The organism is Streptomyces sp. NPDC000134, from assembly GCF_042899225.1.
Taxonomy (GTDB): domain Bacteria; phylum Actinomycetota; class Actinomycetes; order Streptomycetales; family Streptomycetaceae; genus Streptomyces.
The window spans coordinates 1-57,671 of the sequence record NZ_JBIAZN010000018.1 but is presented as its reverse complement, the minus strand read 5'-3'; the positions used below and the strand labels follow the sequence as shown (position 1 = coordinate 57,671).

The window sequence follows — 57,671 nt, the reverse complement described above, 5'->3', positions numbered from 1 at the left end:
GATACCGAGCGGGCTGGTGGGGACGGCGGTGCGCTGCTACGCCGACGACGCCGCGGCCGTCCTCGGCCGGCAGCCCGGCGACCGGGACTTCCGGCATGCCCTGCGGCACCTGGAGAAGACCCGGCAGCGTTACCCCGCGACGACGGAGGACACCCAGGCCGGCGTACTGCCCAATGTCATCGCCTCGCGCATCGCCGCCCGGTACGACCTGCACGGCCCGACCATGGCCGTCGACGCCGGCCTGGACAGTACGCTCGCCGCCCTGCGGGTGGCCCGCCACTACCTCGGCACGGGCGAGCTGGAGCTGGCGCTCATCGTCGCCGTCAACGGCAACGGAAGCCCGGAGAGCGCGGCTCTGGCGGGCATCGCGGCGACGAAGCTGGGCGAGGGCGCGTTCCTGCTGGCGGTGACCACCACCCGAGCCGCGGCGGCCCGCGGACTGCCCGTCCTGGCGAAGCTGTCCTTCGGCGAGGGCGGCCGGGAACGGCCCCGGTCACCGGACCGGAGTTACCTCGCGGCCGACCACGCGGTCGCCCTGCTGCGAGCGGTGCAGCGCGAGACCCTGCCGACCCGGCTCCCGGCCCACCACACGGACAACGCCCTGCTGGTGTCCCCGCCGCGCCGGGGAGCCGAACGGCAGGACGGCGAGGAAGCCGTACGGCAGGAGGGCCAGGAATCCGCACCACGGGACGGCGAGGAACCCGTACGGCAGGACGGCCAGGAATCCGCACCACGGGACGGCGAGGAAGCCGTACGGCAGGACGGCCAGGAATCCGCACCACGGGACGGCGAGGAAGCCGTACGGCAGGACGGCCAGGAATCCGCACCACGGGACGGCCGGGCACCGGAGCGGCTGACCCGCCGTTACCGCAAGCGGCTCGTCGCCGAGCCCGCCCCGGCTCCGGGCGAGTGCGCTCCTGGGGCGCCCGCCTCCCTGCCCCGGCGGGGCCTGGTGCTGCTGGCGGACCCGGCGGCGGGCGACCGGGTCCGCGAAGACCTCGAAGCCAGTGACTCCTTCGTGACGGAGCTGCCCGTCGCCCGGGACGGGTCCCTGTCCCCGGCGGACGTCGACCGGTTGCTCGCGGTCGCCGACACCGCGGCACCGCACCTGACCGTACTCGGGGACCTTACCGGCCTCTCCATGCCACGGGCACTGGCCCTCCACGACGCGGTGTTCCTCCTCGCCCAGCGCCTGTGGCCCCGCTGGGAACCGGAAAGCTCCCTGGCCGTCCTCCTGGGCGGAGCACCCGGCTGCCGGTCGGCCCACCCCGCTGCCGCGCTCTTCGACGGCTTCGTCAAGAGCCTGCGCTGGGAACGCGAGGGCAGCGTCGCCTTCACCCTCACGTCCGACGAACCGGTCACCCCGTCGCTGCTCGGCCGCCTGGCCCGGGAACGCGGCGCCCGGCCGTCGCCACCGCCCGTTCTCCGCCACCTCCAGGGGCGACGCTGGATCGAAGCGCTGCACCCCGTGCCCTTGGCGGAGACCCAGGACCTGGCACCGGGACTGTTCGAGGACGGGGAACCCGTCGGTGTGGTCACGGGCGGCGCGGGAGACATCGTCCAGGAACTGCTCGGCGCCCTGCCCGCGCGGAGGCGCCCCGCACTGTGGCTGCTGGGCCGCACCCCGGCCCGACCGCTGCCGCCCGAGCTGGAGGACGCCGTCGGCGGCCGGGGTGCCGCCGAACGCGCCGGACTCATACGTCGTCTCCGCGCCGCCCATCCGCAGGCGTCCGTACCCGAACTCGTGGCACGGGCCGACGCGTTGCTGAGACAGCGCAAGACACACCTCGCCGTCCAAGCCCTGCGGGACCGCTTCGGCGAGCACAAGGTGCACTACCTCGCCTGTGACATCCGGGACCGCGAGGCCGTGCTGTCGGCGGTCGCGCGGGTGCGGGAGGCGCACGAGCGGGTCGACTTCGTCATCCATGCCGCAGGACAGGTCTCGTCCGCCCTGCTGGGCAAGAAACGCCTGGAGACGTTCCGCGCCGTACGGGACACGAAGGTCCTCGGCCGCCTCCACCTCAAGGCGGCACTGGGCGCGCACCAGCCGGCACTGTGGTGCAACATCGGCTCCTTCTCCGGGGCCGCGGGAGCGCCCGGCGACACCGACTACGCCTCCGGGAACGCCTACCTGGACGCCGCCGCCGAAGCCGTCACCGGCTCCCGGGAAATCACCGTCAACTTCACGATGTGGCGGCAGACCGGCATGGGGTCCGACCCCCTCTTCCAGGAACACGTCTCCCGGCAGCACCGGTTCACGCCGATCACCACCGCCGAAGGCACCGCCCAGTTCCTCCAGGAGTTCGCCGCCGCCCCACGGGCCGGCGGTGCCTCCACCTACCTGGGACGGACGGAAAGGGAAGGGCTGCGCAGCCACCTGCCCGGCCTGGTCCGGACCGAGCCGCCCGCGCACCCCGCGGCCCGGCTCTGGCCGGCGTGGCGCACTCCGTGCCCCGCCGCCGACAACGGCACATGGGCCTGCCCGATGGACCCGGAGAGCGACCCGCACCTCTTCGACCACCTGGTCAGCGGCAAACCGACCGTACCGGGGACCTTCATCCTGGACATCGCCGCCCAGGCGGCCGAGGCCCTGCTGCCGGGGACGTTCGCCAGCGGTTTCCGCGACGCGCGTTTCGACACCTTCATCCGTCCCTTCAACCGCCGCGAGCCCTCTCCGCTCCGTATCAAGGCCCGACTGGCGCACCGTCCGGCGGGCGACGAGGACCGGGCGGCCGTCGAAGTGAGCGTCCACTCGGACATCCTCGGACCGGACGGCCTGATGCGGGAAGCGGCCCTGCGCCACTTCCGCGCCGAGGTGCTCGTCTCCCGCACCGCACCGGCCCCGCCGCCGAACCGGCGACCCGTGGCCGGCCCCGCCGCCGAACCGGCCCAGGACCCGTACGTCCTGCCCGGCGCCGGCGTCTCACTGCGCGGCCCCTTCCACAACCTGTCGCACTGCTCCGCCGACGCCTCCACCGCGCACGGCACCTGGACCCCCCACCTCGCCGGCTACCCGGGGCTGCGCACCATGGCGATCCCCGCGCTGCTCATGGACGCGGCCCTGCGCACCTCGGCCCTGCGCCCCGCGGGCCACCAGCGGCCCTGGTACGTGCCGCAGGCGCTGGCGCGGGCCGAGTTGTACACGAACGGCGCGAACGACCACGACCTGCTGCTGCGCCACGGACACTCGCTGCGGGTGTCCCGCGACGCCGACGGCGTCCTCCGGGCCGCTACGGCGGAGGGCCGGGTGCTGCTGGAGATGTCCGGCCCGACGCTGGTCGAGATGGCCGCATGAACCGGCGGAGGAGGCCCGAGCCCGTCCGGCCGCCCGGCGTCGGCACCTACCGGCAGCGCACCACCGCACCGCTCCCGACGCGAAGGACAGGTAGACGATGAACGGCAAGTACTGCGTGGTCACCGGAGCGACCTCGGGCATCGGCAAGGAGATCGCACGCGGTCTCGTCGCCTCGGGCGGTCGGGTGGCGTTCGTCTGCCGTGACCGCGGCCGCGGCGAAGCGACCCTGGCCGAACTGCGCCGGGAGCGCCGGGACGCCGACGTCCGGATGTTCGTCGCCGATATGTCGGTGCTGGCCGACGTCCGAAGGGCGGCCGACGAGATCTGCCGGGCGCTGCCGCGTCTCGACGTCCTGGTCAACAACGCGGGCACGCACGACCTGCGACCGGCCGTCAGCGCCGACGGCTTCGACCGGATGATCGCCACCAACCACCTGGGGCCCTTCCTGCTCACCAACCTGCTGGCGGACCTGCTGGAACGCGGCGCCCCCTCCCGTATCGTGACGGTCGCCTCCGAATCGCACCGGAGCGTGGTGCGCATCGATCCCCGCGCCTTCGCCGACCCCGGCTCCTACGGACCGGTCGGCTCCCTGTCGGTCTACGCGCGCTCAAAACTGCTCAACGTCCTCGTGACCCAGGAGATCGCCCGCAGGTGGGGCGCCCGGGGCATCAGCGCCCACGCGTACTGCCCCGGCCTGGTCTCCAGCGGCCTCGTCAGGAACATCCCGCTGGGCACCGCCCTGTTCTCCCTCGCGCGGCGCACCCCGGCCGTCCGGGACGCGCGGCAGGGCGCGGAGCCCGCCCTCCGACTGGCCGGCGACAGGTCGTACGCGGGCCGCAGCGGCGAGTTCCACTCCACGGTCCCCGGAGCCGTCCTGCTGCCACCGGCCCTCCACCGGTTCCGGCCCGGACTGCAACGCGCGGTGTGGGAGCGGTCCGAGGAACTGGTGGGACTCCGATGACCCGCCCCGCACGCCCCGCCTCCGATGCCCCTCCGGAAGGAACGACCGTGCAAGAAGCACAGCCGATCGGCGGATGGTCCTCCCCGGGACCCATGAACGGCACGGACACCCTCTTCTGGCGCATGGGCACGACCCCGCTGACCCGGCCCCATGTCACCTGGGTGTGGTTCCTCGACACGATCCCGGACTGGACCGCGTTCCTCGACGGCTGCCGGTGGATCGTCGGGAGGCTGCCCCGGCTGACCCACCGGGTGGCCGAGACCACGCTGCGGGCCGGGACCCCGGCGTGGACGCCGGACCTCTCCTTCCGTGTCACCCGGCACGTCCACCGGATGCGGCTGCCCGACCCCGCGGGGCCGCGCGAACTGCTCGAACTGGTGGAGTGGCGCAACAGCACGGACTTCGACCCCCTGCACCCGCCGTGGGAGGCCACCCTGGTCGAGGGCTACGAGCGGGACCGGGCGGCGATCGTCCTCAAGTGGCACCACAGTGTCGGGGACGCGGTGACCATCGTCTCGGTCATGAACAGGCTCCTGTCCGAGGCCGCGGCAGGCCACCTGACCGGCGACGGCCTTCCCCGGCACCGGGCCGCCGCCCTTCCGGCTCCGGGCACCGGGCGCGGCTCGCCGGCCTCGGCCGGACACGGTGTCGCGAACGGCGCGAAGGCCACCCTGCGCGAGGCGGTGAAGCTGCTGACGACGCCCCGCGCCGGCGGTACACGGTTCCGTCTGGCCGCGAGTTCGGCCGCGCGACTCCTCGCCCCCGTCGTGCCCTCACCGCTGCTGCGGGAGCGCAGTGCCGACGTCCGCTGCGGCATGGCCACCGTGCCCCTGGCCGACCTGAAAGCGGCGGGCAAGGCCGCGGGAGTCTCCGTGACATCCGCCTACGTCGCCACCGTGCTGGCGGCGTTCCAGCGCTATCACGCCTACGGGGGAGTGACCCACACCAGCCTGCCGACGCTGGTGCCGGTGAACATCCGGCGTCCGGCCGAGACCGGACCCGGCAACATCATCGCCTCGGTGCGCATCGCCGGACCGATCGGTGACATGCCGGAGGCCGAACGCATGGCGGCCGTGCACACGGCGATCACCGAGGCCCGTGACACCCTGGTCAGGGAGCTGTACACCATCCTGGCCGACCTGAGTTCGTGGGTTCCCGGACCGGTCCACCGGTGGGTCGTCCCTCCCGCGCTGCGCAGCGCCGTGGACCTTGTGGTCACCAGCGTTCCGGGGTTCGCCGGGACCACGTTCGCGGCGGGGTGCCGGGTGACCGAGGCGGTGGCCTGGGCTCCCCGCGGCGGAGCGGCGGCCAACGTCTCGATGGCCTCCCACGACGGCACCTGCGGCATCGGGACCAACCTCGATCCCGCCGCGGTCACCGACCCCGAGCTGTTCCACCACTGCCTGGAACAGAGCCTCCGCGCGCTGGGCCGGCCCTGACCGGCGGCTCCCGCGCCCCGCCGACACCGGCCGCGCGGCCCAGTCGCCCCCACACCCGAAGCCGGAACAGAAGGCGGCACCGATGCCACTCCCTCTGGATCAGGAACTGCGCGCCGAACGGCGCCGATTGATCACCACACTGGACTCACTCTCCGACGAGGAGTTCACGTCCGGGACCACCCTCTGCGAGAAATGGACACCCCGGGACATCCTCGGACACCTTTTGGCGGTGGACGATCCGGCAAGGTCCTATCTTCCGTTCGGCCCGTTCCTGCACACGGCCAACCGGGCACAGATCACCCGCGCCCGGCGCCTGCCGCGCGAGACCCTGATGGACCGGGCCCGCGTCTGGGCGGAACAACCGTCCCTGACCAGCCGGCTGGGCGGGGTCGTCGCACTGGGCGACCTCGCGGTCCACCACCAGGACATCGTGCGCGGCCTCGGACTCGTCCGGGACCTGCCCGACGCCATCCCCACGTACATCCTCTGGGACGGAGCGCTGCTGAGCGCCCTCACCAACCTCCGGATACTGCGCTACCGGGTGGTGCCGACCGACGGGTACCCCCGGCTCGGCCGCCCCACGGTGACCGGCGGCGCCGAGATCCACGGCACCCGAGAGGCCCTGGGGCTGTGGCTGGCCGGACGAGACGCACTCACCGAGGAACTGGTCTTCACCTGAGAACTCCGGGGACACCCTGCCCCCTCCCGATGACATCACCACCCCGCATGTTCGTGCCCACCCATGGTCGAGGAGACAACGCGTGAGTGATCTCTGGACGAGGAAGCGACGAGTACTGGTACGAGGACTGTCCACCCTGTACTACGAAGCCGGAGAAGGACCGGCCGTCCTGCTGATACCCGGCATCGCCTCCGACGCCCGCAACTGGTTCCGGGTGATGGGCGAACTCGCCACGACGCACCGCGTGATCGCCCTGTCGCTGCCCGGACTCGGCGGCACCAGTCCCGGCGTGGACGTGCACCCGGTCACCATGGCGGCCTTCGTCGCCGACTTCCTGGACGTCCTGGAAGTACCGTCCGTCATCGCGGTGGGCCACTCCTTCGGCGGCGGCGTCGCCGCCGAACTGGCACTGGACCACCCCGACCGCGTCAGCCGACTGGTACTGGTCAACGCCTGCGGCCTCGGCCGGGCCGTGCACCCCATCGCGATCGCCCTGGCCCTGCTGCCCAAGCGCGGCGCCGACGCGCTCTCCGGCGTCGTCTCCTTCCCCGGCGGAGCCGGCGCGCTCGCCCTCTCCAGCAAGCTGCTCCTGCGGCAGCCCTGGCAGATCCCGCCGATGACGTGGAAGGCCCAGTACGTGCTGGCCCGGTCACGGCAGTCCCTGCGCACATCGCTGGAGGTGTTCCGGGCGTGCGGCGGTATCACCGGGCAGCGGGAGAGCATCCTCGTGATCGACCGGCTGCGCGAGATCACCGTGCCGTCCCTGGTGATCTGGGGCGGCACCGACCCCCTGTTCCCGGTCTGGCAAGGACGGGACGCCTCCCGCCGCCTGCCGAAAGGCCGCTTCACCGTGCTCCTCGGGGCCGGACACGTCTCCTACCTCGACAACCACGAGGAGTTCATGGACGCACTCGGCCCCTTCGTCCGCGACGACCTGCCCGGCGCACCGACGCCCGAGCCGGCGAACACGGGCCGGGACCAGCAGTGAGGGGTGCGCCTCCCTCGACCTCCCGGCATCGACCGGCGGCCGATCCCGGCGTCACGGAGGTTCCGGTTCCTCAGGGGCGGTCCGGGCTCAGGCGCGCTGCACCCAGTCCTGGTCCAGGCGGTCGGTCAGGCCCGCGGCGGCGAAGGCTGCCTCCAGCTCGTCGCGGCCCTCGGTGAAGTGGGCCCAGCCGTCGTGGTGGACCGGAACGACACGGCGGGCGTCGAGAATCCGGGTGGCCTCGGCCGCCTGGGCGCTGTCCAGGACGATCAGGTCGCCATCGAAGACCATGGGGAAACGGGGGGCGCCGGCGAACAGGAGGGCGGTGTCGACCGGGGCGAAGCGCTCGGCGATCTCCCTGACCGCGTCGAGCGAGGCGTTGTCGCCGCTGACGTAGACCGTCGGCAGTCCCTCGCCCGTCAGGACGAAACCGACCACCTGGCCGGCGAAGGGCTCGACCTGCTCACGCGCGCCGGGGCCGTGGATGGCAGGGACCCCGGTCACCGTGACGGTGCCGCCGCCCGGACGCTCCAGCTCGGTCGACTCCCAGTCGGCCAGGCCCTTGGCCTTCGCCCCGAGGCGCTCGCCGCCGCCGGGGGTGGTGAGGGTGAGGGGGACGTCGGCGAGCAGGGCGCGCCCGGAGGTGTCGAGGTTGTCGGCGTGCTCGTCGTGGGAGAGCAGGACCACGTCGATGGGGCCGAGGTGGGCGGGTGTGGTGGTGGAGGGGGCGGTCTTCACCAGGGTCGGGCCACCGGGCGCGGGGTAGTCGCCGGGGCCGTCGAAGGTCGGGTCGGTCAGAAAGCGCAGGCCGCCGTACTCGAACAAGGCGGTCGGACCGCCGAACGTGCGGACCGGGAACCGGCTGGCGTAGGGCTGCGACATCACGTCTCCGTTTCTCACGAAAAAAACCTGCGGTTAACGTGATGCCAGGCTAGGCGGCTGTCACGGAAAAACGCAAGCGTTATCATGAGATGTATGGACGACGCCCTGGCCACCGACGTGGCACCGACCGCTCTGCCTCCGGCGCCGGGTGCCGACCGGTACCGCTCCCTGGGCTTCGCCGACACCGCCGCCACCCTGCCCGCCGGCCAGAGCTACGACCTGCTCGCCGCCCCGGAATCCGCCATGCGCTGGCTCGCCGCCCACGACCTGACCACCCCGGACGTGCGGCTGTACGAGGTGTGCGCACAGCGGCTGCGCACGCTGCGCGGCCATATCCGCGCCTTGTTCGCCGCCCGCGTCGACGCCACCACCCCGCCCGAGGAGTCCCTGCGCGCGGTGAACGAGGCCCTCACGGCCGTGCCCACCGCCCCCCTCCTCGCCTGGGACGGGGCCCGGGGGCTGCGCCGCGTCCAGGCGCACCCCACCGACCAGGCCGTCAACCACGCCCTGGCGACCCTCGCCGCCGACGCCGCCGACCTGCTCACCGGTCCCGACGCCGACATCCTCGCCGCCTGCGGATCAGCGCCCTGCGATCGGTTCCTCCTGCGCACCCACGGCCGGCGCCACTGGTGCTCCACACGCTGCGGCGACCGTGCCCGCGCCGCCCGCGCCTACGCCCGGCGCAGCGGTGCCTTGGACTGACGCACCACCCCCAGGGCCCTCCTGGGGGCCGCCCGGCGGCCACGCGAAGCACCTTCGGAGAGGGTTCAGGAACCCGCGGGCGAAGACCGGCGCCTGGCCGGTGCACGAAGGCGACTTGTCCCGGGTCGGCAGACCACCCGGCTCCAAGACTCGCCCCCACCACCTAGCAGGTCGCCACGAGACGGTCCGACCACCGACGAGTGCGGCGCCCTCGTGCGTCGTACCGTGATCGGTCCCGTCCGCGCACCCCGCCATGCCCGTGCCGATGCCGGGCAGCGCGGTATGAACGTCTTGCGAGCGGCATCCGTGTGACGGTGTGGGAGCGCTTCCACGGCGGCCGTGCGCCTGCCGCCATGCCGGCGCTCCCAGCGATGACCCCAGTTGCGACAGGAAGGGACGACCCCGTGTCCGTCACCGCAGGCAACACCGCGAGGAGATCACTTCGTTCGACGCTCGTCGCGCTCTACGGAGCGCTGGTACCGCTGCTCGCCGCGCTGCTCCTCGCCGCGCCCCCGGCCGCCGCCCGCACCGACGCCGCCGACGTGCCGTACGCGACCCTCACCGAGGTCACGAACTTCGGCAGCAACCCCAGCAACCTCCAGATGTACCTGTACGTCCCCGAGAAGGTCGCCGCCAACCCGGCGGTCCTGGTCGCCGTGCACTACTGCACCGGCTCCGGGCCGGCGATGTACAACGGCACCGAGTACGCCTCGCTCGCCGACCGCTACGGCTTCATAGTCGTCTACCCGTCCGTCACCCGGTCCAGCAAGTGCTTCGACGTCTCCTCGCCGCAGGCCCTGCGGCGCGGCGGCGGCAGCGACCCGGTCGGCATCAAGTCGATGGTCGACTGGGTGCTCGGCACCTACCACGCCGACGCCAAGCGCGTCTTCGCCACCGGCATCTCCTCCGGCGCGATGATGACCAACGTGCTGCTGGGCGTCTACCCGGACGTCTTCGCCGCCGGCGCCGCCTTCGCCGGGGTCCCGTTCGGCTGCTTCGCCACCACCGACGGCTCCGAGTGGAACAGCGCCTGCGCCAACGGCACCGTGATCCGCACCCCGCAGCAGTGGGGCGATCTGGTCCGCAACGCCTACCCCGGCTACACCGGCCCCCGCCCCCGGATGCAGCTCTGGCACGGCACCCAGGACGACACGCTGCGCTACCCCAACTTCGGTGAGGAGATCAAGCAGTGGACGAACGTGCAGGGCGTCAGCCAGACCCCGGCGTCCACCGACAGTCCCGCCGCCAACTGGACCCGCACCCGCTACGGCGCCACCGGTGACCGCGCGCCCGTCGAGGCCATCAGCCTCCAGGGCGTCGGGCACAACGTGTACGCCTACGGCATGGGCGCCCGCGTGCTCACCTTCTTCGGCCTGGACGGCCAGACCCCCGGTCCGGGCCCCGACCCCCAGCCGTCCGGCTGCAAGGTGACCGCGAGCACCTCCGCCTGGAACACCGGCCTGACCGCCTCGGTGGCCATCACCAACACCGGAACCACCGCGATCAACGGCTGGAAACTCGCCTTCACGCTGCCGGGCGGCCAGAACATCACCAACGGCTGGGGCGCCACGTACGCCCCGTCCTCCGGGGCGGTGACGGCGACCAACGTGTCGTACAACGGCACGATCGCCCCGAACACCACCGTGACGATCGGCTATCAGGCGACGCACGGCGGCAACAGCGGGGCGCCGGGCGCCTTCACGCTCAACGGGAGCGCCTGCACGACCGCCTGAGCCAACAGACGGCCCCACGGCCCGGCCGGCCGAGTGATCCGTACGACCGGACCGACCCGGTCGGTGAGGGAACCGCGCGATGGCCGGAGGACGTTCCTCCGGCCACTCGCGTTCGCCGCCGCCTCCCACGGACGACCGGTGCGAGCGAGACCGGCGGCGTTCTCGCGGGCTCCGGCCCCGCGGAGCGGCCGAGGCGCGCAGTGCCCCGTACGCCCTTCTCGCGCATCGCCGCGGCGTGCGAGGATCGCGCGCCACTTCACGTCGGCCCGAGGGGTGGCGTCGACGCTGGTGGCCGTAAGCTGCGGCCATGGGGCGGGGCAGGACGGAAGATCCCAGGGGGCGTCGGCGGCTCACCTGGTCGAACGACGAGTGGAATCGGGCGGCTGCGCTGTGCGCGGGGCAACTGCCGCTGGTGTGGTTGGCGTGGTGGTTCGCCATCGAGGCAGGCCGTGACGACTACGACCGAGGTGGCGGTGCCTTTCTCGGCGTTTTCTGCGTGATGCTGGTCCTGCCGCTCCTCGGCCTCCTCCACGCGACCGTGCAGATCATGCCCGCCGCGACCCTGGCCCGCCTGCGGCCTCGTGCCGCCCGGGGCCCGGAGTGGGCCTGGCATCTGGGCGTATCCGCGCTGATCGGCGCGGGGTGGTCGGCGCTGGGGTACGCGTTGCGGGGTTGGCCGGTCGCCGACACCCTCCCGTGGTTCGCCGGCGTCGGCGCCCTGCCGGTGCTGGTCCTCGCCCGCCTACGCGGACGCCCGTGGGGATCGCGGGGTGTCTGGCTCCGTTCGGCGGGCGCGAGTTGCGTCCTCTTCGTCGTGGGCGGAGTGTCGGCGGCCTCGCTGGCCGGCCATTACCAACCACCTGAGCTGTCCGACGGGCAGCTCGTCGGGGACTGGCGCGGCGCCGACGGGGGTGTGCTGCGGCTGGCCCCGGACGGCCAGGCCGAGCTGATCCGCGTGCCGGCCCACAACGACGTCGACGAGGACGGCGACTTCTCCCTGTGCGACGGGACCGGCACGTGGACGCGCGACGGGGGGAGTGACTTCCGGGACACCGACCGCGACGGTGTCCTGGTACGCCTCGACGGCGAGTGCGGCCAGGAGACGTACTGGACGATCGGCGGCACCGAGGCGAAGCCGGAGCTGTTCGTGCTGTTCGGCGACCCGGACGCCGGGGAACTGCGCATCATGACCCGGCGGTGAACACGTGCCGCCCCCACCAGGCAGTGCTGTCCTGGGGGCCCCGGTCATCCGGTCGGACGGCGCAACGGCGTGAGGCGTGGGGAGAGTATGTCAAGTACGACAGATCGGCCGCCTTGGAGCAGCTCAGGGCGCGTCGAGTAGGCGAGCCCCGGCCAGCTCAAGGCCCGTCTCTTCCAGGAGTTCGCGAGCCAGTGCCTCGACAGGCTGCTCACCCGGATCGATGCCCCCGCCAGGCAAATGCCACAGGCCCGGCGTGAAAACGGGCGAAGCATCCGACAACCGGGCCAACAGCAGCCGATCATCCTCCATGGCGATTGCGTACGCCGAAATGCGGGTCCTTACCTGAGTGTTCACGGGCCCCGTCCCTCCCTGCGGCGAAGTCTGGCGGGACCCTGACGCTACCGGGCAGTGCCCTGCTCGCCGTCAGCCTCCGCAGGCCGGTGCTCAGCGGCCGCATCCGACGCGCTGCGTGGACAATGCCAGGTCGTCCAGGCGCAGGTCGTAGGAGTCCGGGGTGGGATTGCCTTGGTAGAGCTGCCAGCCGATGCGGACGGTGTCGAAGGCGGGGAGGACGAAGTCCACCGGATTGCCGCCGTGCCGGGTGGTGGTGACGGTCATGTCGGGCTGGGGCTCGCCGTCGATCCACACCGCCACGCGGTTGTCCGAGACGTCCGTCTCCCACTCCAGGCACGTCCACTTCCCCGGTTCGGCCGGGGCGGACTCGCGCCAGTCGGTCCAGTCGCCCGTGGGGCCGCCGTCGGAGCCGATGCCCCACAGGTGCGTCCCGTCGCCGACGGCCGGCACGTACTGGCCGCCGATCGGCCGGACCACGCTGCCGTCGCCCCGGCCGGTGGCTTCCACCAGGGTGAAATGCGCCCAGTCCGGAGCGGTGGGGAAGGCGTCGACCTTCACCCGCATCCGGCCGAAGAAGCTGTTGTCCGGGGCGGAGAACTCGTCGACCTCCAGGAACGCGTATCCGTTGCCCTCGGTGCGCACCCGGAGCACCTGACCCGCGCCGCGCTTCCCGCCGTGTCCGCGGCCCCGCTCGCGTTCGACGGACAGCGCGCCGTTCCGGGTGTCCACGCCCCAGTCCAGACTGGTGCCCGCGCCATGCGGCAGGTCCTCGAAGTCCTCGCAGAACAGTAACGCCGGGTCGGGGGCGCAGCCGCCGTCCGGGCGGCCGCCGTGGCGGTCGTGGGCCGGAGCGCCGCCGACGGCAGTCACCATGGTGACGCCGGCCAGAACGAGGGTGCCGAGCAGCCGGGGCAGCCGCCCGACGGAGGAGAGGGGAGAGCGCATGGGAAGTCCTCCAACGGATGAGGTCGCAGGGATGGCGCGGACCCTTATGGGAGCGCTCCCATAAGGGTCGCCCGGCACCCTACGGCAACCGGTGTCCCCGCACCAGACGGTGGCCGGCAGTGAGCCGGCATCTCCTGAGCGAGCCGAGCCGAGCCGAGCCGGTGGCGGTGCGGCCGCCGGAGACGGCCCACCGCTGAAGCGCCTCGGTGCCCGTAACCGTTCGATGCCGGGCGACTGGTGATCCTCCTCGATCGGAGGTGTTCCCCTTTTCACTGGATGGCTGTACAGTCAACCGACGTAAAGCAAGCGAGCGTTGAGGGCGGATGCGGTGGCGCCACGGTCGGCACGGGCCAACCAGGAGATGCGCGAGCAGTCCCGGGAGCGCATTCTCGTCGCGGCCCTGGAGGTGTTCGCCGAGAAGGGCTACCAGGGCGCCACTGTCTCGGAGATCACCACGAGGGCCGGAGTCTCGCGCGGTCTGCTGAACTACTACTTCCCGGGCAAGCACCAACTGGTCGACGAACTGCTCGCCCGGTACCTCGACGGCGTCGTCGAACTCGTCATGGTCGACGGCGGCCCGGACGAACGGCTGGCCGCGATCATCGACCGCGTCCTCCTGGCGGCCGTGACGACGGCCGGAGTACAGCGGATGACGCTCAGCCTGGTACTGGGTCCCGCGACGCACCCCCTGTTCGCGGCGGCGGAGGCGCGCAAAGAGGAACGCGTCGCGGCCCTGGAGGACGCGCTGCGCTCCCTGTTCGCGGAGCGCGGCGCCGCCGACCCCGCCCTGGAGGAAGTACTGCTGCGCAGTGTCCTGGAAGGCGTCATCTTCAAGATCGCCGTGTACGCCGGGCAGTACCCGGTCGAGCGGATACGCCGACGGCTGTACGCCCTGTACGGACTCGGCGAACCCGTCGGAAGCCTGACCGGCTCCGACCCGCCGCCGGTGGGACGGATGCGCGCCGCGTCCGCCACCGAGGCCGGCCCGGCCGACACGCCGTAGGCACCTCCCGACGACCGAAGCCCACCGGAAGGGACGCGCATGCCCTGGATACGCCGAGGAAGAGGAAGACGGGCCGCCGCCGAGGAGCGCCGGTTGTGGGAGCGCGCCCGGGGTCTGGCCGAGAGCTGCGACCTGCCCCGCCCCTTCGACGTCGAGGTGTTCCTCGCCGGGCTGGCCGAGCGCCGGGGGCGGCCGATCGTGGTGCTGCCCGTCGTCGCGGGCCTGGTGTCGCCGTGCGGGCTGGTGATCGGCACCGACCGAGCCGACTACATCCTCTGCACGGCCGACAGCACCGGCTTCCACCGGCGGCACATCCTCCTGCACGAGGCGGCCCACCTGATGTGCGGGCACGACCGGCAACTCCCCGCCCGGGGCGGTGACCGCGCTCTGCTGCCCGATCTGCCCGCTCAACTGGTGGGACGGGTGTGGGCACGGACCGGGTACGACGATCCGCAGGAGCGCGAGGCGGAGCTGCTGGCCTCCTTCCTCCATCACCGGGCGGGCCGTGAAGCGGCCCTCCTGGGCCGGGCCGGCGGGGGAGAGGACCGGGCCGGGGCACTCGTCGTCGCGCCGCCGCCCGTGCGGTCCGCCGCCGGGGCCTGAGATGAGCGGCTGGTTCGCGTACGGGCCCGTCGCCGTCGCCGTACTGCTGGGATGCTTCGAACTCAGGCCGGCCGGGCGGCGGCACGCGTCCGGGCCGGGCCGGCGGCTGGCGGCGTTCGCCGCGTTGCTCGGCGCGGCCCTGGCGGTCCTCGCGCCGTTCACGATCGCCTGCGTCGACCGGGTGCTGCCCGGCTGGTCGGCGGCGCTGCATCTGGCCGGGCGGGAACTGGAGATGGCGGCGCTGTCCCTGCTGCCGGGCGTCCCCGTACGGCTCGGGATGCGACCGGTCCGGGGGGCGCGCCGCTCGCTGCACCTCGCGCTGACGGCGGCGGCGATGTCGACCTGCCTGGTGCTCTTCTCCGCCGCGGGTGCCGAGGTCACCGGCGCGGCCGTCACCGCCGAAGGGCGGGGCTGGGTCGCGCTGGCGCTGTCCGGGACCGTGTTCACCGGCTACAGCCTCTGGTGCCTGATCTGCTTCGCGCTGCCCGTGCTCGCGCACGCCCGCGCACTGCCGCCGGGAGCGACGCGCCTGGGGTTCCGGCTGATCGGCGGGGCGGCGGGCGTGGGGCTGCTGTGGGGCCTGTGGGGCATCGCGGGTATCGCGAACATGGTGCGGGAGCAGCGGCAGGGCGCGGGTCAGGACCCCGTCGCCGTCCTCCTGGGCACCGGTTGCCTCGTACTGGCGGCGGCGGGGGCCAGCACGGTCTGGTGGACGAGTGCCGTCGCGAGCTGGGCGCGGCGCCTGCGCGCGGCACGTGAGCTGCGGACGCTGGCCGTACTGTGGTCGGCCCTCCACTCGGTGCTGCCGTCCACGGCTCTGCCGACGGCCGGGGCGGCGCGCGGCCGGGGGTGGCGCGGGACACGCGACGCGGAATTCGCCCTCTACCGGCGGATCGTGGAGATCCGGGACGGCTGTCTGGCGCTGAGCCGGTACGTGCCGGAACAGGCGGCCGAGTGGGCCGGTACCGGGCTGAAACGGTTCCCGCCGTACGGGGCCGACGTGGTCCGCGCCACCGGCAGTTGCCGGAAGCCGGGGCCCGGGGCAGGGGGCGGGGCGCGGTCCCGGTACGCGGTGCGGTCCGCGTACACGGGGGCGGCGGTCGCCGAGGCCGCCGTTCTCGCCGCCGCGATCGAGGCCGTACGGGCGGGCCACGCCCCGCGGTCGCCCGCCAGCGGGGCGGCGGCGACGGCACCCGGGGCCACGCCGCGGCACAGCCCCCCGGCCGGGCTCGGCTCACCAGGCATCCCGCCGGATGGAGCCGGGGACGGCGAGGGCCGGGGCGGCGACGTCTTCGCGGGGACGGTCGAGGCCGAGGCGGCGTGGTTGTGCCGGGTGGCCGAGGCGTTCGAGCATTCCAGGGCCGTCGAATATGTGCGCAGCCGGGCACATCAGGAGTTCGCCGCCCGGGACGCGCCCGTCTCAGGCGGACACCGCTGACCGCGGTGCGGCGTGCTGGCCCTCGACCAGCGCCCGGTAGCCGGGACAGCCGTCGAACAACTCGTCGTGGGTACCGGTGCCGAGTACGCGGCCCTCGTCCAGGTAGACGATGTGCGGCGCGTGCCGGACGGTGGACAGCCGGTGAGCCACCACGACGACGGCGCGTTCCCCGGCCATCCGGTCCACCACATCGCGCAGCAACTGCTCGTTTACGCCGTCGAGTTGGGACGTCGGCTCGTCGAGGAGGACCACGTCGGCGTCGGTGAGCAGCGCACGGGCGAGCGCGAGTCGCTGCCGCTGGCCCCCGGAGAGGTCCGTCGTGCCCCCGATGGCTGTGTCGGCACCCTGGGGCAGCGCGGCGACGGCCGAGGTGAGCCCGACCGCGTCCAGGGCCGCCCGCAGGGCCGCGTCGTCCAGCGGCTCGTCCCGGCCGAGGCCGAGGTTCTCCCGTACGGTCCCCTCCAGCAGGGTGAAGGACTGGTCGACGTACGCGACGCGGCGGCGCAGCGCGGCCAGCGGCCAGTCGGCCAGGTCGGTGCCGTGCAGGGCGACGGTGCCGGCCGAGGGCACCAGCAGCCGCTCCACGGTGGCCAGCAGGGTCGACTTGCCCGCACCGGACGGACCGACCAGGGCGGTGACACCGCGGGCCGGGACGGTGACGTCGACCCCGTGGAGGACGGGTTCGTCGTGGTGGCCGGCGGTCAGGCCGGCGAGCCGCAGGGCCGGTGCGCTCCGGTCGGGCGCAGGCTCCCGGGCCGGGCCGGGGTCTTCCCGCGCGAGGGCCAGTACGGCCTCGACCCGTCCGCGTGCGGCCATGCCCGCTTGGACCCGGCCCATGCCCGAGGCCAGCACGGTCAGCGGCGTGACGATCTGGAACAGGTACATCATGAACGCGGCGAAGTCCGCCGGGCCCAGGGCACCGGAGGCGAGACGGACACCGCTGCCGGCGAGGACGCCGACGATGGCGATCTGCTGGCCGATGCTCATCAGCGGCGTGATGAACGCCTGCGAACGGTCCGCCGCGACGGCCGCCCGCGCCGCCGCCTCGGCACCGTCGAGGACGCCGCGGGCGGTGTGTTCCTCCGCCCGCGTGGCCTTGATGACGGCGATGGACGACAGGGCCGCGGTGAACCTCTGGGCGACCTGTCCCAGGGCCTCCTGCTGGGCGGAGATCCCCCGGCGCACTCCTTTGACGAACACCGAGAGGGCACCGCCCGCCACCAGGAACGTTCCGGCGACGATCAGCAGCAGGACCCAGTCGAGGAATCCCATGCAGACCAGGGAGACGACGGCCACCAGCGCGGAGGCCGGCATCGAGGTGACGCCGACGTCGAACATCGAGCGCAACTGGGCGCAGTCGGTGGTCACCCGGGCGGTGAGATCGCCGGTGCCGGTGCGGCGTATGTCGGGCAGCCGCAACCGCAGGGCGTGCCGCACCAGGCGACGGCGGGTCTCCAGGACGGACCACTCGCCGATCCGCCCGAGCAGGAACGAGGCCCACGCACCGGCCAGCGCCCCGCCGACGGCGAGGACGAGCAGGAGTACCGACGCCGTCACCGGTGACCGGTCCGCGCCGATGTCGGTCACCAACTGACGGACGGTGAGGGGAACACACAGGGACGCGGTGACGGAGAGCGCGATCAGGGCGAACGCCGCGGCGGCCGGCGCCCGGTGCCGCCGCAGTTGTGCGGTCAGCAGGCTGCTGAGCGGCACGTCAGGCGGTGCGGCCGACGGAAGCGGCGGGGAGGTGCGCGACACGATGGTCCTCCAGGGCGGGGCGGTGGACGGGAAGGAGTGAGGCGCCGGTCTCGTCGGCGGCCGGGGACGGCGCCGGGACCGTGAGCGCGGGACCGGGCGGGGCGACGGGCGCGGTGGACCGCTGAGCCGGTGGTACGGCCGGGGGACCGGCGGTGTTGCGCAGTATCCAGCCGGCGATGGCGACGCGTGAGGTGCAGTCGAGGCGGCGCATGGTCTCCCTGATGTGGTTGACCACGGTCCACTCCGAGATCTGGAGCTGCCGGGCGATCTGCTTGTTGCTCAGCCCGGCGGCCACCAGTTGGGACACCTGAGTCTGGCGCGGGGTGAGCCGGCCGTCGGCCGCACCGGTCCGGCCCGGCGGCCCCGGGACCGGTCCGGCGGACGGGACCGGGTGGGGCACCGGCCGGTCGGGCACCGGACCTGGCGATGCGAGCCGTACGCCGAAGGAGGCGATCAGGTCGGCCGTCGGTGTCCGGGCCCCCTCACGCAGCGCGGCGAGGTGACGCCGTTCGCCCAGCAGCCGGCGCGTCGGCTCCTCCGAGCGGGCCAGCGTGAAATCCGGGGCCGGATCGCCGTCACCCGCCAGGGCGCGGGCGCTGTGCAGACTGCCGATGATCCGGGCGGTGTCCACGGCACGGTCGGCGGTGTCCGGCAGCAACGGACTGCGCACGAGGGCGAGATGCGCGCCGAGCACGGCGGCCCAGCCGAGGGGGCGCAGCGTGGCGACGGCACGGCGGTGGTACTCGGCCGCCGTCCGCTGCCCGGCCGCCGCGCAGAACGCGCTCAGGTGCAGCAGGGCGGCGCCGGCGATCAGCGGGTCGTGCCGCCGCTGGGCGTCGGACAGGGCGGTCCGGGCCGTGGCGATGGCCGCGGCGGTGTCCGAGTGAAGGAGTTCGCCGAGGGCCGCCTCCAGCTCGACCCGCCCGGCCAGATGGCCCTCGCCCAGCGAACGGTGGGTGAGAGCGGCCCGCCTGAGCAGGACCGGAGCGTCGGACGGCCGCAGGGGCAGCGCCGCGAACGCCTGGGCGCGCAGATACGCGGCGGTGGTGCCGTCCGGCAGGGCGTCCGGCCGGTGCGCGGGGCCCGCCTCGGCCAGGAACGCCGGCCCAGCCTCCGGGTGGCCCGTACGGATCGCCGCGTCGGCCTGCAACAGGGCCGCGCGTCCGCGCAGGGCGGGCGGTACCGCCTCCGGGCGGGACAGCAGGCGCAGGTGGTCCGGCCAGTCGGCGGGCGCGCCCACCGCGTCCCAGTACACGGTCAGGTCCGTGGCCAGGGCCAGGGCCTCTTCCGTCAGTTCGCGGCTGAGCAGTTCACCGAGGGCCGTTCGCAGGTTGGCCTCCTCGGCCCGCAGGGCCGTGAGACCGACGTGCTGGTCACCCAGGACCAGTTGACGGGTCGCGGCACGGGCGAACCGTGCGTAGTACCGGGCGTGCCGCAGCCACGCGCTGTCGGGGAGGGCGCCGGACGCGCCGGGCACGGTGGCCGGCGGCAGGTGCAGCCGAGCGTGTCCGAACCCGTCGAGGGACCCGGACGGACGCGTGGATGTCGTGAGCAGTCCCTGGCCCAGCAGCCGTTCGATCTCCTCGGTGAGCCGGGGGCCGGGCCACCGGGTGACCTCACGCAGCGCTTCGGGGCCGAACCCGTCGGCGAACAGGGCACAGAACGCCAGGAGCCGGGAGGCCGTGGCCGGCGCGTCGGCACCGGTGGTGCGGCCGGTCGACTCCGGCGCGTCGGTGCGATCCGCGCACCCCGGCGTGCTTTCGGGAGCCGGTGTGCCCGGGGCGGCGTACTGCCTCAGTAACCCGGTCAGCCGGCCGCCGGGTGGTTGCCCGAGCGCGCCGCGGACGGCCTCGGGCCCCTCCAGGGCGGCCACGCGTGCGGCGCGCACCAGGGCGCCGGGCCTCCCGTGCAGGGCGGCGCAGGTCCACGCGATGGCGTAGTGATTGTCGTGCCCCATCGCGAAGGCGGGGTTCAGCGCGCTGATGGCGGCGACGTAGAGGGCGACGGACGGAACCCGGAGTGAGGCGTCGAGGTCCAGGGCGGTGCAGTCCTGCGGCACCGCCAGGCCGGACAGGGGCAGTTCGGGCACGTCGGGCAGGGCGAGCGGGCGGCGGGCCGTCGCCAGCACCGCGTGGTCCGCGGCGGACGCCTCGGCGAGCAGTCCGGACCGCTCCTCCCGCGGCAGCCGGTCCAGGCCGTCGAGGACGAGCAGCGGCCGGGGACCGGCGGCGCTCCCGGCCGCGCCGCAGGCTGACGGCGGGAGTCCCGGCGCGGCGAGGACGGCCGCGCGGGCCTGCGCGACGGAGACGACGTCGACGTGGACGTGGCGGGTCCCGGTCTGCCGGGAGCGGCGGGCGGCGACCGCCGCGGCGAGGTGGGACTTGCCCGCGCCGGGCGCTCCGCGCAGTACCACGGCCGGCGGGGCGGACCCGGCGCCGGCCAGCAGATCGAGCAGCAAGGCGGTCTCCCGTTCCCGGCCCACGGTGGCACCGTGGGGCGTTGGGGACGTCTGGGGAATGGGGCGGGGCCGTGGCGGGATCATCAGTGGATGCTCCGGAGTGGGATACCGAACGGCGACCGGATAGTCTGGGATGAACAGCAGAGTTGAAGTCATCCATTTCAGCTCGGCTCCCATGCTGGCCGCACCGGGATCACCTGTCAACCAGAATGAATGATCAGTCGAAGATCATTCATGTCCGCTGATTTACCGAAGGGGAGTGGAGCGTGGCCGAGACCGAGCCCGTGGCGTCGAAGCTCGCCGAGAAGATCGAGGCGCTGTTCCGCGTCGTCCGCCGCCCCGATCACCAGCCCTACTCCAACGAGGACGTCGCCGCCGCCTGCCGGCAGGCCACCGGCGAGTCCTTCTCGGCGACCTACCTGTGGCAGTTGCGCACCGGGCGCCGCGACAACCCGACCAAGCGTCACCTGGAAGCCCTCGCCCAGTTCTTCGACGTTCCGCCCGCGTACTTCTTCGACGACGCGGAGGGCGAACGCATCGCCTCCCAGCTCGAACTGCTCGGCGCGCTGCGCGACGCCAACGTGCGCAGCGTCGCCCTGCGCGCGGTCGGTCTGTCACCGCAGGCGCTGGACACCGTCAGCGACCTCATCGACGTCATCGCCCGCCGCGAGCAGGAGAGCCGCAAGGCCGACGGAACGGCCTGACGCCGGCCGCGGGCACGGCTCGGCCCCGCGGCAGGAATCGCCCGCGGGGCCGGTGGTGCGCCGACGGCTTCTCAGAGGCCCGTCGTCAGAGCAGGATCTCGGTCAGGTGCGTGAGGATGAACGTCAGCGGCAGGTCCGGGTGCGCGTCAACGGCGACGGCGGCCGACGTGCCCAGGTCACGTACCGCCTCGGCGGTGCTGGTGTAGGCGGCGTAGCCGCCCATCAGGTCGACGGTGTCCATGGTCGTCCGCTGCCTCAGGCCGTGAGGATGCTGATGGTGACGCCGCTGATGAACGACAGCGACAGGCACAGCAGCGAGCTCTGGGCATCGTCCTTCTCGACGCCGGTGGCGGCCAGTTCGCGGACCGCGTCGTTGGGCGTGGTGTAGGCGGCGTAGCCGCCCATCAGGCCGGTGTTCTCCATCGTATGACTCCGTATCTCCAGCGGAAGGAACCTAGCCCCACAGGGTCGTGGTGATGGACAGGAGCAGCGAGGCGGCCGAGATCGCGGTGACGATCGACGCGGCGGGGGTGATCTCCGGTTCGGTGTTCGCGCAGGCCATCTCCTCCACGGCGGCGTTGGGGCTCGTGTAGGCGGCGTAACCGCCCATCAGATGGGTTTCCATGACTGCTCCTCGAAGAAGGGACGAAGGTCCGGAACGCTGCGGGGGCCCGGTTTCCGCAGCCCCGTGCCCTCGGATCACACCGCATCCGGGACCGCGCCGGACAGAGCAGGAATCTGGCCCCCCGCCCGACTCCCAGGTTTCTGCCATACGTCCGGCAGGGTCCTGTCCCGCAGACATCTGCCTCTGCCCACCCCGGCGCCCCGCTTCCTAACGTGCCGGTCATGGCAGCAGCGACGATCACCCCCGCCCCCGGGCCCCAGGCGCCCGACCGGCCCACCGAGCCCGCCGCCGCGGGCCGGCACCGGCTCGCACCCACCCCCCTCGACGAGGTCCCGCAGATCCGCGCGGCCATGGAGCGGCTCGGCCTCCCACCGTTCGTCACCGGTGACCTGACCGCCCGCTCGGGTCGCAACGACAACTGGGCGGGCCGCGTCGAGGACGGCCGCCATCTCTTCATGAAACGGCTCGACCCCGCCGCACCGGGAGCGCGGGACCGCTTCGAGCGCGTCCTCGCCTTCGAACGGGTCCGGGAACGCGCCGGGTTCCGAACGGACCGGAGTACGAACCGGAACGCGCATCGGAACACGTGTCGGAACGCGGACCGGAGCCCGAGCTGGAGCGTCCCCGCCTTCCTGGGCGGCGACCCCGACACCCTGGTCCTCGTCTTCGCCTGCCTGGACGGTGCGGTCAGCGGCACGGCCCTCGCCGACGACGGCCGCTTCGACACCGCGCTGTCCCGCCGCGCCGGCCAGGCCCTCGGCGAACTGCACGAGCTGCCCCCCGACGGCGTACCGCGGGACGACACGGCCGGTACGCGGGTCGCCGCGACCCGCCTGGCGTCCCTTCCGCTGGACGCCTACACCGCCGCCAGCGCGGCCGAACTGGACGCCTGGGCCCTGCTGCAGCACGACCGCAAGGTCCGGGAGGCACTGCGGCGTCTGGCGGAGCGGTCCGCCGAGGCACCCGCCACGCCGGTGCACGGCGACATCCGGCTCGACCAGTTCCTGCTGCACGAGGGCGAGCTGTACCTCACCGACTGGGAGGAGTTCCGCCTCGCCGACCCCGCCCGGGACGCCGGCGGATTCGTCGGGCAGTGGCTGCACCGCGCGGCCACCCGCATGTTCACCGAGCTGGACGCCGACAGCGCCGCCGCCCCCGCCGACACACACCGCTCACTCGTCGCCAACGGCGAACGCCAACTGGACGCCGTGAAACCGCACATCGCCTCCTTCTGGGCCGGCTACCGGGCCGCCCGGCCGCACCCGGACAGCGGATTCGCCGCACGCGTCACGGCGTACGCCGGCTGGCACCTGTTCGACCGGATGCTGGCCGCCGCCCCCTTCACGCACCGGGTCGGCGCCGTACAACGGGGCATCGCCGGCGTGGGCCGCAACGCCCTCCTCGACCCCGTCCGGTCCGCCGCGGCCATCGGGCTGGTGGAGGACTGATGCCCACGACCGCCGCGGCCCCGCCGCTCTCCCCGGCCCTCCGGCAGGCCCTGGCCGGCCTCGAACTCCACAACGACGGGACCGGCACCCCGGCCGTCACCGTCTCGGGCCGCCGGGTGACGGCCGCCACCCCCCGCGAGCTGCGGAACGCGCTCGGCAACGCCCTGTACCAGCAGTGGCACGCCGGGATCTCCGGCGCCGATGACGGTCCCGCGAGAGGACCACGCCGCGACCCCGCCCTGGAGGAGCGGCTGGCCGCCCAGGTGCCGCACAGCACGACGGACGCCGACGCCGTCCTGCGCCGGCCGGCGACGGACGACGCCCCCGCGGTCGTGGAGCTGGGACGCGTCCTGGTGTCCGTACCCGCCGACACCCTGCACAGCGCACCCGGAACGGGTCCCGGGGACCGGGTGCGGGTGACCCACCCGGCCGTCCGCCCCGCGCTCTCACCCGGATTCCTGCTCGTGGACGCCCCGCAGGGCTTCGCCCGGCACGTCGGGCGGCAAGAGGTCCTGCGCCTGTACGTACACGTCGGCGAGGCCGCCGCGGCCCCCGCCGTATGGGGCGCCCTGCTGCGCGAACTCGCCGTCCTGGCCGTCCCGTACCGGGCGAAGGTGCTCTCCCGGGCCTGGTCCTACCCCCGCCGGGACGCCGTCGTCGTCTACCTCTGCGCCGAACACGCCGCCGTCGCCGCCCGCCTGGCCGCCGTCCTGGAGCACACCACCGGCGTCGCGGACGACGTCTCGGTCTTCGCCCACCGACTCGCCCCCGGCATCGCCGCGGCCTGGGACCCCCGCGACCCCCGCCCCGCGGGCACGGAAAGCAGCTTCGGACAGCACCGGGCCGCCGCCGTCGCGGACGGAGTGGTCCGGCACCTCACCGGGCCGGCCGCCGGCACCCTCGCGGACCAGGTGGCCGCCGCGCTGCGAGATGCCTCCGCACTGCCCGCCGAACCCGCCCGCAACACCACCTCACCCGCCTTCGCCCCGCCGGCCAGGGAGGTCTGATGCGTCCGGAACGCCGCCTGTCGGTCCTCTTCCCCCACATGGTCCGCGAACCCGGCGAACTCCTCCAGGTCGCCGGCCTGGTCCGCGACTCGGGCGCCGACCGGCTGTGGATGGGGCAGTCCCTCACCGTCGAGACCCACCAGGCCCTCGCCTACCTCGCCGGAGCGGGTCACCGCATCCCCGTCGGACTGTCCGTCGCCCTCATGGCACTGCGCCACCCTTACGACGCCGCGGCCCAGGCCCGGTCCCTGGCCGTCCTCACCGGCCACCCGCCCGTCGTCGCCTACGGCGCCGGCGAGCCCGAGTTCGCGACCGCGCTGAACGGCGCTCCCTACTCCCGGCCCGCTTCCGCCGTAGCCGAGTACATCCGTGTCATGGGACGGCTGCTGGAGGAGGACCGCGTGGACCACCGGGGGGCCCTGTTCCACGTCGGCCGGATGGGCCTGCCCCGGCTGGCCGCATGCGGCCCCGTCCCCTCCCCGGTCGCGGAGATCGGCGCCGGCGTGCTGCGCCCGGGTATGGCCCGCGCGGCGGGCGCCTCGGCCGACGTCGCGGTCACCTGGCTGACCCCGCCCCGCTACGTACGCGACACCCTGCTGCCCGCGCTGTCGGCCGGCGCCGCGTCGGCGGGGCGGCCCCGGCCCCGGGTCGCGACGGTGGTGCACGCCGCCCTGGACCGCGACGGCCGCAGCGCCCTGCTGCTGGCCCAGCTCGGGGCCGGGGGGCACCTCCGGGTCCACCACTACAGCGACATGCTGCGCCGCGCCGGTTTGGACGTGCACCCGTCCGACCCGGTGGGGTCGGCCCGCGAACTGGTGGAGGAGGGCGTCTTCCTCTACGGCAAACCCGGCGACGTGGCCGCCGGCATCCGCGCCCACTACGAGGCCGGCATCGACGAGGTGGTCCTCAACCCGTTCGCCGTCGCCCACGTCCACGGCATGGACGCCGCGCTCGGCGACGTACGGGAGATCCTGGCGGAGTTCACCTGACCGCCGACCCGGCAGCCCCCCGCTGGTCACGGGCCACCGGCGGCATCGAGGTCGGTGGGTTCCCGACGGTGCGTCACCCGGGTCGCCGGACCGCTCGGAAACCGTTGGACACCCGTCCGGCCGATCGGCGAGCATCCGCGGGTGACAGATGAAACCGAGCACCGGAACCCGCTCCCACGGAGCCCGAGACGCGTCCGTTTTGTCGAGCTGTCCGGCGGGACGATGTCCGCCTTGCTCAGGGAAGACCTGTCCGGTGCCGGCAAGATGGCCGGGGTCGCGCTGACCGAATACTTCGTGACCGACAGAGCACGGTGGCTGTGGCGGTTCCGGCTCGACCAGATGGCCGCCGATCCCGCCCGTGCGCGGTGGATGGTGCGGCAAGCGGTCGTCGGCGAGAAGGGTCTCGTCGTCGGACATGCCGGGTTCCACGGACCGCCCGACGAGGCCGGTACGGTCGAGATCGGCTACTCGGTCGCTCCCGACTTCCGTCGCCGGGGTTATGCCCGGTCCGCGCTGACCGAGTTGTTCCGCCGGGCGGCAGCGGAACCCTCGGTCACGACCGTACGGGCGGCGATCAGCCCCGGCAACGCGGCATCCCTGGCCACGATCTCGGGCTTCGGTTTCGTCGAGGTCGGTGAGCAGTGGGATGAGGAGGACGGCCTCGAACTCGTCTTCGAGGCCCCTGCCCGCCGGGTTCCGCCCGCTCGGTGGGAAGGTCCGCGGTAGAACGCGGAGCAGTGAGCCTGGCATCCGGCGCAGACCACCGGCCTCCCGGCCGGTGGTGGCCGTCGGTGCCCTTCCGCTGCTCACCAGTTCTTGTACCGCGTCTCGCCGAGGCCGCAGAAGGTGCAGCCGGTGCGCAGGAAGTCCTGCGTCCGGCGGAACTCCTCGTCGGCCAGGTGCCACCGCAGCCAGGCGGTGATGATGTGCTGCGCGTTGCGGGTGGCGGCGATGTGGTCGGTGCCGTCCAGGATGTTGAACCACACCGGTACGTCGGTGTTGGCGTAGTCACGCTCCACGTTGGGGGTCGCGAAGTCGTCGTCGCCGCCGATGTAGAGGGCGGGGTTGCGCAGGTTCTCCGGCCCGTTGCCGTCGAAGGAGCCGCCGGCCACGTGGACCGTGGTCTCCAGCCGTGGCTCGTCCGCCACGTCGAAGGTGCCGATCGAGCCGCGGGAGTGGCCGCCGAAGGCCACCTCGGAGATGTCGATGTCCTGGTACAGCGGGCTGCTCGGGCTGGCGTTCTGGCTCTCGATCCAGTCCAGGGCGTCGACCATGTAGTCGCCGCTGCTGGAGGAGACCTCGCTGTAGACGACGAACCCGTGCGAGGCCCACTGACGCAGCATGTCCTCGTAGGCGGCCGGGTCGGAACCCGCGCCCGGACCCCAGACGAGGACCGGGTGGTTCACGCCGTTCTGGCCCGCGTTCGCCGGGTACACCAGCCACCCGTCGTCGCCGGGACCGGCGGACGTGTCGATGGTCACCGCGTACGGCCCCGGCGCGGTCACGTCGGCCACCGGGGGCAGCGTTCCGCCCGGCGGATCGGTCGGTCCGCCGCCCCCGCCGCCCGCCGCCCCGACGAGTACGTCGTCGACGGTCAGCGTCTCCAGCGCGCTGCTGGCGTCCAGCGAGAAGCGCAGCCGCACGGTGCGGCCGTCGACGGACGAGGGCAGTTGGAACGACGCCGGGCCGGAGGCGGTGCGCGAGGATTCGAGCGTGGTGAACGCGCCGCCGTCGACGGAGTAGGCGACCGAGAACGCCTCACCGAGATCGAGCCCGGCGGCCGTTCGGACGTACGAGACCGAGATACCGGTGTAGCCGGTCAAGGCGATGGGCGCGGAGGTCAGGGACGGGTCGGTGAGCAGTGAGCCGCTCAACCGCGCCGCCCCCGTGGCGGCGCTGACGGACCCGCTGGAGGTGAACGTCCCGAGTCCGGCGGAGAAGTCCTCGCTGTACACCTGGGTGGCAGCGGATGCGGGGCCTGGGAGCGCGCCGGTGACGCCGAGGGCGATGAGGCCGACGGTGGCCGCGCCGAGGAGGCGCAGCCGACTGAGCGAAACTGGCATGACTGATCCCTTCTGGCCGCGCCGGCCGCCCGCAACGGTGGCGGCGCGTCGTCGTGTGGGGCGTACGGGTCCGTCTCGCGCAACCGGCGCCGGAGATCGTGCGAGTGGCGCATCATGCCGATTCAAGCGGTGCTCGGGGCAGGCGCGTATCGGTGAAATCACCGGTGCCGTGCCGTGCCGTGCCGACCGACGCTCTCCCCTCGCCCCCATGGATCATGATCACCTCACTGAGCGAGGTCAATGCCCCGGCATCCGTCACCCGAAGTGACGGACCCGCGGTGTTTCCGGGCCTCGGCGGTGCCGGGGTGTGCCAGCGTGGTGGGTCCGGTGACCGGCTGACGGGGGTGGTGGGGCCGTGGTGAGGGGGGCGTCCTTCCGGCGGGCGCGTACGGTGCGGCGGGCCGGGCTGGCGGTGGCGTGCGGGGCGCTGGTGGTGCTGGCCGTCGTCCTGGTGCGCGGCGGCGGTGACGCGGACGCCGTGTCGATGTGGGTGTCGGTGATCTCCGCCGTCCTCGCGGTGTGCACCTTCGTACTGGACCTGGTGCGCGGCGCGGACGCCGAGGAGGCGCATCCGGCCGATCCGCCGACGGCCGGGCGGCGGCGGGCCGCCGACGCGCTCGCCGAGGCGGTGCGCACGCAGTGGACGGCCGAGGCGCGCAGGCTCCGGTTGCCCGGCCCGGCGACCCTCGACGTCCCGTGGTCGCCGGTCGGCCCGCCGCTCGCCGACCCGGCGGTGGCCACCGGTCCGGTGCCCGCGCCCCGGGAGAGGGACGGGCGACCGGACGGGCTCGTGGACGCGTTCCGGGCGGCGCCGTCCGGGCAACTGGTCGTGCTGGGCGAGCCGGGCGCGGGCAAGTCCGTCGTGGCCGTGCGGTTCGTGCTCGGGGTGCTGGGGGAGCGGCGGGAGGGCGAGCCGGTACCGGTGCTCTTCCCGCTGGCGGGCTGGGACCCGTCCGCGTCCTCGCTGCGCAACTGGCTGGCGGACCGGCTGGCCGCCGACTACGGCTCACTGGCCGCCCCGACGGGCGACGGCCGTACGCTCGCGCGGGAGCTGCTGGACGCCGGTCTGGTCCTGCCCGTGCTCGACGGATTCGACGAGATCCCGCCGGCCGCGCACCCCGCCGCACTGCGCTCCCTCGCCGACGAACTCGACTCCGGCCTGCTCACCTGCCGCACCGCCGACTGGGCGGACGCGGTCCGGCGGGGCGGTGTGCTGCCCGGCGCCCGAGCGGTACGGCTGCGGGCGCTGGACCTCGCCGTCGCAACCGCCTACCTGACGCGCACCACGGGGCGCGCCGCCGCGTGGGCACCGGTCCTGGACGCGCCTCCGGCCCAACTGGCGCGGGCCCTGCGCTCGCCGCTGGCGGTGACCCTGGCGCGCACGGTGTACGAGGACCCCGCCCGCGACCCGGCCGAGCTGGCCGACCCCGGCCGATTCCCCACGGCGGAGCGGATCGAGGAACACCTGCTGGACGCGTTCGTGCCGACGGCGTTCGCGGGGCCGGGGACGGCCTGGCATCCGCGGGCGGCCCACCGCTGGCTGGGCCGTCTCGCCCGCGACGCGACCGACTCCACCGGCGGCCTGGCCTGGTGGGAGCTGGCCACCGCGATGCCCCGGCCGCTGCGCGTCCTGGGTCCCGCCCTGTGCGCGATGCTCGCCACGGCCGCGCTCCTGGTGCCCATCGCCAAGTTCGGCGGCGGAGTCGTCGCCGACTGGGACACCCCCGGGTCGGCGGTCCTGAACTTCGCGGGCATCCTGACCGGCCTGTGCGCCGGACTCGCCCTGCTGCTGCCGCCCACGCCGCAGACACCGCAGGGGCGGCGGTGGCTCGCCCGCACGGCCCTGCGGACGACGGCCGCGGCGGCGGTGGTCGGCGCGGGGCTCGGACTGCTGGTGCCCCCGCTCGTCAGCTCCCGGCTCGGCGCCGTCCTCACCCCGCGGCCCGCCTGGTACCTCAACGGCTGCTGCTTCGGCCTGATCCTGTCCATGATGTCCGCCGTCGCGGGCCTGTCCCACCGCCCCGGCCCGCTCGGCCTGCCGTGGACGGGCAGCCCCGGCGGCCCCCGGACGGTCCGCGCGCTGGGCGCGCTGGTCGTCTTCGCCGGCCTGGCCGTCTACGGCTACACCGGCGAGCAGGTGACGGCGGCGACCTGCGTCGTGGCCGGCCTGGTCCTGGTCCTGGCGGGCCTGGGCCGCACCGACCGCCCGGCCGGGCACTACGTCGCGCCGGCCACGGCCCTGCGCGGCTTCGCCCGGGGACTGCTGCGGGGCCTGGCCGCCTGCACGCTCATCGGCGTGTGCGCCGGGGCCGTCGTCGGGGTGATCGGCGGCTCCTTCGCCGCCGTACGGGTCCACGCGGCCCCCGACTGGAAGCCCGGCAAGGAGATCGGGGGCTGGAAGCTGGCGCGGACGGCCGACGGCGAGCGTGCCGTCCGCTCGACGGCCGCGCGGGACGTCCTGCTCGTCGAACGGGCGGCGCTGGACAAGCCGTTCGCCGTGGCGCGGGGCGCGCGGATCTCCCGCGACGAGGAGACGGGCGCGTACCGGGGCCGGGTGACGATCCGGCACTCTGCCGACGCGGGCTGGGTGACCGACTGGCCGGGCACCCCGACGGCCTGGCGCGGCCGGCCGGTGGACGCCCACAACCTGGTGCTGGCGCTGCCCGAACCGGTCCGCCTGTGGCTCGTACGCCGGGACGCCCCGGCCGTCGTCCTGGACGCGGTCGGCCCGCTGGTGGCGTTCGGGATGATCGTCGGCCTGATCGGCGGCTGCGCGTCCGGCGTCTACCGGGCCCTGAACACCCCCTCGGACACCATCCGCGCCGTCGGCCCGCGCAGCACCCTGCGCACCGACCGCACCGCCACCCTCGTCCGGAGCGCCGTCGCGGCACTGCTGGCGGGCGCGGTCTGCCTGCTGCTGATCGCCGTGACCGGCCGGGGCAGCACCCTCGGCACCATGCACACCGAACTGTGGGTGCCGGTCGGCACGTCCACGCTCGCGCTCAGCGCGTGGGGCCGCACGGCCACCGCCCGCGTCTGGCTGGCGTGGACGGGCCGGGCCCCCTGGCGGCTGATGACGTTCCTCACCGACGCCCACCGCCGCGGCGTGCTGCGGCAGTCGGGTGCCCGGTACGAGTTCCGCCACCAGCGCCTCCAGCGACGGCTGGCGGCGACCGCGCCGACGGCAGCGGGTCGGGGCCGGTGCCCGCCGGAGACGGACCGGCAGGGCGGCCTGCGGACCGAGGGCGAGGGCAGCCCGGTGCGAGCGCACTGATCATTCGGGAGGCCCGGGGCGTCACGGTCTCCATGGCCGGGGCGTCCCGGTCTTCGTGGCCGCGTCGGCGGTATCACCGTTCGACACGGTTGCGCAGGGCGAGAACGGACCCCGGAACGACCGCCCGGCCTGCCACCCTCGTCCCATGCGTTGACAGGGGCATGACCCACCTCTCATCATGGGAGCGCTCCCACCTCTTTCCGCCCGTCCCTGCCGTCGGCCCCGGGAGAATCCCCATGCCCTCACCGCACAGTCCCGGTCGGCTCCGGCGGTTCCGCCCTCGCCGTCTCGTCCGCACCGCCGCCCTGGCCGCCGCGCTCGCCCTGCTGTCTCCGCTCGGCACCGCCGACGTCGTCTCCGCCGGTACGCGGGAGGAGCCCGCCGCGGACGTCGACGTCCAGGTTAACGCGCAGGCGTCGCTGGGCCGGCTCACGGACACGGCGCGCGGGGTCAACGCCGCCATCTGGGACTCCCACATGAACGACCCCGAGGTCGTGTCCCTGATGAAACAGGCTGACGTGGGAGCGATGCGCTACCCGGGCGGCTCGTACGCCGACATCTACCACTGGGAGACGCACACCGCGCCCGGCGGATACGTCGCGCCCGGCACCGGATTCGACGCCTTCATGAGCACGGTCCGCGCCACCGGGGCCCAGCCGATCCTCATCGCGAACTACGGCTCGGGCACGCCCGAGGAGGCGGCCGGCTGGGTCCGGTACGCGAACATCACCAAGCGCTACGGCGCGAAGTACTGGGAGATCGGCAACGAGATATACGGCAACGGCCACTACGGCAGCGGCTGGGAGCACGACGACCACGCCGACAAGAGCCCGCAGGAGTACGCCCGCCAGGTCCGCGCCTACGCCGCCGCGATGAAGGCCGTAGATCCGACCGTCAAGATCGGCGCGGTCCTCACCGAACCGGGCAACTGGCCCGACGGCGTGGTCGGCCAAGGCGATCTGGGCGACTGGAACCACACGGTGCTCTCCCAGGTCACCGACGTCATCGACTTCGTGAGCGTGCACTGGTACGCGGGCGGTTCCGACACCACCGCCGACGCCGCCCTGTCCCGGCTGTCCCGGCTGCCCGGCGAGCTGCGTGAGGTGCGCAACCAGCTCGACCGCTACGCGGGCGCCGACTCGCCGCGCATCGGCATCGCCCTGACCGAGGTGAACACCAACACCGGTGGTGCCCTGCTCACCGCGCGCCCCAACGGCCTGTTCGCCGCGGACGCCTTCGCCACGGCGCTGGAGAACGGCGTGTTCAACGTCGACTGGTGGAACACCCACAACGGGCCGGGGGAGATCCACACCGTGGACGGGGAGACGGACTACGGCGACATGGGCATGCTCTCCAGCGGCGCGTGCAGCGGCGCGGTATGCCAGCCGGCCGCGAACACACCGTTCCACCCGTACTACGGCATGAAGATGACGAGCGAACTGGGAACCGCGGGTGACACCATGGTCGCCGCCGGGTCCTCCGCGCAGGACGTCTCCGCGCACGCCGTGCGCCGCCGCGACGGGCGCCTGAGCGTCCTGCTCATCAACAAGGACCCGGACGCCGCGCGGACCGTCGACCTCGCCTACGAGGGCTTCACCCCCTCCGCTGCCACGCCCGAGGTCAGCCGCTACGCACGCGGCGACAGCGACATCACCGACGTCACCGGCAGCGGGGCGACGGCGTCGCGGGTCACCGTGCCGCCGTACGGGATGCTCACCGTCACCCTCAGCCCCAAGGCCGGTACGGGGCCCGGCGCCTCGGCCGCCGGCACGCCGGGCACGCCGAAACTGGAGGCGGTCACCGACACCACGGCGCGTCTGTCCTGGGCGGGCGCGTCCGGTGCCGCCCGTTACCTGGTGCAGGAGCGCGACGGGACGCACACGTGGGTGGTCGGCGAGACCACCGGTACCTCCGTGACGCTGAGGAACCTGCCCGCGGGCAGCACGCACACCGTCAACGTGCTGGCCGCGGACGCCTCGGGCAGGCTCGCCGCGCCGTCCGGTCCGCTGACGTTCACCACGGGCACCCCGTCCGACGCCGCCTGCGCGGTGACGTACCACCGCGACACGGGGTGGGGCAACGGCTTCGTGACCACGGTGACCGTCCGGAACCTGTCGGACACCCCGGTCACCGGCTGGACGCTCGACTGGGACTGGCCGACCGGCGGCCAGTCCGTGTCCTCCGGCTGGAACGCCACGTTCGAGCAGACCGGCCGGCATGTACGGGTGACCGCCCCGGAGGGTGCGGGGCCGCTGGCCCCGGACGGCGCGTCGACGGCCTCCTTCGGGTTCGTCGGCGCCAACGACGGGCCCAACCCCGACCCGACGGCCTTCCGCCTCAACGGCGCGGTCTGCTCCGGCGGTTGATGCCCGCCGCCCCGGTCCGGGAGCACGACACCGCGCTCCCGGACCGAGGCACGGCACGCGCCGGAGGGAACCACGCGGGCGGAACACTCGGCGAGGTTCGAGGTTCGAGGTCTGGGGTCCTCGGGCGCAGGCTGCGACCGGCCCGACCGCTGCCGCAGAAGAGGTCCTGTTCGAACGCCGAACGCCCCGGCGACCTCCGTGATGATCCCCGGTCGCGGGCACCGTGGTTGCCGCGACCGTGCATCACCCGGCACCGGAGCCCGTCAGACGGGGTCGAGCAAGGTGAGACGTTCCATCGGCACGTAATTGAGCAACGCGGAGTCCCAGTGGGTCGCCCACACCGAGCCGTCGCGTGCCACGGCGAGGACCTCGACGTCGCCGGTGCCCCGGCAGCACGCGGTGACGACGTGGGCGAGCTTCGGCGGCGTCCCGCCGATCCGTCTGAGCGCGGTCCAGACGCCCCTCGTCGTTGTCAGGAACGTGTTGTAGAGCATGCCGTCGAGACCGATGACGAACACGTCGAGGAGGGTCGCCGAGCGGCTCGTTGCCGAAATACGGGACGAGGGCTCCAGCGGAACGGACCCACCGCCGATCTCGCGTGTGGCTCCCCAGAGCGACGACCTGGTCCATGGGGTGCTGTAGAGCCGGATTCTGGGATCGCCGTCGCGGCGCCCGATGAACGGGACCTCGATGAGGTCGGGGTTGGGGCTGCACGCTGCCAGGTTCGTCATCGGGTGGGCGCGGACGAGAGGGTCGCCAATGGGGAAGGAGTCGCTCCAGTTCCCGGCTCCGAGGGAGTAGGACGTACGCGGCACGGAGTCCTCACCCACCCAGAACAGGTCCAGGAGACCGGTATTGCGGCTCAGTGCGGCGAGGCCGTTCGTAGGGAGTACGGAGCGTGCGACGGGACCGGCCGGGGCCTGGAGGTGGCTGGGGGCGGTCCACGCCTGCGCCGCGTCGTCCCACCGGCTGCCCACGATGTTGTCGACCTGCCGGTCGTGAGAGAAGACCTCGGGCCCCCCGCCCTTGCGCCGGGCGATCACGACGCCCGCGAGCGGATCGACGGTCACCGCGTCACTTTCTGGTACGGCGAACTCCTGCCAGGCCCCGGAAGCAGCGTGCCGGAAGGTATGGACGTGCCAGGTGCGGTCGTCACCGCTGTCCCAGAGGGCGACTCCGGAGAGCCAGTCGGGGAGCGCCGACATAGGCGCGAAGGGGTTGAAAGAGGCCGTAGGCGTGGAGGTGGAACCGTCGAGATCGGCGTCGAGCGTGGTCACGCCCGGCGACCACGTCACCCGGGTGACCCTGCCCCGGCGCACCGCGAACGCCCCGAGCCAGTCGGCGGTCCCGGACGCGCCGACGGCGGGCCCGCCGCGCACCTCGCCGGGCTGGTTGCCGCTTTCGGGGAACGCGGGGTTGCGTACGACAGCGACATCGGCGTCGATGTTCGGGAATCCGGTGATGGGGCCTCCGGCCGGCTGCCCGACCCCGAATCGCCATTGCCGGGCGATCGCGTCCCGGTCCGGCGGCTCGCCGCCCGTGCTGTTGATGCCCGGCGTCGCGAGCACCACCTTGCCGTCCACGACGGTGACGCCGCCGGCGGTCGCCGGGAGCAGGTTGACGTTCCACACGTACAAGCCCGGGTACTCCTTGCGGAAGGCGAGCGAGGACGGGGGATGGCAGTAGACGCCGGGCCGGTATCCGAGTTCGGCGAGCCGGTGGAACCAGGCTGAGCAGTACTTCTTGCCCGCGTCGATCGGCGGGCCGCCCATCTCCCAGTCCAGATAGATCACCGAGCATTTCGGAAGGCCCGCTCTCGTTGCTTTCACGGCGGCGTCCTCGGCGTTCGCCGTCGCGATCTGCACCCGGACGTCGATCGGTCCGTCAGCGTTGCCCGGGTCCTGCTGTCCCCAGTAGATCGGCAGGAGCCCCCAAGGGGGCCGCAGGTCCGCCCACCCCTTCATCCAGCCGCCTACGGGGTTGGTGCCGATCCCGCCCATCCGGTTGTGGCCGTTCACCGGCTTCGTGACAGGTACTTCGCCAACGGCCGGCGCCGGCGAATCGAGGTACATGCCGGTCCAGTAGATGTTGGACAGGTCCCAGATCGCGTCCATCACGGGCTTGCCCGGATACTTGCCCGTGTCCATTCCGGCGTAGAGCATGAGTTGACCTTTCCTCGGACGGCACCGGGACCGGCCGGGCGCTGCCGGCCGGGTTGTGCGGGCCGGCCGACGGCACCTGGCTGTCTCACTTGAAGATGTTTCCGATGAGTCCGCCGAGACCTCCAGCGAGAATGGGGATGAGGGGGAAGAAGTCCGCCTCGACGCCAGGGGTGCCGTGCCCGGTCGCGCTGGGCAGGGCAGCCGCTCTGTCGATCGGCGGGGTTTGCTGCGGCAGATGCATGGCCGGTGCCGCCGACTGCCGAACGTGCAGTGTCTGTTCGCTCATCTCGTACTCCATTCGCATTTTACGCGTGCCGACCGGGTCCGCTCGCCTGAGGCGAGGTGTCGGCCGACGCCGCCGACGGTGTCGTGGCGACCGGTTGTGAATGTCGGCCGGGCCCTGTCGACAGGGCTGCCGTGTCGGCTCGGCCGCCCGTTCGCTCCAGGAACAACACTCGCATACAGGCGTTTCTTGGCCGTTTTTGCATCGTGTCGGTGGTGTCCGCGCGGCGAAACGTGGGGGAGAGGAACGTGAGTATGAGAGAGCATCGTTTCGCTGGTTCAGAGACCGTCCAGGGAGCCGGCCCAGTCGTTCTCGGGCTCCGGCCCATAGCCGAACTCTGTGGGGTGCGTCCAGATCCAAGGGCCGGGGTCGCCTGGATGGTGTCCATGGGCGCCACCGACTTCGTGCCTGAGTACGCTCGGCTGACCGTCGTCGTCGACAAATGCCGTCAGCACCATGAACGGCTGGAGCTGCTGTTTGCGGTCGATCACTATCTGGACCGGCAGGTTGAATGCCATGGCGGTTGCCTTCCTACGCGCCAGTGCAGTTCTGTGCACATTCAGGGTGACCGCGCCGGCCGCTACCGGGAGAGCCCGGAAACGCCGGCGCGGAATGCGGGTCGAGTCAGATGAGGACGTTCTTCAGGAAGTCGCCCAGGTTGAAGTTGGCTTGGACGCCGGAAGTGTCGTCGGTGGGAGCGGACGAGCTACGGGTGCGTTGGACCGGCGGGGCCTGCCGCGGCATTGCCAGGTGGAGGGGCGCCCGCAGACTCTGCTCGCGTTCGTTCTCTTCGTTCCACTGGATCATGATGTTCTTCCTTTCATTCTTCCCGGGTCGGCAGAACGGTTGCCTGGTCCGTCCTGCCACTGGCTGCGGTGACGAACTCAGAGGCCGAACAGGATTCGGAGCAGGCCACTGGCTTCGACACCCGGAGCATTCTTGTCGTCGGCCGCCGCACTGACCGTGCGGTCGACTGGCGGAACCTGGCGCGGCATCGCCAGCGCGGTGAACTTCCGCTCGCCTGTCCGCTGGTGGGCCGGTTCATTCCGTTCACGCATCGCGTTTCTCCTTCCTCGGTGATGATGGATCAGATGGAAATGCCTCTTGAGGCAAGGCAGATTTGGCGAGCCATACCGGTGAGGTCGGAACACCTCGCAGCTTCGACTCCCCGCCGCGTGTCATCGGGGGCTGATGCCTCCCGTCCTGTGCGCACCACCGGAGGAGCCTGGATCGGTAGCGTCGTCGTCGGTGGTTCGTTCTCTGTCATGAGAAACCTCCCTGTTCTCTCGCGGAGATGTCATCCGAGCTCTGCGCTTTTCTCTGATTCGCTCAGAAATCTCCGAGGAATCGGTGAGACGGACCCAGAGTGATCGGGATTTTTTCGTTGACGTCGACGGGGAACAGGTACGAGACCTGGGCGCGCCTGTCGTTCTCCGGGTCGATGAAGGAAACAATCACGTCCTGGCAATCCGAGCCGAAGCGCTCGAACGAACTCTTCCTGACAGTGATGGTGTCCAGCGTGTAGAGGTGATCGTTCGGGACTCCGGGGACGTACTTGGCGGACAGCATGCCCCTGGCCATCTCGTGGGCAACGGCGTAGGCATTGGTTCCCACATAGTTGCGTGCACGGTCGGCGGAGGTCTGGCCAAGGTTCTGGAAGGCGAAGTGGATCTTGTCGAGGAACGACCCTATGGTCATCCTCAACAGCTCATCCGAAACCAGGACCTTATGGTGCTTCTTGATCGAGTCCATCACGTGGTCAACCAGTGCGGTTTCGTTCCACATGAACACTCCGCGTGCGTCGACTTCCACCTCCGGGACTGTCAGCCCGTTGAACAGCTTGACCGTCCGCCCGGTCAGGACGCCGGGAATGGAAACCTGTGAGATGTAGTCGCGCGGCTTTTTCGGGCCGGCGGCAGCGTCGTGTTCACCGGTGTCGCCGCCCCGCTGCTCCTGTGCGTCGTGTGCCCCGAGTGGCTGATCTGCGGCTGCGGGTTCCTTGAGGGGCTGGTCGGCGACGTGTCCCCACATCGCGTCGCGGAAAAGCTTGTAGACCCGGGAGACCGGCGGGTAGTAGTTCTCATCGATGGGCTTGTTCGGATCGGGCGGGATGGGCTGGCGAGTTTCAGATCGCTCGAGCAGTCCGCCCCAGTCCATTCCGAAGGACGGCTCCGCAACGAGCGCGTAGATCGGAGAGCGGTTTATCTCCAGAATCCAGTGCAGCTTGTCGGAAGCCCAGGGTTCGCTGGAAAGATACTGGCGCATCTGGTATTTGTCGTAGGGATTGCCCTCTTGATAGACAGGCCGTCCCTGGGGGTCTGTCTCCTCAAGAGGGAAGCCCATGAGCTGACGGAAGCTGTCGCGGCGTGCCTCGGTACCGAAGTCGTAGTTGATCTGGCCGACCGCGTAGACCAGGGGGAGCGGGCCGTTACCCGGCGCTTCCTGGCCGTATGCGGCCCGGATTCCGGGCTCAGCGACCAAGGCGTGGTCTCCGCCCGGTTGTTGCGAGCCCTGATGTGCGGCAGATCCCGCGGTGATGTGACCGCTCGCAGCGGGTGTGGTGGCGGACTGCTGTATCTGCTGGCCCCCGCGGGTGCTGTCGGCGCTTCCTCCCGCGTGGCCGCAGCCGCAGGCGGGGGCCACGGCGGGCGGCACGGCCTCATCACCGGTGGCGATCGGTGCCGCGGCCGGTTGCCGCTGGTCTCCGGGTGTGCTCCCGTCGTTTCCTCCTGCGTGGCCGCAGCCGCAGGCGGGGGCCGCACAGGGTGGTGCGGCTTCACCACTGCCGGGTGCTCCGCCGGACGAAGCACAGGCTGCTGTGCAGGCGCAGGTGTCCTGGTACACCGGGTCGGTCTGCTGTGACGAGCCGGGATGCGGACGGTTGGTTTCCATTGCGTAAGCTCCCTCACGTGCTTGTCGGTGCTCGCTGTCGTCCGGCTGCCCAGCGGCCATGACCGGTGCCCGAGTCCGGGCGACGGCGCCTTCCGGTTCGCTGGTCAGTGCGGTATCTGGGTCGGCCGTGCTTCCTCGGGAGATCAGGGTGTAGGCCCGGGGCACGTTCAGACGGCCGGCGAGGTAGCGGCGGCAGTGCGGTGCTTCCTCGGGGGCGCATTCCGGCACTTCGGCAGCGGTGATGATGGCCTGGCCCGCCGCCAGGGGATCAAGCGGGCGTCCCTGTCTCAGTTGCTCGGCTACCAGCAGGGCGGCGACCCCGCTTACGGCCGGGGTGGCGAAACTGCTCCCGGTCAGGGCCCTGGTGCCGCCGCCGGGGACGGCGCCGATGATGTCCTGCCCTGGCGCGACCACTCCGTTGTCGCGGTATGCCGAGCCCCAGTTGTTGAACTCCAAAGGATTTCCGTCGGCGTCCGTCGCACCGACGGCAAGTACGGACTGTGTCGCCGCCGGCGCTTGGTGACAGTCACAGCCGTCGTTTCCCACCGCGGCGACCACCAGCACTCCGCGGTCCGCGCACATCCGCAGAGCCCTGTCGAGTATGACCTCGGACTGACCGTCCGTCGTGCGTTGGCCCCCGCTGATGTTGACGATGTGCGCGCCGTGCTGGACAGCCTGCTCGATGGCTCGGGCCAGGTCCAACTGGGATACTCGACCTTCCGTGTCCCGGAAGACGGGAAGGCTCAGTCCTCGACACCGGGGGACCATGCCGGTCACCTCACCGGCCGACCGGCCGAACAGCAAGCTGGTCACATGGGTACCGTGCAGGGACATCAGCCCTTGACCGGCACCCTCCTGCACCAAGGTGTTCAACCGCGTCAGGTCCGCGCCCTCGAAACAGGGGTGGGACAAGTCCACCGGGCCGTCCAGCACCGCGACGCAGACTCTCGCGTCACCGAGGAGCTCGTCGCTGGAAGCGAGACCGTTGAGGACTGAACGAACTTGCATCTAGCCACTCCTCCGTCCATTTCGGTACGACCTGAGGTGGCTTGTTGGTTCGACTGTTGCAGCCCGCTGTCGACCGGCCGCCGCGGGCGGATGCCGATGGTGTTCACGAGCCGTTACCGAGGTGTGGTCCCAGTCGTGCACCACGCTGTTCAGGGGCCGAGTGGCAACGAGACCGACAATGCGTGAGAACGTCCGTACGGCGCCGCCCGCTCCCTGCTCGCGGCCGCTGCACGCCTGCGGACGACCGGCGAGCGCCGCTCCGGGACGAATCGGCGTCCCCAGCGCATCCCGTCGGTGTCCAGAAGTCGTTCCTGCCGCGTTGTTGCAGGCCAGCAGGTCAGCGAAGGGACGCGCAGCAGGTGCGCACGGCAGGTACTCGTCGCACAGTGGTGAACATGCCGGGAGGTCGCGGCACCCCGCTCCGCGAGAGGAAGCCCCGGGATCAGCTCGTTCGCTGACCGCGTTCCGTCGCGCGCCGGCGGCAGCGGTGCCTGCTTGGCTCCACGCGATGCCGGGTCCGGGTCGCCGCCCGACCGACGTCAAGGCCCGTCAAGCAGGTCCTCCTGGGGTGTTTGCGCAGACCAGCAGGTGCCCAGACCGACGCAGTACGGGTGCAGACCAGGTGCACATGACAGTGACGATTGCAGAGTGGTGAACGTGTCGCTCCCTGATTCGGGTCTCCAGATTCTGAAGCCCTTCGAGTTCACCAACGCCGGCCGCCGTATGCCCGTCCCCCTGGGCGCGCGGCGTCTGCTGGCGTTCCTGGCACTGCAGAACGACTGGGTGGACCGGACCTCGACCGCCGAACATCTGTGGCCGGCATGCACCCCCTTCAGGGCGGCGGCGAACCTCCGCTCCGCCCTGTGCCAGAGCCGCAGAGCGGCGACGCACACGGTGATCGACAGCAGCGACCAACGCCTGAAGCTCGCCCCTTCGGTCAGAGTCGACTTCCATGAGATGCGGGAGGCGGCGCGCCGGACGATTGAGGGGCCGGTCCCGCGTACGGAGGACTGGAACCGCCTGGTGGGCGACCTGAGCCGGGAGCTGCTGCCGGGGTGGACGGAGGACTGGTTGGACCTGGAGCGGCAATGGTGGGACCAATTGCGCCTGTATGCCCTGGAGAGCCTCGCCCAGCAACTGAGGAACGATCACCAATACCTCGACGCCCTGCAGGCCGCACTCGCAGCGATCGCCGTTGACCCCTTCCGGGAAACCCCCCATCGAACAGCCATGGAAATACACATCGCCGAGGGCAATATCGCCAGCGCCATCAAGCGGTATCACGACTACCGCGCCTTTTTGCAGCGAGAACTCGGGGTCACACCGTCACGGCAGATGACCGACCTTCTGCACGCGGTGCTGGAGAAACGTCTGGTCGGCGGGGCCGCCCACATCGACGGGGTGGGGCGCTGAGCAGCCGGGGACTCCGGCTGCGGGGGACCGGCACGATGGTTGGACCGTCGGCCTTCGGACGTATCCGGCCCCCGGCCTCGGCCCGGACCGCGCGGCCCGCGCCTCCGTAGGACCGGGCTTCCGCCCCCTCAGGGCCTGTCGGGGCATCAGCAGGCGGAGTTCCGTCGCCAGTCGGGCGCGGCCACGCCTCTGCTGCGCCTCGTCACGCCGGTGAGCGGGCTGGTCCAAACGGCAGGCCCTGTGACTGCTCCACGATCCGTCCCGCCTGCGAGGCCATGTGGCGCAGCCAGGTGTGGGCGGGGTCCCGCTCGTGCGCGGGGTGCCACCACAGGGACTCCAGCAGGTCGCCCAGCTCGAAGGGCAGTGCGGCGACGGTCACACCCTGGCTCGCCGGGCTCAGCCGGGCGATGCGCTCGGGCATCAGGCCGATGCGGTCGGTGCCGCGTACCAGATGCGGCACGGACAGGAAGTCCTCCGTGGTGATCGAGGACCGTACGCGCACGCCCTCCTGGGACAGGCGCGGCATCGTGGAGAGCGCCGAGAACGGGTGCTGGTAGGCGAAGACCCAGGGGCGGCCGGACAGTTCCTCCCGGTCCAGCGGGCGGTCGGCGGTGTCGGAGGAGACCACGCAGACCCAGCGGTCCCGGTAGAGCTGCAACATGGGCATGTTCGCCAGGCCCCCCTGCGGCAGCACGATCGCGTCCACGGCACGCAGGAGGTCGGAGGCCCGCTGCACGAACTGGGCGGTGCTGTGCTGGAACGTCAGACGCACCCGCGGCGCCTGCCGCTGGACCAGGTCGGCCAGGACCCGTCCGAAGACCGGCAGGTGGCAGTCGGCCACGACGAGGGTGAACTCGTGCTCCGACTCCTCGGGGTCGAAGTCGGCGCGGGTCTGGAAGACCCGGTCCGTCCAGCTCAGGGCGAGGGAGGTCTGCTCGGCGAGACGCTCGCCCAGGGCGGTCAGCTCGTAGGAGTTGCCGACGCGGGTCAGCAGTTCGTCGTCGAAGTGCCGACGCAGCCGGGCCAGTGCGGCGCTCAGGCTCGGCTGGCTCAACCCCAGCCGCTGGGCGGCCCGCGTCACGCTGCGTTCATGCAGCAGGGCGTCCATGGAGACGAGCAGGTTGAGGTCCGGGCTCACGTCCCACCCCTTCGTAGGGCATCAGCTTCATCTATAACGGACATCAGTGAATTCAACTTCCCTGATGGAACAATGCCCGGCAAGACTAGGGCACCGCGAGTCCTGGAACGCAGCCGCACCGGACTCCGCGTTCCCGGCCGGGTGTCGTGCCCGCCGCATCAACGCGTGGAAAGTCTCAGAAGGGCAGGGACGCCGATGTCCTCGTTTCACGTACTCATAGCCGGCGGAGGAATAGGAGGCCTCTGTCTGGCCCAGGGATTGAAGAAAGCCGGCATAAGCTGCGCCGTCCATGAGGCCGCCCCCGGCATCACGCGCACCGGATACCGGCTGCACATGAACGCCACCGGCGGCGGAGCCCTTGAGGAGTGCCTCCCGGGGAATCTGTACGAGCTGTACATGCAGACCTCGCGGATCAAGCCGCGCCGTGAAGTGTTCGTCATGCTGGACAGCCAGTGCGAGGAACTCGGCGCGCGCCCCCACCTCGGACCGCCGAACGACCCCGACCGCCCGCACACCGCGGTCAACCGGCGCACGCTGCGCCAGATCATGTACACGGGCCTGGAGGACATCGTCCACTTCGGCCACACGGTCACCGGATACGAGGAGGACGGCGACCAGGTCCGGCTGCTCTTCGCCGACGGCACCTCCGCCACCGGCGACGTGCTGATCGCCGCGGACGGGCTCCACTCCCCGGTCCGCCGGCAACGACTGCCCGACATCCCGACGTTCGACACCGGGATGCGGAGCATCGGGGGCTGCGTCCCGCTCACCGACGACCTGGCCGCCACCCTGCCCGAGGCCCTGTTCGACGGCTTCGTACTGGCCCGTTCGGCGGACGGGGTCACCTTCTCCTTCGGCGCCTGGCAGCCCCGCCGCCCCGTCGCCGAGGCCGTCGCGGAACTCGCCCCGGACGCGGACGTCGACCACGTCGAGCCGTACATGATGATCCACTGCGGTTTCCACGAGGGCAGCCCCTGCCTCGCCGGCCTGCCCGACCTGTGGAGCGCCGGTCCCGAGGAACTCCACCGCGTGATGCGCGAGGCCGTCCGGGACTGGCACCCGGCCGTCGTCGAACTGGTCGAGCGCGTCGACCGGTCCACCCTCGCGCCCATGTCGGTACGCCGCCTGGAGCCCGTCGACACCTGGGAGACCGGCCGCGTCACCTTCCTCGGCGACGCCATCCACGCGATGCCGCCCTCCTTCGGCTCCGGCGCCAACACCGCCCTGCGCGACGCGTCGTCCCTGGCCGGGGCCCTTAACCGGGCGGTCAACGGGGGCGGCGACCTGCTGCGGGAGATCGCCGCCTACGAGGACGGCATGCGCGCGGAGGTCTGGCCGATCTTCCGCGCCTCGGCCGACCCGCGCTCCTTCAGCCAGGCCGACTTCCTGCCGGACGACGTGCCCGTCGCCGGCCGCTGACCCACCCGCAACCCCCGCACACCCACGTACCTATTGGAGAGCACCATGCCCGTGGTCGAGGACATCGAGTTCACCGTTGACGGCATCACCCTGCGCGGCTGGCTGACCCGCCCCGACGACACCGAGGGGCCGCTGCCCGTCGTCATACTGCAGAGCGGCCTCGGCGGACCGGCCGAGTCCATGAAGTTCCAGGCCCAGGGCTTCGCCGAGCAGGGCCTGGCCTGTCTGACGTACGACCACCGCTGCACCGGCTACAGCGGCGGCGAGCCCCGCCAGCAGTTCGACCCCTGGCAGCAGTGCCGCGACCTGCGGCACATCATCACCCACCTGACCCTGCGCGACGACATCGACGGCGACCGCGTCGGCCTGTGGGGCGTGAGCATCGGCGGCGCCAACTCGATGTTCGTCGCCGCCACCGACACCCGGGTCAAGGCCGTCACCGCGGTCATCCCGCCGGTCAGCGGCTGGAGCGCCCGTACCCTCCAGCCCGCCGACACCCTCGCGGAACTGGAGGCGCTGATCCCCGTCGACCGGCAGGCCCAGGCGAAGGGCGAGCCGGCCCGGACCATCCGGCTGCACGGTGAGCCCGCGCCCGGCGACCCGGTCATGTTCAGCGACGAGGAGGGCCTGGAGTTCGTCGAGAACATGATCCACAACCTGCCGAGCTTCAAGAACGCCATCACCGTTTCCACCCTGGACCACCTCTTCGAGATGGAGGTCCGTGCCTACGCCGAGCGCATCGCCCAGCCCACCCTGATGATCCTCGCCAGCGAGGACACCGTGGCTCCGGTGGAGGAGGCCCGGGAGATGTTCGCGCGCATCCCCGAGCCGAAGGAACTCATCGAATATCCGGGCCAGCACTACGAGATCCTCTCCCACCACTTCGGCGAGATCGTCGCCCGCTCCGCGAAGTGGATGGCCGAGACGCTCGCCCGGTAGCACCGCGCACAGCTCAACGACGCCGCGCGCCCGGCCCGTACGCGGCCGGGCGCGCGCTGGTCATGGCCTGCGTGTGGCCTCTGCTTCGCCGTGGGGCCCGGATGGTGCGGTGCCGTACGGCGAAGCAGAGGCACTCCCCCCGGGAGCGGATCGTTCGCCGCTCGTGTCACCGATTTCAGCGGAGCCGGCCATTGTTCAGCACGCGCTGGCGGCGGCTGAACAATGGCCGGAGGCGATCTCTGTACGGGCCGGGCGCGGCGGATAGGTTGCCTCCCGGTGCGGTCCCGGGGGACACCTTGCAGGGGGTGGTGTGGTGGCGGGGCGTCGTGAGATGCCGGTGGACCCGGTGGCGGGACCGGTGCAGCGGCTGGCCTATGAACTGCGCAAGCTGCGCAGCGAGGCGGGCGGGCTCACCTACCGGGTGCTGGCGCAGCGGACGGGGTATTCCGTCACGGCGCTGTCGCAGGCGGCTGCGGGTCATCGGTTGCCGACGCTGCCGGTGGTGCTGGCCTACGCCGTAGCGTGCGGGGGTGATCCGGCCGAATGGGAGGCCCGGTGGAAACGGACCGTTGACGCGCTGGCCGCCACCTCGGACCGTGCGGAAGACGGCACAGGGACGGTACCGCCCTACAAGGGGCTGGCGCGGTTCGAGGCGGAGGACCGGGAGCGGTTCTTCGGCCGTGAGCGGCTTGTCACGCAGTTGCTGGAGTTGCTGCGCCGGCGGCGGCTGGCGGCCGTGTTCGGTGCCTCGGGCAGCGGCAAGTCCTCCCTGCTGCGCGCTGGTGTCATCCCCGCCCTGCAGCAGAGCCAGGATGCGGCTCTGCGTCCGGCCGTCATCCGCATCCTCACCCCCGGCGAGCACCCTGCCCGCACCCACGCCCACCTGCTCGCCCCCGGCCCCACCGATCCCGGACCCGGAGGCGCGGCCGGGGCCGGGCCCGGTGGAGCGGACACGTTCGTGGTCGTCGATCAGTTCGAGGAGGTCTTCACCCTCTGCCAGGACCCCGGCGAACGTTCCCGGTTCATCGATCTGTTGCTGGCCGCCTGTCAGCCCGTGAACCGGTTGCGGGTGCTTGTCGCGGTGCGGGCGGACTTCTACGGCCACTGCGCCGGACACCCTCGTCTGGCCGAGGCACTGCGCGACGCCCACCTGCTGGCCGGTCCGATGAGCGCGGCCGAAGTGCGCGAGGCGATCGTCAAACCCGCTGCGGCGTCCGGTCTCAGCGTGGAGCGGGCGTTGACCTCCCGCCTGGTGGAGGAGGTCACCGGCGCACCGGGCGGGCTGCCGTTGCTGTCGCACGTACTGCTGGAGACCTGGCGCCGCCGCCGCGGCAGAGTACTGACCCTGGCGGCCTTCGAGGCCGCCGGCGGCCTCGAAGGCGCTGTCGCCCAGACCGCCGAGGACGTCTACACCCGCCTCACCGGGGACCAGGCAGCCGCGGCTCGCCGGGTGCTGCTGCGTCTGGTCACCCCCGGCGACGGCACCTCCGACACCCGCAGACCCGCCCCGTACGCAGAAGTGCAGGACACCGGCGAAGAAGAGACCGCCCAGGTGGTGGAGGCTTTCATCCGGGCGCGGCTGCTCACTCTGGACGAGGGCACCATCGACCTGGCTCATGAAGCACTGCTGAGCGCCTGGCCCCGCCTGCGGGCCTGGATCGAGCAGGACCGGGACCGCCTGCGCGCTCACCGGAGCCTCACCGAAGCCGCGCGTGTCTGGGAGGAACTGGACCGCGATCCCGGAACCCTGTACCGCGGCATCCGCCTGGCCGCCGCCCGGGACCACTTCGGCCCCGGGCGGTCGGAGGATCTCACCACGGCGGAACGCGCGTTCCTCGACGCCAGCACGGCCGAGCACGAGGAGGAAGAACGTGCTGCGGTACGGGCCGCCCGCCGGCTGCGCATGTTCACGGCGGCGCTGTCCGTCCTGGTGGTCCTGGCGGTCACGGCCGGTCTGCTGGCCTGGCAGCAGAGCCGGGCCAGCGACCGGCAACGCCGGGACGCCGACGCCGCGCGGCGCGCCGCCGTCTCCCGCGAGTTGGCCTCCCGGTCCGCCGCTCTCATCGGCACGAACTCCGATCTCGCCGCGCTCCTGGCCGTGCGGGCCTACCGCACCAGCCCCACCGAACAGGCCGCGCAGAGTCTGTACGCCGCGGCGGCCGTGCCATTGCGCCGACGCCTGACCGGCCATCAGGACTCCGTGCTCTCGGTGGCGTTCCGCTCCGACGGCCGTCTGGTGAGCGCCGCCGACGACGGCACGCTGCGCCTGTGGGATGCCACTGCCGGTCAGCTCCGCCGGACCGTCCCCGGCAGCGCCTACAGCGCGCCGGTGTTCGCCCCGGACGGCCGCCTCCTTGCCACGGCGGGCTACAGCGGCGGGGTGGAACTGCGGGACACGGACACCGGCCGGGTCCGCAAGCGGCTGGCCGCGAAGGATTCCGACACCACTGCGGTGGGGTTCAGCCCGGACGGCCGTACTCTCGCCACTGGCAGCCGGTCCGGTACGGAACTGTGGGACACGCGCACCGGCCGACGCCGTGCCGCTCTTCCCCCGCACACCCGCGTACCCCTCTCAGTGGTACCGGACCCCCCGGACACAGGCGGAGTCCGGTCCTGGGGGTTCAGCCCGGACGGCCGTACTCTCGCCACCGGCGGGAACGAGGTGGAGCTGTGGGACGCCCGCACCGGCCGGCACCTGAGGAGTCTGCCCGGACCGGTCTCCCCGGTGGATCTGCTGGCCTTCGGCCCCGACGGTCGTACCCTCGCCACCGGCAGCGATGACGGGGTGGAGCTGTGGGACACGCGCACGGGCCGGCGGCGCAGCGTACTGACGCAGTACACCGGCCCGCTCTCGTCCATGGCCTTCAGCCCCGACGGCCGTACCCTGGCCACCGGCAGCCACGATCACACAGTCCGCCTCTGGGACACCGGTTCCGGCCGTCTGGACAGAAGCCTGACCGGACACACGGGCGCGGTCTTCACCATGGCCTTCAGCCCCGACGGCCGCACCCTGGCCACCGGCGGTGCCGACCACACCATCAGGCTGTGGAACATGCCCGACAGTCCCTCCCGCACCCTCTTCTCCCGGAATCCCGGACAAGCAGTCGTCACAGTGCTGGCTCCCGGCGGCCGCACCGTCGCTACCAGCAGCACCGGAAAACCGGCGGTGCGTCTGTGGGACACCGTCACCGGACGTGTGCGTGCCGGCCTGCCAGGGCCCGGAAAAGCGGGCCCACCCGCCGTACCGGCCTTCAGCCCCGACGGCCGGGCCTTCGCCACCATCAGTGCCGCACGCGGCATCGAATTGTGGAACCCGGCCACCGGCCGACGCCGCGAGGTCCTGACCCAGTACATCGACAAGGCGTACGCCCTGGCCTTCAGCCCCGACGGCCGCACCCTCGCCGCCAGCAGTCGCGGTCGCGGAGTGCAACTGTGGGACCCGGCCACCGGCCGTCTGCTCAGCAGCCTGACGGTGTCCGACAGCGCAGTGCCCGCATTGGCCTTCAGCCCCGACGGCCGCACCCTCGCCACCGGCGACGCGGACGGTTCCGTGACTCTGCGTGATACGCGGGGCACCTCTGCCGGCCGCACTCTGACCGGCCACACCGGAGCGATCGTCGCCCTGGCCTACAGCCCCGACGGCCGTACCCTCGCCACCGCGGGAGAGGACCGCACGATACGGCTGTGGGACCCGGCCACCGGCCGCACCCGCGGCACCCTGCCCGGACATACCGCACCTGTCAACGCACTGGCCTTCAGCCCCGACGGCCGCACTCTCGCCAGCGCGGGCGAAGACCGCACCGCACGGCTGTGGGACCCGGTCACCGGCACTGCGCGGGCCACACTCATCGCACATACCGCACCCGTCGGCACACTGGCCTTCAGCCCGGACGGCCGCACCCTCACCACCGCCGACGCCCAGAGCACCATCCGGGTCTGGAACGCGGTCCTCCCCACCCCCACCACGGCGATCAGCAGCATCTGCCGAGCCGTCCACCGCGACCTCACCGCGCAGGAACGCTCGCTCTATCTGCCGGACCAGCCCACTACCCGACCTGGAGAACCGCGCTGCTCCTGACGGGGGCCCGGACCCGTCCCTGCCTGTCGCGGCGGCGAACGACGCGGCGGATCGACCGGTACCTCAGGATGCCCCGCCATGCCCCCACCCGCGCCAACCGCTCCGCCGAGCAGTGCGACAGCCGCCGAACTCGATGACGCGAGTGGCGAGGGGGGGCCGCTCCGAAGCAGGCGGAGGGGTGTTCTGCCACCGTGCTGTCCGGGACGACGCGATTGTTCGCACGGCGGACCGGGCTGCGCAACAACGCGGGCGGCGTGGAGAGTCGGCACCAGCCCGGACATCCCCTTGTTGTCCGGGACGGCGGACGGCCGTTGATCGGTCTGCCGCCGGTCAGCAGGCTCTTACTGACCGGCCCCGCCCGACGCGGCACGGGGTCCCGGCCCGGTGACGCCCGCCGGCGTCCGCGCAGCGACACCCTCCCGGCGCTTTCGCGCCGTCCACCTCCAGACGAGAGGACCGACCGTGCGGTATTCGGCATGCCCCGAAGGGACATGGGAAGTGGCATCCGCGTTACCTCATCCCCGGCTGCGCCCGGGTGTGACCTGTTACCGAGGATTCCGGCTGAGCCTGCGTCGGCCGCGCAAACGCCTGGAAGTGCCTGCGGGTATGACGGTCCTGTTGATCGTCTTCGAGGAGAAACTGAGGCTGACCCGAACAGCGGACCTCTCGGACCCGGTGGAGGCGAACGCCTCCACCCCCCTGCTCTGCGGCCCGCACACCAGCGCCCGAACGGGCGAGCACGACGGCCGCCTGTCGGGGGTGGAGGTGGCTTTCGCTCCCTGGGCCGCGTTCACCCTCTTCGGCACGGCCCTGCAACCACTGGCGAACGAGGCGGTCGGGCTCCACGAACTGCTCAGCACCCGCGCCGACGACCTCACCGACGCGCTGGCGTCCGCCGTGGGCTGGAGGGACCGTTTCGCCCTGCTGGACACCGTGCTCTGGGAGTGGGCGCGGCGAGGCCCGGAGCACTCGGCGCGTGTGGCCTGGGCCTGGCAAGAACTCGCCCGCAAGGCCGGGGCCGTCCCCATCCCGGCGCTCGCCCGGAGGGCAGGATGGTCACAACGGCAGATGGAAAAACGATTCCGGGAACAGATCGGCCTCACCCCCAAGACCACCGCCCGGGTCTTCCGTCTTCAGCGGGCCCTCCAACTCCTCGTCAGCGGACTCTCCTCGGCCGAGGTGGCGGTGCTGGCGGGCTACCACGATCAGGCCCACTTCGGCCATGAGTGCAAGGCGATGACCGGTCACGCCCCCTGCCGCTTTCTCGCCCGCCGGGCCGCCGGCGGGCAGGACCCCTCCTTCACGGACCGTTTCGAGGGGCAGGCCACCGGCGTACTGCTGCCCGCCACCGCCCGAGCCGAAGGCGCCGCCTGACGGAGGGCGGATTCCTACAAGACGTCACCGGCCGACTGGCGAGAGCCTCCTGCCGCGGGCGCTTCCGGCCCGTACCGGAACGGATCAGGCGAAGGAGTACGGACATGTTCAAGAAGTTCGAATCAATGGGGGGCCGCCTCCTCGACCGGCTCGTCCCCAGGGTCGACGCGTCGGCCGGCGAGCAGCAGTGCTGGAGCTGGCCGGCCTGCTGGCAGTGCCAGAGCGTGTGCGGCTATCACGCCTCCTGCTCCCGCTGCGACAGCGCCCCCAACTACTACATCTGCGACTGCTGAGCCCGCGCCCTCGACGGGGCGCACACCGAGGAAGGCCCAGGCGGCAGAGCACCGGGACCGGGTCCCGGTGCTCCTCGACCCGCGGTTCCCGTGCCGTGGAACGACGGCACGGACAACGACACGGAAGGGTTGCGGTGAACTATCTGGAGCTCGGGACCCGCTCCCTGATCGGGGCGGTGTTCCTGGCCTCGTCCCTCAGCAAGACCGTGGGAAGAGGCGCGTTCGGCGCCTTCGTGGCTTCGCTGCGCGGTCTGGAGCTGCTGCCGGCGAAGGCATGCCGACCGATGGCCCTGCTCGTGATCGTCGCCGAACACGCCGCTTGGCTGCTGCTCCTGGTCGGGTGGTCGACGGCGGTCGTCGTCGCCGGATTCCTGGTCGCGGCAGGACTGCTGGTGGCCTTCGCGACAGCGATCGCCCTCGCGGTGCGGCGAAGCGTCCGCCAGCCGTGCCGGTGTTTCGGCGCCTCGACGACCCCACTCGGTGGCCGGCACATCGTGCGCAACGCCATCCTCACCGCCGTCGCGGTCCTCGGCGTCGTCACCGCGCCGGCGACAGGCACACCGCAGGACTCCGGCGGGACGGCCATGGCCGTCCTCACCGGCCTGCTGCTGGGCGCGCTGGTCGCCCTGCTCGACGACATCCTCGAACTGTTCCAGCCCCTCGGCTCCGGCCCCGGTACCGCCCGGAGACTGCCCTGACCCAGGAGGAGAATCCCGATGCCTTTCCTGATCGCTGCCCTGACGCTCGTGGGTTCGCTGTGCCTGCTCGACCTGATCCTCACGGTAGGGGTGATCAAACGGCTGCGCGAACACACGGAGCTGCTCGCCAACGTGGGCGGTGCGGGCAACGGCCGAGCCTCGATCACGGTGGGCGAGGAGGTCGGAGACTTCGCGGTCTCCACAGTGGATGGTGAACGACTCGCCCGTGACCTCCTGGCCGGTGAGACACTCGTGGCCTTCTTCTCACCCACCTGTCAGCCCTGCAAGGAGAAGCTGCCCAAGTTCCTGGAGTACGCAAGGACGCTGCCCGGTGGCCGCGACCGGGTGCTGGCGACGGTGGTCGGCGACGCCGAAGCGTCCGCCGCGCTGGTCGCCGAACTGACGCCGGTGGCGCGCGTGGTCGTCGAGGAGTACGACGGGGCGCTGAGCGCCGCGTTCCAGGCCAAGGCGTACCCCACCGTGCTCAAGGTCGCCCGGGACGGTGCCGGGCGGCTGATCGTCACGGATGACGACGTCCGGCTGAATCTTCCCGCCTTCACCGCATGAGCGACCCCATGGCCGAGCAGCCGCAGGGGCGGGCCGGCGCGCGGCGGCCGGCGTTCGCCGCGTGCTCGCTCGCCGTCCGGGCAGCGCCCGGCCCGCTCGCGCTGTACACGGCGCTGACCCTGACCGGGGGCCTGCTCCCGGTGGTGATCGCGTGGCTGACGAAGCTGGTACTGGACCAGCTTGCCGGCGGTGCCGCCCTCGGCACACTGACCGGCCTGGGAGCGGGGCTCGCCCTGTGCGGACTGGTCGCCGGAGTGACGCCCCAGGTGACCCGGTACCTGCGGGCAGCGATCGACCGTGAAGCGGGGCTGGTCGCCCAGGACCGCCTGTTCACCGCCGTGGAGGGATTCGCAGGACTGGGCTGGTTCGAAGACCCGCGTTTCCTCGACCGCCTGCGCCTTGCCCAGCAGTCCGCCGGGACAGCCCCCGCCCTGGCTGTGGACGGAGTCCTCGGCATGGTCCGGGCGGCCTTCACCATCACCGGCTTCCTCGGCTCTTTGCTCCTGCTCAGCCCGCTGATGACCGTGCTGGTGCTCGCCTCGGGAGTGCCGACGCTGATCGCGGAGATCGCGCTGTCGCGGAGGCGGGCCCGCATGTTCTGGGACATCGGCCCGGTCGAGCGGCGGGAGTTCTTCTACAGCCAGTTGCTGTCCAGTGTGGAGGCGGCGAAGGAGGTGCGGCTGTTCGGCGCGGGCGCCTTCCTGCGACAGCGGATGCTGACCGAGCGGCGTACGGCCAATGCCGCGAAGCGGGCCATGGACAGGCGCGAAGTGCTCGTCCAGGCAGGACTGGGACTGCTCGCCGCCGCGGTGTCCGGTGGCGGGCTGCTGTGGGCGGTAGGCGCAGCCCGGACCGGGGCGTTGTCCGTGGGAGGCATCACCATGTTCGTGGCCGCGGTCGGCGGGGTGCAGGGCGCGCTCGCCGCGCTCGCCGCCGAGGTGGCTCGCTCCCACCAGGCGGTGTTGATGTTCGGACACTACGAAGCGGTCACCACGGTCGGCCGGGACCTGCCGGTGGTCGCCGTCCCGCGCGCACTGCCGGAACTGCGTGACGCGATCGAGCTGCGGGACGTGTGGTTCCGCTACTCGGAGGAACACCCCTGGGTGCTGCGCGGCGTCAGCCTGCGCATACCCCACGACAAGGCAGTGGCACTGGTCGGGCTGAACGGCGCCGGAAAGTCGACGTTGGTCAAGCTCCTGTGCCGGTTCTACGACCCGACACGGGGGGCGATCCTATGGGACGGAGTGGACCTGCGCGACACCGATCCGGCCGAACTGCGGCAACGGATCGGCGCGGTTTTCCAGGACTACATGGAATACGACATGACGGCGGCCGACAACATAGCCCTGGGTGCCCTGGGAAGCTCCGGCAACCCGGAGGACACCGACGACGATCGCGCGTCGATCCAGGCCGCGGCGGAACGGGCGGGCATCCACGACAAGCTCGCCGGCCTGCCCCACGGCTACGACACGCTGCTGTCCCGGATGTTCTTCATGGAATCCGACAAGGACGATCCGGCCACCGGCGTGGTGCTGTCGGGCGGCCAGTGGCAACGGCTCGCCCTGGCCAGGGCGTTCCTGCGGGACGAGCGGCACAAGCGGGACCTGATGATCCTGGACGAGCCCTCGGCCGGACTCGACGCCGAGGCCGAGCACGAGATCCACGACGAACTGCGGCGGCACCGCGCGGGGCGGACCAGCCTGCTGATCTCGCACCGGCTCGGCGCCGTACGCGAGGCCGACCTCATCGTCGTGCTCTCCGAGGGCCGTGTGACCGAACGGGGAGACCACGCCACCCTGCTGGCATCCGGTGGGGAGTACGCCCGGCTGTTCACACTGCAAGCCTCCGGCTACCAGGCCGGGGCGGAGGCGGAACCAGCCTTCACCGGAGGAAACCCATGACCACCGAGCGACCGCCCGCCGGGACGCGGCGGGTTGCCGGCGCCACCAGGGTCGCCCTGCTCCGCGGAACACCGGCAGTGCTCCTGGGCCTGGGCGGCCGAATCGTCTCGGCGTTCCTGGCGCGCGGGCTGGTCGCGGTGACCGTGCGCGGGGCGAGCATGGAACCGGCGTACCACGAGGGTGACCGGGTCCTCGTGTGCCGTCACCCGACCCCCCTGCCGGGCCAGGTGGTCGTGGTGGAACGCCCCGGTACCGGGCCGGTTCCCGGCTCCGGCTGGCACCGCCCGCCCGTGCCGCGCACCGCTCGGACGTCCACGATCACCGAGCGGCAGTGGCTGATCAAGCGTGTGGCGGCCGTACCGGGCGACCCGGTCCCGCGGGACCGGGTCGCCGCCCTGGCCGAAGTGCCCGAAACCCGGGTCCCCGCCGGCAGCCTGGTCCTGCTGGGCGACAACCAGGAAGTCAGCTTCGACTCCCGGCAAGTCGGCTACTTCCCGACGGAACGCGTGCTGGGGACCGTGCTGTGCCCCCTGCCCCGCAGGGCCAGCCGGACAGGCGACACAAAGCCGCCTGTCCCTGCGGAAGCCAGAAACGCGGAGCGGAACAACATCGCCGAGACGTTCCAGGCCGCCGCAGCCCGGAAAGCCGGCGGCCGGCACGGACTGGCTCGCACGCGATCCCGGATCGGCGCCCGGCTTACCCACCCGACGAATCCATCGAGGCCGCCCACGCCCGGCTGATGGGGCAGCCGCCTGCTGCCGACGGCTCGACGATGGACGGCCCTTGCCGTCGGCTTGATCGCCGCGGTGGTGAAGTGTCCCGAGCGGGACCCGGACAGTCTGATGTCCGGGTCCCGCTCGGGACAGCAGAGTCAGCGCTTCATGAGGGCGAAGACGCCCCAGCCGAGGTACTCACGCCCGTAACGGGCGTAGCGGGCGGGCTCCGTGGTGAGTTCTTCCCGCACTTCGCGGGCGAGTTCGTCGTCCGGGTTCTCATCGAGCCAGCGGCGCATGCTGAGCCACTGGGCCGCGGCATAGCGGTCCCAGCTCTTCTGGTCGGCCAGCGTCATCTCCACGACGTCGTACCCGAGCTTCTGGAACTGCTCGATCAGAGCGGGGAGGAGCAGGAAGTCGGAGACGGCGGTGGCGTGGCATGCCTTGCCGGTCTCCTCGTCGGGCGGGGTCTGCCGCCAGAACGGCTCGCCGATCAGCATCATTCCTCCCGGGCGGAGACTGCGCTGGAGCAGCTCAGTCGTTCCGGCGACACCGTTGCCGATCCAGGTGGCACCCACGCAGGCGGCCAGATCGACCGGCTCGTCGGCGACATGCCCGGCAGCGTCACCGTGGAGGAACTCGACCCGGTCGGCGACGCCGAGTTCGGCGGCGCGGGCCTGGGCCTGCTCGGTGAAGAGCGTGCTGATGTCGACTCCGGTGCCCGTGAAGCCCAGGTCGCGGGCCCAGGTGCACAGCATCTCGCCCGAGCCGCTGGCCAGGTCGAGCACCCGGGTCCCGGCGGGGAGGCGGAGGGACTCGCCCAGGGTGGCGAACTGGTCCGCGGTCAGCGGGTTGTGGATGCGGTGGTTGCCCTCGCGGATGGTGAAGATGCGGGGAAGGTCCATGACCGTGTTCCTTTCCGTCATGCCTTGAAGCGGGGGGACTGCTTGAGGGCGCGCACCTGACGCGAGATCTGGGCGAAGGTGTGCTCCAGGCCGTCGCTGCCGCGCACCGCGCCGGTGGCCAGGAGGTCCGCCGGACCGGCCGGACGGACGGCCACCCGGTCGCCGGTACCGGTCTCGGCGGCGACGTCGCACAGACCGCGCTCCGTGTCCCAGCCGTAGTCGGCCAGCGTCAGGACGCGCGAAGGATGGGGGAGAGCAGACGGGTGTGAAGCGTGTTGGTGAAACAATCGAAGAGACCCTTGAGAGGGGGTCTCGCCGGACGGCAGACGTACCGGAACCACTCCCGGAGAGGGGAGGCCGGCAGAGGAAAGGTCAGGCCGAGACCCGAGAGATGCGAACGAGTCGGGCACCGCAGCCAGCGGTGGTCACCACGACCGTCATCACGCATCTCCTCCGATCTCCAAGAGTGGCCTGATCGCCACTTCCGCGGGAACCGTAGCATCCTCTGCGTACCTCTGCGCCGGCCGGGCATGGCGGGGGCTGTCTCATCAACAGCGCTTCAGCCATCTCGGAGCCGTTCCCGGAAGACCTCCCGCGGGTCATGGCCGCCGGCGCCGGAAAGCCGGGCACCGCGATCCGGCCGCCGACGACTACGGCGTGCCCATCGCCGCCGTCGCCCGCCACCGGGTCGAATCCCGGAAGTCTCGATCGAGCCCGGCTGAACCCAGGGCAGCAGCACGCCGACAGGACGGGCCGGAAGTCACCGCGCGGCTGATGCCGATGTGCTCGCATGAGCCGATCCCCGCGATTTCTGGACGCGCGTGCTCGCTCCGGCGGCGAGCGCGGCGGTCGTTCACCACCCGGCCACGGACGCGCCGTTGACGCGCGTAGCGCTTGGGCTCAGGCTGGGCTGATCGCCGCCGAGCGAGCGGCGGTCGCACCGACGAACCGGAGGTCTGGATGTTCAGACGGATCGCACAGCTTCTCACCTCGATTGTCATGATCGCGTCAGGCGTTGTGGTCGGCGTGGGCGCCACCGCGGGCACCGCACATGCCGACGAGTGTTACACCTGGAGCCGCACCCTTTCGCAGGGCGCCTCCGGCAGCGACGTCACCCAGTTGCAGATCCGGGTCGCGGGCTGGGTGACGTCCGGCGAACGTCTCTCCTACGACGGCCAGTACGGCGCCCGTACGACCGCCGCCGTGCGCAAGTTCCAGTCCGCGTACGGCCTCGCCGCCGACGGGGTCGCCGGGCCGGCGACCTTCAGCAAGCTCTACGCGCTGCAGGACGCGGACTGCACCCCGGTCCACTTCTCCTACGCCGAGCTCAACCGCTGCAACTCCGACTGGTCGGGCGGCGCCGTCTCGGCGGCCACCGCCAAGGCCAACGCGCTGAAGACCATGTGGAAACTGGAAGCGATGCGTCACGCGCTCGGCGACGTCCCGCTCACCGTCTCCAGTGGCTTCCGGTCCTACGCCTGCAACAGCGCCGTGGGCGGCTCGTCCACCAGCCGCCATCTGTACGGCGACGCCGCCGATCTGACCGGTTCCCCCACACTCTGCCGGCTCGCCCAGCAGGCCCGCACGCACGGCTTCTCGGAGATCCTCGGTCCGGGCTATCCCGACCACAACGACCACACCCATGTGGCGCTCGACCCCTCTCCCTACTGGTCCGCCCCCACCTGCGGCATCTGACGGACGCCGTCGGGGCCGGCCGGAGGCCGTGCGCTCGGACCCGGGTCACTCGGGGCGACCGCACACCACCGCCGGCCCCGACCGGGACGACGGGTATGTGCGCCGCACCGCACTGACGCCGAGCCGATTCCGAACACCACGCCGCAGGCGCCGCGTCCCCGGACCGGGTGACGCGGCGCCTGCGGCGGCAGAGGGGACCGGCCGCTGATGGCCGTACCGAGCCGGTGCCGCTCCGCTGTTACGACATCCGCAGTCGTTCCGCGATGTCGGCGAGGTGGCGGCCCTGGTAGCGGGCGGCCTCCAGGGTGGCCGCGTCCGGGGTCTCTCCGCCACCGCCGGCCCAACTGGTGCCGTAGGGATTGCCGCCGGCCGCGAACAACAGCGGGTCGGTGTAGCCGGGCGGCACGATGACGCATCCCCAGTGGTAGAGGACGTTGTTCATCGAAAGGATGGTGGACTCCTGGCCGCCGTGGCGGTTCATGGCCGAAGTGAAACTGGTGGCGGGCTTGTTGTGGAAGACGCCGGCCTGCCAGAGGCCGCCGGTCAGGTCGATGAACTGCTTGAGCTGGGACGTCACGTTCCCGAACCTGGTGGGGCTGCCGAAGGCATAGGCGGTCGCCCACTCCAGGTCTTCCAGCGTCGCCTCCTGCACCTCGTTCTTCGTGGTGTCGACGTGCGCGCGCCAGGCGGGGTTGGCGTCGATGGCCGTATCGGGCGCCAGTTCGTGGACGCGCCGCAGACGGACCTCCGCGTTGCGTGCCGTGGCGCCTTCCGCCACCGCCTTCGCGAGTTGGTGAACGTTTCCTGTGGCGCTGTAGTAGATCACGGCGACACGCACACTCATGACACACTCCTGAGCACAAACGGACAGCGAACCGGAACCCTCACTGTCGCGCCGACGCCCCGCGTCGACAGATAACACGCCGCCACGTGAGCCGCTGTCCGCCGAATGCATCATCGCGGGCCGGCCATTTCGGCACCGGACCGCGGGCGGAGGAGACGATTCCGTAACCGTCTGGCCTGCTTTTGATCATGCCGTTACCCCTGAGTCCGGCCTGTTCTCCGGGGTGGAGCAGGATGAGTGCCCCACCCGCCTGCGGCCCAGGACCGTTTTCTCCTCGGGCCCGCTGCTCAGAGGACCCGCCCTTGCTCCACCGAACCGCGCGCCTGATGCTGGTGCTATCGGCACTAGTCTTCTGAGTCAGGAATCCTGTTCAGATGTGTAGGGTTGCCTGGTGGCACGTACTGGGCGGCCGAAGGCCGAGTTGATCCTGTCGGATG

General features: G+C 72.1%; 48 protein-coding genes (1 of these 48 running past the window's edge). 29 read left to right on the top strand and 19 right to left on the bottom strand.

Annotated elements, in window-relative coordinates:
* From ACFY32_RS25335 to ACFY32_RS25315, 5 genes are all read left to right on the top strand, one after another.
* Positions 1-3,295, top strand: the 3' portion of a protein-coding gene (locus tag ACFY32_RS25335; RefSeq protein ID WP_390675343.1) for an SDR family NAD(P)-dependent oxidoreductase. 1,661 nt of this gene lie to the left of the window's left edge; the window shows 3,295 of its 4,956 coding nt (coding positions 1,662-4,956); the start codon falls outside the window, past its left edge; the stop codon is at positions 3,293-3,295.
* Between the two features lie 97 nt (positions 3,296-3,392).
* Positions 3,393-4,256: an SDR family NAD(P)-dependent oxidoreductase gene (locus ACFY32_RS25330; protein ID WP_359198083.1), complete on the top strand. Its 864-nt coding sequence runs from the start codon at positions 3,393-3,395 to the stop codon at positions 4,254-4,256.
* A gap of 47 nt (positions 4,257-4,303) precedes the next feature.
* On the top strand, positions 4,304-5,695 hold the full coding sequence (locus ACFY32_RS25325; RefSeq protein ID WP_390675342.1) for a wax ester/triacylglycerol synthase domain-containing protein: 1,392 nt from the start codon (positions 4,304-4,306) through the stop codon (positions 5,693-5,695).
* 82 nt (positions 5,696-5,777) lie between these two features.
* Positions 5,778-6,374 carry a maleylpyruvate isomerase family mycothiol-dependent enzyme gene (locus ACFY32_RS25320; protein WP_359198089.1) on the top strand — a complete coding sequence of 199 codons (597 nt, stop codon included), beginning with the start codon at positions 5,778-5,780 and terminating at the stop codon, positions 6,372-6,374.
* Positions 6,375-6,456: 82 nt separating this feature from the next.
* Positions 6,457-7,362 (top strand): alpha/beta fold hydrolase, encoded by a 906-nt coding sequence (locus ACFY32_RS25315; protein ID WP_390675341.1) that lies wholly within the window; start codon positions 6,457-6,459, stop codon positions 7,360-7,362.
* Positions 7,363-7,449: 87 nt separating this feature from the next.
* On the opposite strand, the gene ACFY32_RS25310 is transcribed toward ACFY32_RS25315, so the two are convergent.
* The gene (locus ACFY32_RS25310; protein WP_390675340.1) at positions 7,450-8,241 is read right to left on the bottom strand and encodes an MBL fold metallo-hydrolase; all 792 of its coding nucleotides are present in this window, start codon (positions 8,239-8,241) and stop codon (positions 7,450-7,452) included.
* A gap of 84 nt (positions 8,242-8,325) precedes the next feature.
* Here ACFY32_RS25310 and ACFY32_RS25305 point away from each other — a divergent pair, with 84 nt between their 5' ends.
* From ACFY32_RS25305 to ACFY32_RS25295, 3 genes are all read left to right on the top strand, one after another.
* Positions 8,326-8,943, top strand: coding sequence for an ABATE domain-containing protein (locus ACFY32_RS25305; protein WP_390675339.1), 618 nt, complete (start codon positions 8,326-8,328; stop codon positions 8,941-8,943).
* A 371-nt stretch (positions 8,944-9,314) separates the two neighbouring features.
* Positions 9,315-10,676, top strand: coding sequence for a PHB depolymerase family esterase (locus tag ACFY32_RS25300; RefSeq protein ID WP_390675338.1), 1,362 nt, complete (start codon positions 9,315-9,317; stop codon positions 10,674-10,676).
* Positions 10,677-10,983: 307 nt separating this feature from the next.
* A complete protein-coding gene (locus ACFY32_RS25295; RefSeq protein WP_359198102.1) occupies positions 10,984-11,877 on the top strand; it encodes a hypothetical protein in 894 nt (297 codons plus the stop codon).
* A 123-nt stretch (positions 11,878-12,000) separates the two neighbouring features.
* Here the strand turns inward: ACFY32_RS25295 and ACFY32_RS25290 are convergent, their stop codons facing one another.
* Both ACFY32_RS25290 and ACFY32_RS25285 read right to left on the bottom strand, forming a co-directional pair.
* Positions 12,001-12,231 carry an NUDIX domain-containing protein gene (locus ACFY32_RS25290; protein WP_390675337.1) on the bottom strand — a complete coding sequence of 77 codons (231 nt, stop codon included), beginning with the start codon at positions 12,229-12,231 and terminating at the stop codon, positions 12,001-12,003.
* 90 nt (positions 12,232-12,321) lie between these two features.
* On the bottom strand, positions 12,322-13,176 hold the full coding sequence (locus ACFY32_RS25285) for a hypothetical protein (RefSeq protein WP_359198108.1): 855 nt from the start codon (positions 13,174-13,176) through the stop codon (positions 12,322-12,324).
* A gap of 328 nt (positions 13,177-13,504) precedes the next feature.
* On the opposite strand from ACFY32_RS25285, the gene ACFY32_RS25280 reads away from it, so the two are divergent.
* From ACFY32_RS25280 to ACFY32_RS25270, 3 genes are read left to right on the top strand one after another with little or no spacing between them, the layout of a single operon-like run.
* Positions 13,505-14,179 (top strand): TetR/AcrR family transcriptional regulator, encoded by a 675-nt coding sequence (locus ACFY32_RS25280; RefSeq protein ID WP_390675336.1) that lies wholly within the window; start codon positions 13,505-13,507, stop codon positions 14,177-14,179.
* 39 nt (positions 14,180-14,218) lie between these two features.
* On the top strand, positions 14,219-14,782 hold the full coding sequence (locus ACFY32_RS25275) for a ParH-like protein (protein ID WP_390675335.1): 564 nt from the start codon (positions 14,219-14,221) through the stop codon (positions 14,780-14,782).
* Between the two features lies 1 nt (position 14,783).
* Entirely contained in the window at positions 14,784-16,220 is a 1,437-nt protein-coding gene (locus ACFY32_RS25270; protein ID WP_390675334.1) for an MAB_1171c family putative transporter, read from the top strand.
* Here ACFY32_RS25270 and ACFY32_RS25265 read toward each other — a convergent pair.
* Both ACFY32_RS25265 and ACFY32_RS25260 read right to left on the bottom strand, forming a co-directional pair.
* On the bottom strand, positions 16,203-17,978 hold the full coding sequence (locus ACFY32_RS25265) for an ABC transporter ATP-binding protein (RefSeq protein ID WP_359198120.1): 1,776 nt from the start codon (positions 17,976-17,978) through the stop codon (positions 16,203-16,205). The two genes, ACFY32_RS25270 and ACFY32_RS25265, sit on opposite strands and share 18 nt — an antisense overlap.
* Positions 17,935-20,460: a LuxR C-terminal-related transcriptional regulator gene (locus ACFY32_RS25260; protein WP_390675333.1), complete on the bottom strand. Its 2,526-nt coding sequence runs from the start codon at positions 20,458-20,460 to the stop codon at positions 17,935-17,937. The genes ACFY32_RS25265 and ACFY32_RS25260 overlap by 44 nt, the downstream gene beginning before the upstream one ends.
* Before the next feature lie 242 nt (positions 20,461-20,702).
* On the opposite strand from ACFY32_RS25260, the gene ACFY32_RS25255 reads away from it, so the two are divergent.
* The gene (locus ACFY32_RS25255) at positions 20,703-21,140 is read left to right on the top strand and encodes a helix-turn-helix domain-containing protein (protein WP_359198126.1); all 438 of its coding nucleotides are present in this window, start codon (positions 20,703-20,705) and stop codon (positions 21,138-21,140) included.
* 85 nt (positions 21,141-21,225) lie between these two features.
* On the opposite strand, the gene ACFY32_RS25250 is transcribed toward ACFY32_RS25255, so the two are convergent.
* Genes ACFY32_RS25250 through ACFY32_RS25240 form a run of 3 tightly spaced genes read right to left on the bottom strand, consistent with a single transcriptional unit; the run spans position 21,226 to position 21,765 of the window.
* Positions 21,226-21,381: a hypothetical protein gene (locus ACFY32_RS25250; protein ID WP_359198129.1), complete on the bottom strand. Its 156-nt coding sequence runs from the start codon at positions 21,379-21,381 to the stop codon at positions 21,226-21,228.
* A gap of 14 nt (positions 21,382-21,395) precedes the next feature.
* Positions 21,396-21,563 (bottom strand): hypothetical protein, encoded by a 168-nt coding sequence (locus tag ACFY32_RS25245; RefSeq protein WP_359198132.1) that lies wholly within the window; start codon positions 21,561-21,563, stop codon positions 21,396-21,398.
* Positions 21,564-21,594: 31 nt separating this feature from the next.
* The gene (locus ACFY32_RS25240) at positions 21,595-21,765 is read right to left on the bottom strand and encodes an LxmA leader domain family RiPP (protein WP_390675332.1); all 171 of its coding nucleotides are present in this window, start codon (positions 21,763-21,765) and stop codon (positions 21,595-21,597) included.
* Between the two features lie 221 nt (positions 21,766-21,986).
* On the opposite strand from ACFY32_RS25240, the gene lxmK reads away from it, so the two are divergent.
* From lxmK to ACFY32_RS25220, 4 genes are all read left to right on the top strand, one after another.
* Entirely contained in the window at positions 21,987-23,213 is a 1,227-nt protein-coding gene (lxmK, locus tag ACFY32_RS25235; RefSeq protein WP_359198138.1) for a class V lanthionine synthetase subunit LxmK, read from the top strand.
* Entirely contained in the window at positions 23,213-24,220 is a 1,008-nt protein-coding gene (locus tag ACFY32_RS25230; RefSeq protein ID WP_390675331.1) for a T3SS effector HopA1 family protein, read from the top strand. Before lxmK ends, ACFY32_RS25230 begins: the two co-directional genes overlap by 1 nt.
* A complete protein-coding gene (locus ACFY32_RS25225) occupies positions 24,220-25,209 on the top strand; it encodes an LLM class flavin-dependent oxidoreductase (RefSeq protein ID WP_390675330.1) in 990 nt (329 codons plus the stop codon). The genes ACFY32_RS25230 and ACFY32_RS25225 overlap by 1 nt, the downstream gene beginning before the upstream one ends.
* Positions 25,210-25,431: 222 nt before the next feature.
* Complete coding sequence (locus ACFY32_RS25220; RefSeq protein WP_359198146.1) at positions 25,432-25,935, top strand: GNAT family N-acetyltransferase; 504 nt, start codon at positions 25,432-25,434, stop codon at positions 25,933-25,935.
* A gap of 80 nt (positions 25,936-26,015) precedes the next feature.
* Here ACFY32_RS25220 and ACFY32_RS25215 read toward each other — a convergent pair whose 3' ends face one another.
* Positions 26,016-27,272 (bottom strand): hypothetical protein, encoded by a 1,257-nt coding sequence (locus ACFY32_RS25215; RefSeq protein ID WP_359198149.1) that lies wholly within the window; start codon positions 27,270-27,272, stop codon positions 26,016-26,018.
* 358 nt (positions 27,273-27,630) lie between these two features.
* Between ACFY32_RS25215 and ACFY32_RS25210 the strand changes: the two genes are divergently transcribed.
* Positions 27,631-30,546: a hypothetical protein gene (locus ACFY32_RS25210; RefSeq protein ID WP_390675329.1), complete on the top strand. Its 2,916-nt coding sequence runs from the start codon at positions 27,631-27,633 to the stop codon at positions 30,544-30,546.
* Between the two features lie 236 nt (positions 30,547-30,782).
* The gene (locus ACFY32_RS25205) at positions 30,783-32,912 is read left to right on the top strand and encodes a cellulose binding domain-containing protein (protein WP_390675328.1); all 2,130 of its coding nucleotides are present in this window, start codon (positions 30,783-30,785) and stop codon (positions 32,910-32,912) included.
* A 263-nt stretch (positions 32,913-33,175) separates the two neighbouring features.
* Here ACFY32_RS25205 and ACFY32_RS25200 read toward each other — a convergent pair whose 3' ends face one another.
* The 6 genes from ACFY32_RS25200 to ACFY32_RS25175 form a co-directional block, all read right to left on the bottom strand.
* On the bottom strand, positions 33,176-35,074 hold the full coding sequence (locus ACFY32_RS25200; protein WP_359198157.1) for a glycoside hydrolase domain-containing protein: 1,899 nt from the start codon (positions 35,072-35,074) through the stop codon (positions 33,176-33,178).
* Between the two features lie 85 nt (positions 35,075-35,159).
* Positions 35,160-35,360: a hypothetical protein gene (locus ACFY32_RS25195; protein WP_359198159.1), complete on the bottom strand. Its 201-nt coding sequence runs from the start codon at positions 35,358-35,360 to the stop codon at positions 35,160-35,162.
* Positions 35,361-35,635: 275 nt separating this feature from the next.
* Positions 35,636-35,875 (bottom strand): hypothetical protein, encoded by a 240-nt coding sequence (locus tag ACFY32_RS25190; protein ID WP_359198162.1) that lies wholly within the window; start codon positions 35,873-35,875, stop codon positions 35,636-35,638.
* Positions 35,876-35,981: 106 nt separating this feature from the next.
* The gene (locus ACFY32_RS25185; protein ID WP_359198165.1) at positions 35,982-36,164 is read right to left on the bottom strand and encodes a hypothetical protein; all 183 of its coding nucleotides are present in this window, start codon (positions 36,162-36,164) and stop codon (positions 35,982-35,984) included.
* Positions 36,165-36,241: 77 nt separating this feature from the next.
* Complete coding sequence (locus tag ACFY32_RS25180) at positions 36,242-36,415, bottom strand: hypothetical protein (protein WP_359198168.1); 174 nt, start codon at positions 36,413-36,415, stop codon at positions 36,242-36,244.
* Between the two features lie 271 nt (positions 36,416-36,686).
* Positions 36,687-39,257, bottom strand: coding sequence for a S8 family serine peptidase (locus ACFY32_RS25175; RefSeq protein ID WP_390675327.1), 2,571 nt, complete (start codon positions 39,255-39,257; stop codon positions 36,687-36,689).
* A 648-nt stretch (positions 39,258-39,905) separates the two neighbouring features.
* On the opposite strand from ACFY32_RS25175, the gene ACFY32_RS25170 reads away from it, so the two are divergent.
* The gene (locus ACFY32_RS25170) at positions 39,906-40,670 is read left to right on the top strand and encodes a BTAD domain-containing putative transcriptional regulator (RefSeq protein ID WP_390675326.1); all 765 of its coding nucleotides are present in this window, start codon (positions 39,906-39,908) and stop codon (positions 40,668-40,670) included.
* A 202-nt stretch (positions 40,671-40,872) separates the two neighbouring features.
* Here the strand turns inward: ACFY32_RS25170 and ACFY32_RS25165 are convergent, their stop codons facing one another.
* Positions 40,873-41,808 (bottom strand): LysR family transcriptional regulator, encoded by a 936-nt coding sequence (locus ACFY32_RS25165; RefSeq protein ID WP_390675325.1) that lies wholly within the window; start codon positions 41,806-41,808, stop codon positions 40,873-40,875.
* A 195-nt stretch (positions 41,809-42,003) separates the two neighbouring features.
* Between ACFY32_RS25165 and ACFY32_RS25160 the strand changes: the two genes are divergently transcribed.
* The 9 genes from ACFY32_RS25160 (at position 42,004) to ACFY32_RS25120 (ending at position 53,817) form a co-directional block, all read left to right on the top strand.
* Positions 42,004-43,227 (top strand): NAD(P)/FAD-dependent oxidoreductase, encoded by a 1,224-nt coding sequence (locus ACFY32_RS25160; RefSeq protein WP_359198178.1) that lies wholly within the window; start codon positions 42,004-42,006, stop codon positions 43,225-43,227.
* Between the two features lie 45 nt (positions 43,228-43,272).
* The gene (locus ACFY32_RS25155) at positions 43,273-44,166 is read left to right on the top strand and encodes an alpha/beta hydrolase (RefSeq protein WP_390675324.1); all 894 of its coding nucleotides are present in this window, start codon (positions 43,273-43,275) and stop codon (positions 44,164-44,166) included.
* Between the two features lie 313 nt (positions 44,167-44,479).
* Entirely contained in the window at positions 44,480-48,244 is a 3,765-nt protein-coding gene (locus ACFY32_RS25150) for a helix-turn-helix domain-containing protein (RefSeq protein WP_390675323.1), read from the top strand.
* A 606-nt stretch (positions 48,245-48,850) separates the two neighbouring features.
* Positions 48,851-49,618, top strand: coding sequence for a helix-turn-helix domain-containing protein (locus ACFY32_RS25145; protein WP_390675322.1), 768 nt, complete (start codon positions 48,851-48,853; stop codon positions 49,616-49,618).
* Between the two features lie 104 nt (positions 49,619-49,722).
* Positions 49,723-49,911 carry a hypothetical protein gene (locus tag ACFY32_RS25140; protein ID WP_359198189.1) on the top strand — a complete coding sequence of 63 codons (189 nt, stop codon included), beginning with the start codon at positions 49,723-49,725 and terminating at the stop codon, positions 49,909-49,911.
* Positions 49,912-50,045: 134 nt separating this feature from the next.
* On the top strand, positions 50,046-50,609 hold the full coding sequence (locus ACFY32_RS25135) for a MauE/DoxX family redox-associated membrane protein (protein WP_359198192.1): 564 nt from the start codon (positions 50,046-50,048) through the stop codon (positions 50,607-50,609).
* Positions 50,610-50,627: 18 nt separating this feature from the next.
* Positions 50,628-51,176, top strand: a complete 549-nt coding sequence (locus ACFY32_RS25130) for a hypothetical protein (protein ID WP_359198195.1) — start codon at positions 50,628-50,630, stop codon at positions 51,174-51,176.
* Positions 51,173-53,077 (top strand): ABC transporter ATP-binding protein, encoded by a 1,905-nt coding sequence (locus tag ACFY32_RS25125; protein ID WP_359198197.1) that lies wholly within the window; start codon positions 51,173-51,175, stop codon positions 53,075-53,077. The genes ACFY32_RS25130 and ACFY32_RS25125 overlap by 4 nt, the downstream gene beginning before the upstream one ends.
* Positions 53,074-53,817, top strand: coding sequence for a S26 family signal peptidase (locus ACFY32_RS25120; RefSeq protein ID WP_390675321.1), 744 nt, complete (start codon positions 53,074-53,076; stop codon positions 53,815-53,817). The genes ACFY32_RS25125 and ACFY32_RS25120 overlap by 4 nt, the downstream gene beginning before the upstream one ends.
* 131 nt (positions 53,818-53,948) lie before the next feature.
* Here the strand turns inward: ACFY32_RS25120 and ACFY32_RS25115 are convergent, their stop codons facing one another.
* Positions 53,949-54,695 (bottom strand): SAM-dependent methyltransferase, encoded by a 747-nt coding sequence (locus tag ACFY32_RS25115; protein ID WP_390675320.1) that lies wholly within the window; start codon positions 54,693-54,695, stop codon positions 53,949-53,951.
* A 17-nt stretch (positions 54,696-54,712) separates the two neighbouring features.
* Positions 54,713-54,982 (bottom strand): hypothetical protein, encoded by a 270-nt coding sequence (locus ACFY32_RS25110; protein WP_390675319.1) that lies wholly within the window; start codon positions 54,980-54,982, stop codon positions 54,713-54,715.
* Between the two features lie 673 nt (positions 54,983-55,655).
* On the opposite strand from ACFY32_RS25110, the gene ACFY32_RS25105 reads away from it, so the two are divergent.
* Complete coding sequence (locus ACFY32_RS25105; protein WP_359198209.1) at positions 55,656-56,390, top strand: D-Ala-D-Ala carboxypeptidase family metallohydrolase; 735 nt, start codon at positions 55,656-55,658, stop codon at positions 56,388-56,390.
* Positions 56,391-56,628: 238 nt separating this feature from the next.
* On the opposite strand, the gene wrbA is transcribed toward ACFY32_RS25105, so the two are convergent.
* Positions 56,629-57,234: an NAD(P)H:quinone oxidoreductase gene (wrbA, locus tag ACFY32_RS25100; RefSeq protein ID WP_359198212.1), complete on the bottom strand. Its 606-nt coding sequence runs from the start codon at positions 57,232-57,234 to the stop codon at positions 56,629-56,631.
* Positions 57,235-57,671: the final 437 nt, after the last annotated feature.

Excerpts from the sequence above, each read along its gene's own strand:
- ACFY32_RS25330 (WP_359198083.1), top strand. The coding sequence starts at position 3,393 with ATGAACGGCAAGTACTGCGTGGTCACCGGAGCGACCTCGGGCATCGGC.
- ACFY32_RS25320 (WP_359198089.1), top strand. The coding sequence starts at position 5,778 with ATGCCACTCCCTCTGGATCAGGAACTGCGCGCCGAACGGCGCCGATTG.
- ACFY32_RS25310 (WP_390675340.1), bottom strand. The coding sequence starts at position 8,241 with ATGTCGCAGCCCTACGCCAGCCGGTTCCCGGTCCGCACGTTCGGCGGT.
- ACFY32_RS25305 (WP_390675339.1), top strand. The coding sequence starts at position 8,326 with ATGAGATGTATGGACGACGCCCTGGCCACCGACGTGGCACCGACCGCT.
- ACFY32_RS25300 (WP_390675338.1), top strand. The coding sequence starts at position 9,315 with ATGACCCCAGTTGCGACAGGAAGGGACGACCCCGTGTCCGTCACCGCA.
- ACFY32_RS25295 (WP_359198102.1), top strand. The coding sequence starts at position 10,984 with ATGGGGCGGGGCAGGACGGAAGATCCCAGGGGGCGTCGGCGGCTCACC.
- ACFY32_RS25285 (WP_359198108.1), bottom strand. The coding sequence starts at position 13,176 with ATGCGCTCTCCCCTCTCCTCCGTCGGGCGGCTGCCCCGGCTGCTCGGC.
- ACFY32_RS25275 (WP_390675335.1), top strand. The coding sequence starts at position 14,219 with ATGCCCTGGATACGCCGAGGAAGAGGAAGACGGGCCGCCGCCGAGGAG.
- ACFY32_RS25270 (WP_390675334.1), top strand. The coding sequence starts at position 14,784 with ATGAGCGGCTGGTTCGCGTACGGGCCCGTCGCCGTCGCCGTACTGCTG.
- ACFY32_RS25250 (WP_359198129.1), bottom strand. The coding sequence starts at position 21,381 with ATGGACACCGTCGACCTGATGGGCGGCTACGCCGCCTACACCAGCACC.
- ACFY32_RS25245 (WP_359198132.1), bottom strand. The coding sequence starts at position 21,563 with ATGGAGAACACCGGCCTGATGGGCGGCTACGCCGCCTACACCACGCCC.
- ACFY32_RS25240 (WP_390675332.1), bottom strand. The coding sequence starts at position 21,765 with ATGGAAACCCATCTGATGGGCGGTTACGCCGCCTACACGAGCCCCAAC.
- lxmK (WP_359198138.1), top strand. The coding sequence starts at position 21,987 with ATGGCAGCAGCGACGATCACCCCCGCCCCCGGGCCCCAGGCGCCCGAC.
- ACFY32_RS25230 (WP_390675331.1), top strand. The coding sequence starts at position 23,213 with ATGCCCACGACCGCCGCGGCCCCGCCGCTCTCCCCGGCCCTCCGGCAG.
- ACFY32_RS25225 (WP_390675330.1), top strand. The coding sequence starts at position 24,220 with ATGCGTCCGGAACGCCGCCTGTCGGTCCTCTTCCCCCACATGGTCCGC.
- ACFY32_RS25220 (WP_359198146.1), top strand. The coding sequence starts at position 25,432 with ATGTCCGCCTTGCTCAGGGAAGACCTGTCCGGTGCCGGCAAGATGGCC.
- ACFY32_RS25215 (WP_359198149.1), bottom strand. The coding sequence starts at position 27,272 with ATGCCAGTTTCGCTCAGTCGGCTGCGCCTCCTCGGCGCGGCCACCGTC.
- ACFY32_RS25205 (WP_390675328.1), top strand. The coding sequence starts at position 30,783 with ATGCCCTCACCGCACAGTCCCGGTCGGCTCCGGCGGTTCCGCCCTCGC.
- ACFY32_RS25200 (WP_359198157.1), bottom strand. The coding sequence starts at position 35,074 with ATGCTCTACGCCGGAATGGACACGGGCAAGTATCCGGGCAAGCCCGTG.
- ACFY32_RS25195 (WP_359198159.1), bottom strand. The coding sequence starts at position 35,360 with ATGAGCGAACAGACACTGCACGTTCGGCAGTCGGCGGCACCGGCCATG.
- ACFY32_RS25190 (WP_359198162.1), bottom strand. The coding sequence starts at position 35,875 with ATGGCATTCAACCTGCCGGTCCAGATAGTGATCGACCGCAAACAGCAG.
- ACFY32_RS25185 (WP_359198165.1), bottom strand. The coding sequence starts at position 36,164 with ATGATCCAGTGGAACGAAGAGAACGAACGCGAGCAGAGTCTGCGGGCG.
- ACFY32_RS25180 (WP_359198168.1), bottom strand. The coding sequence starts at position 36,415 with ATGCGTGAACGGAATGAACCGGCCCACCAGCGGACAGGCGAGCGGAAG.
- ACFY32_RS25175 (WP_390675327.1), bottom strand. The coding sequence starts at position 39,257 with ATGCAAGTTCGTTCAGTCCTCAACGGTCTCGCTTCCAGCGACGAGCTC.
- ACFY32_RS25160 (WP_359198178.1), top strand. The coding sequence starts at position 42,004 with ATGTCCTCGTTTCACGTACTCATAGCCGGCGGAGGAATAGGAGGCCTC.
- ACFY32_RS25155 (WP_390675324.1), top strand. The coding sequence starts at position 43,273 with ATGCCCGTGGTCGAGGACATCGAGTTCACCGTTGACGGCATCACCCTG.
- ACFY32_RS25145 (WP_390675322.1), top strand. The coding sequence starts at position 48,851 with ATGACGGTCCTGTTGATCGTCTTCGAGGAGAAACTGAGGCTGACCCGA.
- ACFY32_RS25140 (WP_359198189.1), top strand. The coding sequence starts at position 49,723 with ATGTTCAAGAAGTTCGAATCAATGGGGGGCCGCCTCCTCGACCGGCTC.
- ACFY32_RS25130 (WP_359198195.1), top strand. The coding sequence starts at position 50,628 with ATGCCTTTCCTGATCGCTGCCCTGACGCTCGTGGGTTCGCTGTGCCTG.
- ACFY32_RS25125 (WP_359198197.1), top strand. The coding sequence starts at position 51,173 with ATGAGCGACCCCATGGCCGAGCAGCCGCAGGGGCGGGCCGGCGCGCGG.
- ACFY32_RS25120 (WP_390675321.1), top strand. The coding sequence starts at position 53,074 with ATGACCACCGAGCGACCGCCCGCCGGGACGCGGCGGGTTGCCGGCGCC.
- ACFY32_RS25115 (WP_390675320.1), bottom strand. The coding sequence starts at position 54,695 with ATGGACCTTCCCCGCATCTTCACCATCCGCGAGGGCAACCACCGCATC.
- ACFY32_RS25105 (WP_359198209.1), top strand. The coding sequence starts at position 55,656 with ATGTTCAGACGGATCGCACAGCTTCTCACCTCGATTGTCATGATCGCG.
- wrbA (WP_359198212.1), bottom strand. The coding sequence starts at position 57,234 with ATGAGTGTGCGTGTCGCCGTGATCTACTACAGCGCCACAGGAAACGTT.